This window comes from Serratia sp. S4 (assembly GCF_000347995.1).
GTDB lineage: Bacteria > Pseudomonadota > Gammaproteobacteria > Enterobacterales > Enterobacteriaceae > Serratia > Serratia quinivorans.
Genome location: NZ_KB661120.1, coordinates 2762112 through 2819444, shown reverse-complemented (window position 1 = coordinate 2819444; position 57333 = coordinate 2762112). Strand labels below are relative to the sequence as shown.

The window sequence follows — 57333 nt, the reverse complement described above, 5'->3', positions numbered from 1 at the left end:
CTGCCGACTCAATCCTCACAGCTTTACGGTACCAACCTGGTTAACCTGCTGAAATTGCTGTCGAAAGAGAAAAACGGCGAAATTGACGTTGATTTTGAAGATACCGTGATCCGCGGCGTTACCGTGGTGCGCAGTGGCGAAGTCACCTGGCCGGCACCGCCAATCCAGGTTTCTGCCCAGCCTAAACAGGCACAGGCAGCGGCACCGGTCGCCAAACCGGCGGCAAAACCGGTTTCGCCATGGTTGAAATATGGCCTGATGGCGCTGGCCATCATCCTGTTTGGTTGGCTGGCCAACGCCGCACCAAAAGAGTTCCTGTCTCACTTTACCGTGTTTGCGCTGGCCTGCGTGGTGGGTTACTACGTGGTTTGGAACGTCAGCCATGCATTGCACACCCCGTTGATGTCGGTCACCAATGCGATCTCAGGGATTATCGTGGTCGGTGCGCTATTGCAGATTGGCCATGGTGGCTGGGTGAGTTTCCTCTCCTTTATCGCCGTGCTGATCGCCAGCATCAACATTTTTGGTGGATTCACCGTCACTCAGCGCATGCTGAAGATGTTCCGCAAGAACTAAGGGGTAGCATATGTCTGGAGGATTAGTTACAGCTGCATACATTGTTGCCGCTATCCTGTTTATCTGTAGTCTGGCCGGCCTGTCGCGCCATGAAACCTCAAAACGGGGCAATCTGTTTGGCGTCGCCGGGATGGCGATTGCGCTGATCGCCACCATCCTCGGGCCGGATTCCGGCAACGTAGGCTGGATTATCATCGCGATGATTATCGGGGGTTCCATCGGGGTTTATCTGGCGAAAAAGGTCGAAATGACCGAAATGCCAGAGCTGGTGGCGGTGCTGCACAGTTTTGTTGGCCTGGCGGCGGTTCTGGTGGGGTTAAACAGCTACCTGGATCACGGCGCGCCAATGGAGCCGGTGATGGCGAATATCCATCTGACCGAAGTGTTCCTCGGCATCTTTATCGGTGCGGTCACTTTCACCGGTTCGATTGTTGCGTTCGGCAAACTGCGCGGCATCATCTCTTCCAAACCGCTGGCGTTGCCAAACCGACACAAAATGAACCTGGCGGCACTGGTGGTTTCCTTCGTCCTGTTGGTGGTGTTTGTTCGCGCCGACAGTGTGGGTTGGCAAGCGGTGGCACTGGTGCTGATGACCGCTATCGCGCTGGCGTTTGGCTGGCATCTGGTGGCCTCCATCGGCGGTGCCGATATGCCGGTCGTAGTGTCGATGCTCAACTCCTATTCGGGTTGGGCGGCAGCGGCAGCGGGCTTTATGTTGAGCAACGATTTGCTGATCGTGACCGGTGCGTTGGTGGGTTCTTCGGGGGCCATCCTGTCTTACATCATGTGTAAGGCGATGAACCGTTCGTTTATCAGCGTGATCGCCGGAGGCTTCGGTACCGATGGCTCTTCGACCGGTAATGCGGAAGAAATGGGCGAGTATCGCGAAACCACCGCGGAAGAAGTTGCCGAGCAGTTGAAGAACTCCACTTCAGTGATCATCACCCCAGGCTACGGCATGGCGGTAGCGCAGGCGCAGTACCCGGTGGCGGAAATCACCGAGAAACTGCGCGCTCGTGGTATCAAGGTGCGTTTCGGTATTCATCCGGTTGCCGGGCGTTTGCCGGGCCACATGAACGTGTTGCTGGCCGAAGCCAAGGTGCCATATGACGTGGTGCTGGAGATGGATGAAATCAATGACGATTTCGCCGATACCGACACCGTGCTGGTGATCGGTGCCAACGATACGGTGAACCCGGCCGCACTGGAAGATCCGCGCAGCCCAATCGCCGGTATGCCAGTGCTGGAAGTGTGGAAAGCGCAGAACGTGATTGCCTTTAAGCGTTCGATGAACACCGGCTATGCCGGCGTGCAGAACCCGCTGTTCTTTAAAGAGAACACCCAGATGCTGTTTGGTGATGCCAAAGAGAGTGTGGAAGCGATACTGCGTGCGCTGCAGGCGTAACGCCTGTTATTAGGGAGAGCGTACCGAAGGGGTCGTAGCGGCTTGTCCGCCGGAGTGCCCCTCGGTGCGCTAGGCCCGGGCATCTCGGGGTCAAAGATAACTTTGTCTTCAAAATAAAAACGGGCCTTTTCGGCCCGTTTCTTTATGCGTCAAACATCAATCCTCGTCGTCGTGCTCATCGTCCTCATCGACTTCGATCGGGCAATTGAAGTTTTCCGGCTTAATCACCAGCAGGTCACATTTCAGATGGTCGATCACATGTTCTGCCGTGTTACCGATAAACGCCGCCGAAATGCCGGTGCGCCCCAGGGTACCCAATACCACCACACCCGCCTGCAAGTGCTCGGCCAAATCGGGGATCACCTCTTCTGGCAGACCTTTTTCAACGTGGGTAAACTCTTCTTTAATGCCGAATTTTTGCCTTAACGCCTTCATGGCGATCAGGTGCTGCCCGCGAATGGCGTCGTTGTAAACGCTGGGGTCAAAGTCCGGTAGTTCGATAGCAATATTGATGGGGGTAACGGGGTAGGCACCAACCAGGTGAACTTCGGTTTGGTTGACGTTTTGCGCCAGTTCAACGGTTTCCTGTACCAGCTTGATGTTCAATGGGTCATGGTAGGGTTCTTCACTGGCCAGATTGACCGCCACCACCGCTTTGCTGCCTTCCTGCCAGGGTTGGTCCTTGACCATCCACACCGGGCAAGGGCATTTTCGTAACAGATGCCAGTCGGTTGGGGTGAAAATAACGGATTCGAGGCGGTCGTGCTGATGCGCCATTTTTAACAGCAGATCGTGCTTGCCGGCGATCACTTCCTGAATAATCGCTTCATAAGGGCGGTTATGCCAGACCACTTTGATTTCAATAGGAACGCCTTCGTCGAGGTAAAAACGGCATTGCTCGTTGATCCATGCGGCACGTTGGCTGATAACGCCTTGTCGCATCGCCGTCCTTTCGTCCGGTGAGAGCAAGGTCGTCATTTCGTAAGAGAAGTCGTAAATAGGCAGGAAGGCCTTAATGCGCCCGCCATTTCGTTTAATCAGGTACACCGCCCGGCGCAGCGCCGGCTGGTCATCCTGGTTGGGGTCAATAGCCACCAGAAGATTCTGATACTTCGCCATAGGGCCTCCTTACAGCTGAAAATCAACAGTCTGTCAATTTACAGAGTAACCCAACATTGAAAAACAGAACAGCAGCAGAGATAGGCTGGGTCAATAATTCTGTTGAATTACCAACCCAGCTTGGGATCAGGCGTTTACGGTCACGTTAATGCGTGGCGTACCGGCCAGCACCGACAGGGCGTCGACGTTTTCGATGGTGATATATTTACCTTTAACGCTGAGGATTTCGCTTTTCTGGAAGCGGCCCAGCAGGCGGCTGATGGTTTCTACCGTCAGGCCAAGGTAGTTGCCGATGTCACCACGGGTCATGGTCAGGCGGAACTCACGCGGTGAGAAGCCTCGTTCAGCAAAGCGGCGCGACAGGTTATAGACGAAAGCCGCCAGGCGCTCTTCGGCGTTTTTCTTCGACAACAGCAGGATCATGTCCTGGTCGCCTTTAATCTCGCCGCTCATCAGGCGCATGATCTGCTGACGCAGATTCGGCATTTTACCGGACAGGTCATCCAGGGTTTCGAACGGGATCTCACACACCATGGACGTTTCCAGTGCCTGAGCGAAGCTTGGATGCTTCAGGCCGCCAATGGCGTCAAAACCGACCAGATCGCCCGCCAGGTGGAAACCGGTGATCTGCTCATCGCCTTGCTCGGTAATGGTATAACTTTTGATGGTCCCGGAGCGGATAGCGTACAGCGATTTCAGTTCATCGCCGGCCTTGAACAAGGTCTGGCCCTTCTGGATAGGCTTCTTCCTTTCGATAATGTTGTCGAGCTGGTCCAGCTCATGGGCATTAAGAGTAAAAGGAATACACAGTTGGCTGATACTGCAATCCTGACAATGGATCGCACAACCACCAGACTGGATACGACGAATCACGCGTTTTTCCGGGATCATAGATTACGCTCATTCAATAATTGATATGCGTCAATTTTAACATCTTTTCCGGCAGGTGATAAGGGTAGCATTAATAACAACGGGGGCATTCTGTGCGAAATTTGCGCAACAATACCGCCGATTGTCCTGTAGTTGATTGAAATGTTTTGATTTTTTTGCCACTTACATCAATACGTAACGCATACCGCAGTCGGGGTATCTTGCGATGCCCCGGCTGCAAGGGGATTAAAGCAACTCGTTTTGCAAATAGCCTTCGTGTTTCAACAGCCACTGTTTGCGCTGAACGCCACCGGCATAGCCGGTCAAGGCGCCTTGCGAGCCAATCACTCGGTGGCAGGGCACCACGATGCTGATAGGGTTGGAGCCGTTGGCCATACCCACCGCGCGTGAGGCCGTCGGGCGACCGATGCGTTTCGCCAGTTCGCCATAGGTAATGATTTCCCCACAGGGGATCTGGCGTAGTTGCTGCCACACGCTACGCTGGAATTCGGTACCGGCGGTCATCACCGGCAACTGATCAATGACATCCAATTCACCCGAAAAGTAGCGTTGCATCGCTTCGGTCAGGCCCCCGGGGTTGCGTTTGTCTATCAGTTGAAAACGATCGGCTCGGTAATGAGTATTCAGCAGCTTCATCAGGCGTACTTCATGCTCAGTCCAGTCGATGGCGCGCAAGCGGTCCTGCTCATCGGCAATCAGCACCAGTTCGCCTACCGGCGTCGCCATACGGTCAATAAAAAAGGTCTGCATGTGAACTCTCCTCTCGTTTGATGAGGGGATTATTGCACGAAATGCGGGGGAGCGATGGCGGATTCCGGACATGAAGATGGGCAACCTCGGGTTGCCCATACTGTGAGCATGAATGTGGTGTGTCGCTTTATGCCTCAAATGTATAAAATAAATTTACAAATCTTCAATAAGTTTATTTAATTGAGTCAAAATTAATACTAAAAAAGTTTCGCAGGTGATTAATAAAAGTAACCTGAGTTATTAATAAAGTAACGCAGGTTATTTATAGCTGATTATGATGTTCTTTAGTTTTTCGTTATTATTAATGGTTTCGGTTGTCACGTTGGAAACCAGTTCAGGCGACATGTTGTTTAATGAGCTAATGCCAGGACTCTTGCCATTGGCTAGAGTTATACCAGAGCAATTAGAAACGATCCCTTCATTCAGATGTTTGATAGTGCAGGCTGGCGCTGTGATTTCGCCGGTAAAACGGATGGTGCCAGAAGCCACGCGGCTGTTGTAGCCCTGCGCTGCCTGCAAGGTCGCTGGAAGAAGGGCCAGGAGTACCAAAGCTATGCGAGAATAGTTCATTATTAATTCCTTTTTAAAATGAAATGAAAAATAATTGACTCCAATTAAATAAACATTAAACGGGTATGTTGAATGTCATCCTGATCCAAATTCCACTAATCTCCGTTTTGAATGGTTTATATACTATTCTTAATTTTTAGTGCCAATAGATTTGATAATAGGGAGGGGGGCGGGAAAAACCATGATTTAGATCATGCTGAAGACGGCTTAATGATTTGCAGGCGGATGTAGCGGGTGGGCTGTGAACTCTGTCACGGTAAAAAAATGGATTTGGCCGCCATTGAATCTTAAGCGGCGGCCAGATGTGGTGCTTTATCCTGAGTTACAGCATGCCGCTGCTGCCGCAAATGCGGATTTTCTCGGCCACTACCTCCTTCATCGCCAGTTTCCCGGGTACGATATATTTGCGCGGGTCGTTAGCGTCCGGGTGCTGGGAGAAATAACTTTTTACCGCATCGGCAAAGGCGATTTTCAGCTCGGTCGCCACGTTGACCTTGCAGACGCCCAGTGAAATGGCGCGTTTCACCATGGCTTCAGGAATGCCGGAAGCGCCGTGCAGTACCAGCGGGATATCGACCTGCTCGCGGATCAGCGCCAGACGATCAAAATCCAGTTTGGGTTCGCCGTGGTACAGGCCATGGGCGGAGCCAATCGCTACCGCCAGCGAATCGATGCCGGTCGCGGTGACAAATTCGCGCGCGGCGGCCGGGTCGGTAAAGAAACTGTCAGTCGAATCGACAATCAGGTCGTCCTCCTGCCCACCGAGTCGTCCCAGTTCAGCCTCCACGCTGGCTCCGTAGCGGTGGCACAGCGCCACGGCTTCGGCCACCTTGGCAATATTCTGTGCGAATGGCAGGTGTGAGCCGTCGATCATTACCGAACGGATACCGCTTTTGACCTTATATTCGATGTCATCCATTTCTTCGTGGTGGTCCAGATGCAGCGCCAACGGTAGATCGTAACGGTGTGCGGCGGCCTGGCAGATGCCGATCAAATAGTCGGTGCCGGCGTAGCTAAAGGTGCCGGGCGTACCGGCCATGATCACCGGTGATCCCAGTTCGGCAGCGGTTTCCGCCACCACCTGCACGGTTTCCAGATTATGGACGTTGAACGCCGGCACGGCATAACCCTGGCGCTGCGCTTTCAACAGCATTTCGCGGTTGGATATCAGGTACATAGAGATTCCTTACGCCACAGAAGACGGGTAACGGTAAATGGTGACGCCTTTCACCACCCGGTTAACTTCACCGGTCGGGCACGGATTATCCGGCGTCAGGCCAAGTGCCAGCGAACTTTCAAACGCCAGCATCTGGGTGAATAACAGATAAGGGAACAGCAACCAGACGTCATCTTCGGCGTGGTGCAGGTTCAGCATTTGTTCACACAGCGCCTGAGTATTGCCGGTCAGGCCGACCATCTGCATTGCCAGGCCGTCGCGTTGCAACTCGTTCCACAGATCGCGATCGTACTGGCGGGCATAGTCGCCGCTGGAGAACATCAGCAGGACCAGGGTTTGGTTGTCGACCATAAATTTTGGCCCATGGCGCAGGCCGAGCGGCGAGTCGTAGCGGGTAACGATCTGTCCGGCCGTCAGCTCCAGCATCTTCAGCGAAGCCTCTTCCGCCAGCCCGGTGAAACAACTGCCGCCCAGCGTGATATAACGCCGGAAACCGCTGGCAGCCAACGCCTTCACCTGCGGTTGCAGGGTTTCACGCAGTTCGCGGCAGCGCTCCACCATGGCCGCCAGAGGCCGTTGTGCCTCGGCAAGGGAATAGGGGCCGAGCAACAGCGCGGCGGACAGCATCATGCAGCTGAAGCTGGAGGTCATGGCAAAGCTTTGATCGTTGGAACCCTGTGGCATCACCAGCGAACAGACGTTATCGCGTTGATGGGCATATTGCGCCAACTGGCTGTCCGGGTTGCACACCAGCATCAGGTGATAGCTTTCCGGCAGCAGTTGATCGGCCAGCTCCACCGTTGCCACGCTTTCCGGGCTGTTGCCGGATCGCGCGAAAGACACCAGCAGCGTAGGGCGAGTCAGGTCGAGATATTGGTGCGGGTTGGCGACAATATCGGTGGTGCCGTAGGCCACCACGTCGCGGCCGGTTTTCTCGCGCAGCCAGGGCGCCAATGCCCGGCCGGCGAAGGCTGAGCTACCTGCGCCGCACAGGACAATCTGCAGGCGCGGGTTAGCCAGCAATGGGGTCAGGAAAGGCTGCCACAGCGTTTGCTGCTCCTGTAATTGCCGGTGCAGGGCGGCCCATAAGTCCGGCTGCTGCCAGATCTCACGTGCGGTATGCAGCGCATGCCGTTGTTCCAGCCAGCCCGCATCGTAAGCAAAATAACCGTTCATGTTGAAACTCCTTAAAAACCTCGGTTAACGGTCGGCGATAATCACGTCGACCCCTAAATGGTTCAGCGCATGCAGGTAGCTTTCCGGGATGCGGCTGTCGGTGACCAAACGCTGGATTTGGCCGATTTCACGGATCATGCAAAAGCTGGTGCGGCCGAACTTGCTGGCATCCGCCACGGCGATCACTTCACGCGCTACGTCGCACATGGCGCGGTTGAGTTGCGCTTCACCGGGATCCGGCGTGGTGATGCCACTTTGCAAATCAAAACCGTCGACGCCGAGAAACAGCTTGTCGAAACGGAACTGACGCATGTGTTGCTCGGCGGCCGGGCCATACAAAGACCAGGATTTGCGTCGTACGCTGCCGCCGACCACCATCAGATCAACCTGTTCGTTGTTGGCCAGTTCGAAAGCGATATTCAGCGCATTGGTCATCACCACCAGATCCTTTTTACCGACCAGCTGCTGCGCCATTTGGCTGGTGGTCGAGCCGGAGTCGAGAATGATGGCATCGCCGTCGTTGACCAGTTCTGCAGCCGCGCAGGCAATGGCGTATTTCACGTCGCGATTGAGGCGCCCCTTGTCCTGTAGCGGACGATCGAAGGCGAACTGCTTATTGAGCATTGCGCCGCCATAGGCACGGACCGCACAGCCGCTTTTTTCCAGTTGGCGCAGGTCGCTACGGATAGTGACGCTGGAAACCGAAAACTGGGTGCTGAGTTGCTCGACGCGCACTGAGCCTTCGCGACAAAGCTGGTCGATAATTAATTCCCGTCGTTTTAGGGTATTGATCATTAACGCGTGACTCCTGATTTAGCTGTAGCCATACCCGGCCGCGGCGCAATGCGTCGCAGTTAATCTGGCAGGAGTGCTTTCAGTTGTTCGTGGCGAATTACAGCAAACGAAACAGTGAAATGCAATCGGTTATTTTATAAAAAACCATATGTATCAGTTGCTTATATTTAAAAAGCCTTTCGATTGGCCCTCAACCGAAAGCTGCCTGGAAATAAAGTGAAAAGCCGTAATCCGTTATTTATCAGGCGGCAAGTTGCCGCCTGGGTTAATTTGCCAAAAGCAGGATGAAAGCTGCGGCACTGATTTTTTCCTGGTGGTCTTTTCACTATTTTTTATTGCCAGCTTTGGCGTAATAACGCGGCTCCTCGTACACCGCTGCTGTCGCCGTGCACCGGCGGGTAGATTGCCGCCGGTTCGGTACCGGGCAACAGCCAATGGCTCATGGCCGGGGGCAGCAGTGAATACAGCTCGCCAACGTTGGACAGGCCGCCACCCAGCACAAAAGCATCTACATCCAACAACAGTTGCAGGCTGGCCAGTGCACTGGCCAGAATGTCGACGTACATTGCCATCAGTTGCAGTGCCAACGGGTCGCCCTGTCGATAACTGGCGATCAACGCCGGTACGTGGTCGGCCGGGTGGCCGAAATGACGGCTCAGTGCCAACAGACCGCTGCCGGAAACGTAGCGTTCAAAGCAGCCAGTCAGCCCACAGTTGCAGGTGAATAACGGCAAGTCGTAGCGCTGCGCCAACTGGGCGGAGATTGGCGTGTGACCCCATTCGCCTGCCAGCCCATTGCGGCCTTTATGCAACTGCTTGTTCATCACCAGGCCGCCGCCGGCCCCGGTACCGATAATGGCGCCAAACACCAGGGCCAGATGCTCGGTTTGCGGCGTGCTGGCTTCGGAAAGGGCGAAGCAGCGGCAGTCGTTTTCAATCTCAACCGGTCGCGCCAACTCTTGTGCCAAATCGTCTGCCAGACAGTGGCCGGTCAGGCAGGGGACGTTAACCGCCAACTGTCGGCGGCTGCGCGGGTCGGTCACGCCCGGTAAACCGATGCCGATACTGCCCTGGGTGTGCAGTTGGCTGTCGGCACTGTCGACCAATTGATGGATGCAGGACAAGAACTCGCGATAATCACCGGTGGGAGTCGTGACTCGCTGGCACAGTACCTGTTTGAGCTGCCGGTCGTAGGCTGCCATCTCGATCTTGGTGCCGCCGATATCGAAACCGTAGCGCATCTGTGATATTTCCACGTTTTCAGGCTCCGCTCAGGGTGATCACTGCAGATTCGCGGCGAGCGCGTTCCGCCGCAAACACCATCAGGTGACTTTCCAGCGTTTCTGCCGGGCCGGACAGCACCTGTGAAGGATCGTTGGTGCGAATGGCGTCGATAAAATGCTGCATCAAGTAGTAATCGCCACCGCCGTGGCCGGACATGGCGTGCAGATCTTCGGCCTCATCGACGTCGTAGACCTTTTCACTGTCGTCGACGAATGAGGTAATGCGGATGTAGCGTCCGTCTCCCTCAAGACAGCCATGGCTGCCGAAAATACGGGTCTGGCGATCTTCCAGCCGGGTAAAGGCGGTCATGGTGAAGGAGGCGGTGCGGCCACCGGCAAATTGCATGTTGACCACCTGATGGTCGACCACGTTATTGTCGCAGCGATAGACACAGCGGCCATATTGACCGTCGCGCAGCGCCGCCTGCAGATGTGACTGACTGACTTCAGGGGTCAACACCCGAAGGAAACCCGGCGTCGCCTTGTGGTCGTCACCCAGGTAGATGCGTTTGGCGGAGTAGGGGCAACTGGCTTCCACCGCGCAGTCCAGGCAGTTATCTGCTGCCCCGGCCGGTTGGTTTTCCTGGCGAAAATGGCGCAGGCCGCCGAATGAACTGATCTGCTCGCAGGGCAATTCCATGATGTAGCGGATCCAGTCGATGTCGTGGCAGGACTTCTGCAGCAGCATAAAGGCGGCTTCGTTGTCGTTGCGCCAGTTGCCGCGCACGAAGGAGTGCGCCTGATGCCAGTAGCCCACCGGCTCCAGATGTTGCAGGCTGACGATGTCGCCAATCACGTTATCGCGCAGCAGTTGCTTCAGTTTTTGGGTGTAGCGCGTATAGCGCAGCACGTGGCCGACGGAGAAAATCAGCTTCTGGCGCACCACTTCCTCGACGATGGTGCGGCATTCGCTGGCGTCCGGCGACAGCGGTTTCTCCAGCAGCATGGCATAACCCTGTTTGGCGAAGGCCAGTGCCGGTTCGAGGTGCAGAGTATCCTGGGTGCAGATCAGCACCGCATCGGCCAATTTGCCGGCGTCGGCGGCCTGCCGCCAGTCGGTGAACACCTTGTCCGCCGCGATAGCGTGCTGTTCGACAAATTGCTGACGGTAGACGTCACGTGGCTCGGCCACCGCTACTACCTGCATTAAATCCGGGTGAGCCAACGCGTAGCGCGAGTAAATTTCTCCACGCGCCCCGGCACCAATCACCAGTACCCGAACCGGGCGGCCGGCAAGACCATTTTGTTGAGCTGACGACATTGCACATTCTCCGATCTAATTATTTGAGGTTTTGGCCGCTGATTTCGTCAAACAGGTGCGCGCGGGACAGGTCGAAAGCCAGGTGGATCTGTTCCCCCAGGCGTGGCTCCCAGTCAGGCTGCGATGCCATGCGCAGCACAAAGCGCAGTCCGGCCAGTTCGCAGTGCAGCAACTCTTCATTGCCCATGCGTTCGATAGTGACAATCTTCGCCGGGAAGCAATTACTGCTGCCGGGCGCACACAGCCGCAGAGACTCCGGGCGAATGCCAAGGCACACGCGTGGGTGCGGGTAATTTTCCAACTGTCCTTGCAGCGTCGCCGGCAGTTCGAGGGGATATTCGTCACCAATGCGCAGCCCGATACCCTGCGCGCTGCGGGTAATCGCCATATCGTGCAGGTTCATCGACGGGCTGCCGATAAACTCGGCGACAAAGCGGTTGGCCGGTTGGTGGTAGAGATTGATCGGTCTATCCACCTGCATAATGGCCCCCCGGTTCAGCACGCAAATGCGGTCACCCATGGTCATTGCCTCCACCTGATCGTGGGTGACATACACCATGGTGGCGGCGGCACCCTCCTGCTTGAGTTGATTGTGCAGTTCGATCAGTTGAACGCGCATCGAGACCCGCAGCTTGGCATCCAGATTGGACAGCGGTTCATCGAACAGAAATACCTTGGGCTTGCGCACAATGGCACGGCCGACCGCCACGCGCTGGCACTGGCCGCCGGATAACTGGCCCGGTTTGCGTTGCAGCAGATTGGTGATTTCCAGTTTTTCGGCCGCGTCCCGCACCCGGCGGTCAATTTCGGCTTTGCTTTCCTTGCCGATCAGGCCAAACGCCATGTTTTTGTAGACCGTCATGTGCGGATACAGCGCATAGTTCTGGAACACCATGGCGATGCCGCGATCTTTCGGCATGGTGTCGTTGACGCAGCGGTCATGGATTAATATCTGGCCTTCACTGACGCTCTCCAGCCCGGCGATCATCCGCAGCAGGGTGGATTTGGCGCAGCCGGATGGCCCGACAAACACCATAAATTCGCCGTCTTTAATATCCAGATCGATCCCATGCAATGCATTGAACCCGTTGGGATAAACCTTCTTCACACTGTTTAACTGTATACCGGCCATATTATTTACCTTGTGTACGCGGTTAGCCTTTTACCCCAGCGCTGGCGATGCCCTGGATGAAGTAGCGTTGGAAAAGAATGAACAGCATCAGCATCGGGATCACCGCCATCAGCGCACCGGCCATCAGCAGCGGGTATTCCACTCCGGCACGGCTTGACAGCGATGCCAGCCCGACCGGCAGCGTCAGTTTCTCGGTGGTGGTGTTGACGATCAGCGGCCACATCAGGTTGTTCCAGCTCCACAGGCCGTTGATGATGATGCAGGCGATAATGCCGGGACGGATCAGCGGCAGCATGATGCGCCAGAAAATAGCGAAGTAGCTGTAGCCGTCGATCAGCGCCGCTTCTTCCATCTCTTTCGGCACCGCCAGGAAGAACTGGCGCAGCAGGAAGGTGGCGTAAATACTGAAAATACCCGGCAAAACCAGCCCGGTGATGCTGTTCACCAACCCCAGTTTCTGCACCACCAAAAACTGCGGGATCAAGAAGGCCTGACCAGGCACCATCAGGATCGAAATACACACCAGGAACACCGCATCACGGCCGCGAAAGTGCAGGCGAGAGAAACCGTAGGCGGCCATGGTGGCGATCACCATCTGCAGCGTGACGGTGAAAAAGGTCGCCAGCAGCGAGTTCACATAGAAGTCGGTGAACGGAATTTCATGCATGATCTTGCCGTAGGCCTGCAGGCTGGGGTGAGTCGGCAGCAGCGTCAGCGGGATCTGGATGCTTTCGGCCTGGGTTTTCAGCGAGGTCACCAGCATCCAGATAAAAGGCACCACCGAGGCCAGCGCCGCCAACACCATAAACAGATACACCAGCGTTCTTTTACTTATGCTCATCGTCGTGGCTCCTCAGCTGACTTTCAGGCGTTTGCCAATCATCATTTGAATCAGGGTGATCAGCAGGGTGACGGCGAACAGCACCACGGTGATGGCGGAGGCGTAACCTTTCTCCTGCAGGTAAAAGGCATACTTGTAGAACAGATTGGTGACGGTCATCACGTCGCTTTCCACCAAAGCGCGGTCGAACATCAGGAACACCACGTCGAATATTTGCAGGATCTCGATAAAGCTCATCACTGAAACGAAGAACAGCGTTGGCACCATCATCGGCAGGGTGATGCAAAAGAAGCGGCGCAGGGTGCTGATACCGTCAATGTCGGCGGCCTCATACAGTTGACGTGGAATGCTTTGTAACCCGGCCAGCAAAATGATGATCTTCAACGCCAGCGACGACCAGATAATGATGATGGAAACGCTGATGCGCACCACGTCCGGGTCGGACAGCCAGGCCACCGGCGAAATCCCCAGCAGGCTAATCGCCTGGTTGATCAGACCGAAATCCTTGTTGAACAGCCATTGCCAGACCATCGCCACGGCGGCAGGCATGGTGACCGCCGGCAGGAACAGCAGGGTGCGCAGCAGCGCCTTGCCGCGAATGTTCTGGTTCAGGCCAATCGCCAGCAGCAGCGACAGGCTCAGGCTGACGGGGACACACACCACCACATAGAACAGTGTGTTTCCGGCGGCGGTGTAAAAGTCGTCGTCTTCAAACAGATTGACGTAGTTATCGACGCTGAGGGTGCTCCAGCGCATAAATTGGTTGAGGTCGGTAAAACTGTAAAAGATGTTCTGTAAGAAGGGGACCAGGTAAAACACCGTCAAGCCAATCAGCAACGGCAAGATCATCACCCAGCCCCAGAAACGCTCGGCACGCTCCAGGCGGCTGAGTGCGGGTCGTGGGGTACTTTTTTGTTGTTTTAGGGCACCGTAGCTTTCTGCCAGCGACATGTTGCCTTTCCTCACCTGTAACTGCTCTGCGGTATTCCGCAGCCGGTGCGCCTTCGGGCAGGCGCTACCGGCTCGGGGTGATTACTGCTCCATTACGCGTTCGATCTTCTTGACCGATTTGTCCATCTCGGCTTTGGCGTCCGCACCCATAAAGATTTTCTTCAGGCTGGCAATCCACATGTTTTGCCATTTCGGCGTGTTGGTACCGGCTGTGGGGTAGGCTTCGGTCACGTTGAGGGTGTCAATATAAGGCGTGACATCGACTTTTTTGATCTCCGCCGCCCAGGCTTTGGCCGCCAGTTTGTTGGCCGGGATCACCGCTTTTGCCAACTCGGTCTGCGAGGCTTCGGAGCTCATAAATTCGATGTATTTCCAGGCTTCCTGCTTGTGGGCGCTGTTGGCGGACATGGCAAATGCCAGGCTGTGCGCCACGCCGGACTGGCGCTCGATTTTCGGCATCATGACCACGCCGATATGGTCGTTGATCAGCGGATTGTTGGCGAACGGGGCTGCCAACCATGAACCGGCATACACCATCGCCGCACGGTTGGACTGGAATATGTTTTCGGTTTTGACTTCGCTCATCTGTTGGGCGCTGGGCATCAAGCCATCTTTCATCATGGATTGCAGCTGTTGATAGACCCAGATGGATTTATCGTTAGCGATATCGGTGGGTTGACCGTCTTTCGGGACTATGTGGTTGCCGTTTTGGAACAGCAGGTTCATATAGCTGTCCTGACCGTCAATGCTCAGATCCATCACCAGCGGGAAGGCACTGCCCTTCAAGCCGGTTTTCAGCGCGGTGGCTTTGTTTTTCAGGTCATCCCAGCTCCAGTCGTTGGTCGGGTAGCTGACGCCGGCCTGGTCGAATAATTTTTTGTTGTACCACACGGCGATTGAGTCAACGTCGCGGGGGATGGCCATTTGCTGCCCATCATACTGATAGGCTTTAACCGAACTGGCGACGATATTATTTAATTGCACGCTGCTGCCGGTAATATACGGCGTTAAGGGTTGCATAATGCCATTTTTGGCGTATTGAACGAAATAAGGCATGTTTATCCAGAATATATCTGGCGCGACACCCCCTGCTGCGGCGGAATCCAATTTAACGAAGTATTGTGCCGACGGCGTTAATTCTATGGAGATTTTAATGTTAGGGTTTTCTTTTTCAAATCTTTTGGCAATCTCCTGCTCGGCAGGTAATTGATTTCTGTCCCACACGGCGTAACGCAGGGTTATTTGATCGGCGGCATATAACATGGTCGGCAATAATAATGCAACCGCAATGGCAGAGTGCGCCAGAAGACGGCCGGTATTTTTTATCGGTGACATTGCTTTCCCCTCGGTGAACGACGAATAAATATTTTCGTAACGTGAATTCTTTCTATCCCTTAACTTTCAATGTGTCAATACGCCCCGATCTGCCCAAAAAAGGGGCATGAATGTTTCGTTGTTGTTAAAATCGAAAGGGTTGAAGCTTAAACCGAAAGCGTTACTTGTTCACAATCTGTTAACCTCTTGAGCCGGTTTTGGCCCTGCCAGGCAGTAATTCCGGGCCGCTGGGGTCATAGGAATAAATGATAACCCTTGCACCATAATGGGGATTAAAAATATTTTTATTGTGCATGCCGGGTTATCTTTCATTTTTGTGATGCAAATAAACAAAAAAATCGTATAGGACAGCCGCTGCGACGGCGTGTTGTCGATTTTTGAATGGGCTCTATTGTTTACAGCGATAAAAGGGTTTAGCCTGAAAATCACTCGTCGGTATTTCCCAATAAAAGAGAGCTAACCGTTATGCGCCTTTCATTGACCTTTACCCATTGTCTGGAAAAGATATTCCACAGCCATAACTCGCCGCAGATTATGCAGATAAATAAACTCAGCGGTCTTAATAATGAAACTGTTTCCTGGCAGGCCGTTTATTGCCTGCAACGGCGAGGAAACGAAACGCGTCGTGAATTAGGCTATCGTATTGAGGGGCCATTGGCGGAGTATATCAGCGTGCGTCAGGTGCAATCGGTGCCCAGCCACTTTCCCTGTTATGCCGAGACCGATGAGAACTATCTGCGTACCGAACCGGGGTTATTTCCCGATCCGCTGATGCCCTTGGTCGATCGACGTTTCTTTGCCGCCTGCAATTATTACGGCAGCCTGTGGTTGACCTTAACCCCACCGGCAATGCCAATAGCGGGCGGGGACTACCCACTGACGTTGACCTTGTTTGATGTGGCCAGCGAGGAAGTGCTGGCCAGTGCTGCATTGACGCTACATATCGTCCCGGCCGCGCTGCCACCGCAAACCCTGCTGCACACCGAATGGCTGCACTCCGATTGCCTGGCGGATTATTACCAGTTACCGGTGTTCAGCCGGGAGTACTGGCTGGCGGTACGCAACTTTGTCCGTACCGCGGTTAACAGTGGGGTAAACATGCTGTTGACGCCGATCTTCACGCCGCCGCTGGATACCGCCATCGGCGGCGAGCGTACCACCGTACAACTGGTGGGCGTACAGCGCTCTGCGCAGGGCTACCGCTTTGATTTCCAACGTTTGGCGCAATGGGTGGCAATGGCGCAGGAAGAGGGCATTGAGCACTTTGAAATTGCGCCGCTGTTTACTCAGTGGGGGGCGGCACACGCGCCGAAAATCATGGTGGAGATAGACGGCACGCTGAGTCCGCTGTTCGGATGGCATACCGATGCCCACGCCGAAGAGTATCAACAGTTTCTACAGGCTCTGCTGCCGGCGCTGACCGACTGGTTCCGCGAGCGGCAGTTGCAACAGCGGGTGTGGTTTCATATTTCTGACGAGCCGACGCTGGACAATATCGACGTTTACCAGCGTGCCAGCGCTACCTTGCGCCCACTGCTGGCCGGTTTTCATACTTTTGATGCGCTATCTGATTATGCCTTTTACCAACAGGGGTTGGTGGAAACGCCGGTGGCTGCCACCGATCATATTGAGCCATTTATTGAGAATCGGGTGCCAGGCCTGTGGGCCTATTACTGCTGTGTACAAAAAACCGAGGTGGCCAACCGCTTCTTTGCCCAGCCTTCGGCACGTAACCGCATTTTGGGGATCCAGCTCTACCGCTACAACATCACCGGCTTTTTGCATTGGGGCTACAACTTCTATAACAGTGGTCATTCGCGGGAGCAACTCAACCCCTACGCGGTGACGGATTGCCGCAATGCCTTTCCCTCCGGCGATGCCTTCGTGGTCTATCCCGGTGAGGATCTGACGCCGGTGGAGTCCCTGCGATTGCGGGTACTGCACCAGGGTCTGCAGGACATGCGAGCCTTACAGTTGCTGGAAAGCCTGACGGACCGCGCGACGGTGGAGACTTTAATTGAACAACAGTTGGGGATGGACATCACTTTTAAACGTTATCCACATCAGGCGGAGCCGCTGTTGCGGCTGCGGGAAGGGGTAAATCAGCGCATCGAAACCTTAATTTCGATGGCATAAAATGCGGCTTTGGTGGCGACAGGCTTCTCTTCGCCACCAAATTTTCAATAATTTGCTATACCTGATAGTTGAGGGATTTCATTTTTCTGTCATGTTTCTGACATGTTAGGGTCATAGCGCTGGCTTAAGTTTGCAGCGACTAAGCCAGGAGATAACGCGATGTTTAGCTTGGACTCTCTGTTGCATGATGCATTTCCACACCGCAAGACCCCTGCCTGGCAGCGTAGCCTGCTGAGAACTTTACTCTTCGAAAAAGAATTCAAACAGTTTGCCGCCGACTATCCACACCTGAAGGGGCTGGATTTGATAGAGCAGGTGGTGGACTACTTTAACCTCAGCTGCGAGTTGGTCGATGGCGACCTGGAAAATATTCCGAGCCAGGGTCCGGTGGTGCTGGTAGCCAACCACCCGATTGGCTCGCTGGATGGGCTGGTGCTGCTGCGTGCCGTGGCGGCAGTGCGCCCGGATGTCAAAGTGGTCGCCAGCCAACTGTTGACCTACATAGAACCGCTGCGCAACCTGTTTGTGCCGGTGGACAACGTCGGCAACAAGACCAATCGCAAGCAAATTGAAGGTATGCAGGCCCAGTTGGATAAGCAGGGCGCCCTGATCCTGTTTCCTGCCGGAGAAGTGTCGCGCATGAGCCCGAAAGGCATTCGTGACGGCCACTGGCATACCGGCTTCTTGCGGCTGGCGGCCAAGGCCCGGGCGCCGATTGTGCCGATCCACATCAGCGCGCGTAACAGCAACCTGTTCTATTTCACCTCGCTGGTTTACCGACCACTGTCCACACTCTTACTGGTACGTGAAATGTTCCAGCAGCAGGGCGGACGCATCAAAATTCGCGTAGGTGGCCGTATTCCGTTTAGCAACTGGCATGATGGCCACACCAGCGCCAAAGATTTGGCCGAGCGTTTCCGCCGTCATGTCTACCGTCTGGGCCAGGGCAAAGAAGGATTGTTTGCCAGTGAGTCACCCATCGCCTTGCCAGAGGATCGGTTGGAGCTGAAGAAGGCACTGGCAAACTGTGAGCGTCTTGGGGTGACGCCGGACGGGAAGATAATCTTCCTGTATCGCCGTCAGGGTGAGGCGCGTGCGCCTATTTTGCGTGAACTTGGTCGGCTGCGTGAGATTGCTTTTCGCGCGGTGGGCGAAGGTTCCGGTCGCCGTCGTGATTTGGACAGCTATGACGACGACTATTATCACCTGGTGCTGTGGGATGCCGACGAACTGGAGATTGTGGGTGCCTACCGCTTTATTCCTACTGCCGAGCAGTTGGAGCGCAAAGGGCTGGAAAGTATCTATAGCAACAGTCTGTTCCATTATGACCGCGAGATGGCACCGATCCTGGCGCAAGGCATCGAACTGGGCCGCAGCTTCATTCAGCCTGCCTATTGGGGCAAACGCGGTCTGGATTACCTGTGGCTGGGGATTGGCGCTTACCTGGCAAAATATCCGCAGTACCGCTATCTGTTTGGCCCGGTTTCCATTTCCGGCGGCATGCCGGTGACGGCGCGTGACCTGTTGATTGCCTTCTACCGACTGTACTTCTCGCCTAATCATGCCCTGGCGCAGTCTCGTCAGCCTTATCCTGCTTCGTTGCCACAGGTATTGGCACAGTTTGCCGGCGATAATTATCAGGAAGATCTGGTCAGGCTGAAAAGCCTGTTGAGCAACATCGGCTGTTCGATACCTACGCTGTATAAACAATATACCGAGCTGTGTGAACCCGGCGGTGTGCAGTTTATTGATTTCGGCACCGATCCGGCCTTCAACAACTGCATTGACGGCCTGGTACTGGTCGACCTTTCCCGGCTTAAACCGGCGCGGTTCCAGCGTTATATTGCGGTGCATCAGCCACAGGACACCTGTATAGAGTAATTGGCATGTGCTTCATGCTTTTTTGATCTAACCCGAAGCTTGGCAACGGTGGTGGGGTATAGCCTAAGATAAGGCTTTGTTCCGCCACCGGAGTTTTTCATGCCACAGTCGTTTGTCTCATCTTTGTTATCCGCTGAAGACCCCGCCGCCGTGGCGATTGAAACGCCCAGAGGCGTCGCGCCTTTTCTATTACTCTGCGATCACGCCGGCCAGGCGATACCGCAGCAGTTGGGCGATCTGGGTCTGCCACCCGGTGAAATCGATCGCCATATCGGTTGGGACATCGGCGCATTAAACGTTTCGCGTCATCTCAGCCGTCAGTTGGACACTACGTTGATCCATCAGCGTTACTCCCGTTTGGTGATTGACTGTAACCGCACGCCCGGCATCAATAGCTCGATCCCGTCACTGTCAGAATTGACGCCGATACCCGGGAATGTCGATATTGATGCCAGACATGCGCAGGCTCGCGAGCATGCCATTTTCAGGCCTTATCATCAGGCGATAACCGATCATCTGGATGAACGCCAGCGCAACGGGCTGCCGACGGCGGTTATCGCCATGCACAGCTTCACGCCGGTATTCAAAGGCAACGAGCGGCCGTGGCAGGTGGGGCTGCTGTTTAACCGCCAGCCGGAGTTCGCGTTGCTGCTGGCAGAGCTGCTGCGGGAGGAAGGGGATTTGCAGGTCGGCGTTAACGAGCCGTATGCCATGACCGATGCAACGGATTACACCCTGCCGGTGCACGCCGAGCGGCGGGAGCTTCCCTACGTTGGCATTGAGATCCGCCAGGATTTAATCGCCGACCAACAGGGTCAGCAAGCCTGGGCTGAACGCTTCGCCAGACTGCTGCCACAGGCCTGGCATCGCTGGCAAATTTGACTTTAGGAATATTCCCAGTGATGATAACTGTAAGGAACGTGTAAAGCGTCATTGGGAAGAGTCAGGAGCGACGAGTGGAGCAGAATGATAACGGATTGTTTATCAAGCAGGAGCGATTCGAAGTACTGGCGATACTGCGTGAAATTTGTAAACAGCGCACGCCACTGAAGGTCGTCAATGATCGGCAGCAGTTTCAAAGCCTGCTGTTGAGCGTCGGGCCAGATAATATTGTGTTTAGCGGCGATGAGGCGGACAAGACGCTCGACGGCGAATGCACTATTGTGATTGAAAGCCACGACGCGAAGATCGAATTTTCCGTTGGTCAGGCCGAGTTCACCGACCATCAGGGCGTTAACGCCTGTTCAACCCGATTGCCGAAGGAACTGGTTTACATCCAGCGTCGTCGTCAATTTCGTGTCACTACCCCCCACTGGCGTGAATTTCTCTGCAGCGGCGAATACGCCGATGGCAGCGAGTACCAGTTGAGGATCCACGACCTGTCTGCCGGTGGCGTTGGTTTGCGAGTTGATGGCCCATTGCCGGAAAACCTGCAGCCCGGTTTTCAGTTTAAAAAGGCCTTGTTGGATCTCGGCAGCTACGGCAGTTTCAAGGTCAATATGGAACTGGTGGTGATCAATGAAGATCACGAACTCGATGACGACGACAACATGGTGCACTTCTCGCGCCTGTCGTGCCGTTTTATGAAGCTGGGCCTGGCAATGGAAAGAAAAATTCAGAGCGCAGTGTTTGCTTTCGAATTGGATTTCAATAAAAAGAAAAAACGCTGACAAGCGGCATCGCGTTTGCCATCTCCTTTCATTAAACGCAGTATTCAGAGGGGTTCCGATACCCAGACGCGGTCTGGCATGGTGCGGAACCTCGTCCTCTCCCCCTCTATTAATGTTAATCATGCCGATTAATATTGAATTTTCATTTGTCCTTTTGTTATGCGATGCTTAAGACTTCGTTAAGCAAAAGGACTCTGCGTGATGCCTGATTATTCCCGTTGTACCTTTACCGAAGGCAGCGTTGCTTTGCCGGAAGGCTACAGCGATCGTACCGTCAATGTGTTGTTGGCCGGCGATGATATCTCCCCCTCTCTGAATATTTCCCGTGATGCATTGCAACCTGATGAAACCTTGAACGGTTACATTACGCGTCAGCTTGAAACCCTGTCCCTCAGCCTCAAAGGCTGGGTGCTGAAGGGGCGCGAGCCGGTGACATTGGGACGCAGTGGCTTGCCAGGGGAGTCTGTGCATGCCAGCTACCTGCGCGATGGCAAACGCATCTGGCAACGACAGGCGGTGTTCGCACTGACGGATGGGCGCGTACTGGTATTTACCCTCGCGCAACCCCTTAAACTGGCTCCTCAAGATGAAACCTTATTGCTCCAGGTTTTGGAGAGCTATCAGCAGACACCGGACGTAAGCGGTCAGCCATAAGGAACATTTATGAGTGAAGCGGCACGCGTCGGCGATACCATCGGGCATTCCCATGCCCTGGCCGGTATGATTGGCGGCACAATAGTCGGTGGCCTGATCGCCGCCGCCGGAGCGGTAGCGGCCGGTGCCCTGTTCGTCGCCGGGCTGGCCGCATCCTGTATAGGAGTCGGTGTGTTGCTGATCGGTGCCAGCCTGGCGGTGGGTTATCTCACCGGGGAGGCGGCCACCGCAGCCCGAGACGGCATTGCCGATGCCGGTGCCGGCAGCCTGTCGCCGACAGGCAAGATCGTTACCGGTTCCCCCAATGTATTTATCAACGGCAAACCTGCCGCGATCGCCACCCTTAGCCAGGTCGCCTGCAGCGATGATGGCCCGAGCATGCAGATGGCGCAGGGCTCCGACAAAGTCAGTATCAACGACCAGCCCGCTTCCCGCGTGGGTGACAAAACCAACTGCGACGCGCAGGTGATGGAGGGTTCGCCCAATGTGTTGATTGGTGGTGGAACCGTCACCACACTGCCGATTAAACCCGAAGTGCCGGACTGGCTGTACAAAGCCTCTGACCTGACACTGCTATTTGCCGGCCTGGTCGGTGGCGTCGGCGGGGCAGCAAGCAAACTGGGCGCACTGGGCAAAATGCTGAGCAAGCTGCCCGGCATCAACAAACTGGGGCGGATTGCCTGCCGTTTTGGCACCTTGATGACCGCCACGGCCGCCGCAGGCATCATTGCCCGCCCGGTGGATATCATCAGTGGCCAGAAGTTTTTATCCGGCGATGACGAACTGGATTTTGTGTTGCCATCTCGTCTGCCGGTAGCCTGGCAACGTTACTGGCGCAGTGGCAACCCCGGTGACAGCGTATTGGGTCGCGGTTGGAGTCTGTTCTGGGAGAGCAGTTTGCAGCCGTACCAGGACGGGCTGGTGTGGCGCGCGCCGTCCGGTGATTATGTTTCCTTCCCGATGGTACCCCGTGGTCACAAAACCTATTGCGAAGCCGAAAAGTGCTGGCTGATGCACAATCCCGACGGCAGTTGGCAACTGTTCGATGTTGGCGAGCAAAGCTACCACTACCCGCGTCTGGACGGTGAACAGCCGAGCCGGTTATCTATGCTGACCGATGCCACCGGCAATACCACTTCGCTGTTTTATGATGACCACGGCCAACTGATTGAGTTGGTCGACAGTGCCGGCCAGCGCTTAACCTGCCGCTATATGACTACCGCTAACGGTCTGCTGCGCCTCAGCGGCGTATTGCTGCATACCCCAAACGGCGAACGGTCGCTGGTCAGCTACGGCTACGACGATGAAGGACAACTGATCACAGTGACCAATGGTGCCGGTGAAATCTGCCGGCGCTTTAGCTGGCGTGATGGACTGATGGCCAGCCATCAGGATCAAAATGGGTTGCTCAATGAATACCTGTGGCAGGAGATTGAAGGATTACCCAGGGTCAGCGCCTGGCGTCACAGTGCTGGCGAAGAACTGACGCTGCACTACGATTTTGTCGGTGGTGTGCGGCGAGCGGTGCGGGATGACGGTAAACAGGCGTTGTGGCAACTGGATGACGACAACAACGTGGCGCAGTTTACGGATTTTGACGGGCGTAAATCGGCATTTATCTATGAGCGGGGTGAGTTGTGTGGCGTGGTATTGCCAGGCGGCGCTCAGCGATACAGCGAATGGGATAACTATGGTCGCTTGCTGAGTGAAACCGACCCGCTCGGCCGCAAAACGACTTACCAGTATTCCCGCAACAGCGGCCGCTTGTTCTCTGTGACCTCCCCAGACGGCAGCCAGACGTTTCAGCATTGGGATACCCAGGGCCGACTAACCAGACAGATTGATGCGTTGGAGAATACGACTTCTTACGACTACCCCGATACGGAAGAGAGTTTGCCGGTGCGCATCACAGACGCTCTGGGGGGCGTGGTGAGACTTGACTGGAACAGTCAGGGGCTGTTGACGCGTTATACCGACTGTTCCGGCAGCGTCACCGCCTATGCGTATGACGTGCTCGGCCAGTTGACACAGTGTACCGACGCGGAAGGCCACCTGACCCAATACCGTTGGGATGCTGCCGGTCGCCTGCAAGCGTTGCTTCATCCGGACGGTAGCGAAGAGCGGTTCGTCTGGAATGCGCAAGGCCAGTTGGCTCGCCATCAGGACTCGCTCGGCAGCGAAACCCGCTGGGCGTATAACCTGCTGGGCCAACCTGTCAGCATCACCGACCGCATCAACCGGACGCGCCACTACCATTACAATAACCGGGGCTGGTTGACGAATATTGAGAACGGCAACGGTGGGAACTATCACTTCAGCCACGATGCCGTCGGCCGGATAATGGGTGAGCGCCGCCCGGATAATACCGACCACTTTTATCGTTATGGCCCCGATGGCCAACTGACCGAGCATCGGGAAACCGGGCCGCTGGATACCTCGGTATCTCCAGCTCAGCGCCTGCACCAACTCCGATATGACGAAGCGGGCCAACTGGTCTGGCGCGGTAACGACAGCGCCCAATGGCAGTATTGTTATGATGCTGCGGGCAGGCTGAATACTCTGACGCGTACGCCAACAGCCGTCGGCGCGGCGTTGGGTATTGAAACCGACCGCGTGCAGTTGCAATACGATGCTGCCGGCAATCTGCTGACGGAACAGGGCGTCCACGGCGAGTTGCAGTATCAGTGGGATGCGCTGTCCAACCTGCAGACACTGACCTTGCCACAGGGAGACCAGTTGCAGTGGTTGTACTATGGTTCCGGCCACGCCAGTGCCGCAAAGTTTAACCAGCAGCTGGTGAGTGAATTTACCCGTGACCGCCTGCACCGGGAAACCGGCCGCACGCAGGGCGCGTTGCAGCAACATCGCCAGTATGATGCGTTGGGGCGCAGAACCTGGCAGAGCAGTACCTTCAGCTACGGGCAGGTAGCCAAACCGGAAGACGGTGTGCTGTGGCGGGTATTCCGTTATACCGGTCGGGGTGAGATTGAGGGCGTCAGTGATGCGCTGCGCGGCGAGGTGCACTACGGCTATGATGCCGAAGGGCGTCTGTTGCAGCACCGCGAGCAGAACCTCGGCAAGCCAGGTAACCGGCTGGTGTATGACGCCGCCGATAATCTGTTGGGTGAAAAAGGCCCGGACAGCGACGTCGAAAGGTATTTACCGCTGGCACCCATCGTCAGCAACCGTCTGACACACTGGCAGCAGTTATTCTACCGTTACGACGCCTGGGGCAATCTGGTCAGTCGGCGCAACGGGATGTATGAACAACATTATCGTTACGATGCCGACAACCGGCTGATACAGGCCCATGGTCGTGGCCCGCAGGGAGAGTTTGAGGCGCAGTATCATTACGATGCGCTGGGCCGTCGCAGCCGCAAACAGGTGCGCTACAAAGGTAAACCGGAACAAACCACGTGTTTCCTGTGGCAGGGATATCGCTTGCTGCAAGAGCAGCGCGACAACGGCACGCGCCGGACATGGAGTTACGATCCTGCCAGCCCATGGACACCGATGGCGGCGCTAGAACAGGCCGGCAGCAGCCCGCAGGCGGACATCTACTGGCTGCATACCGATCTCAACAGCGCACCGCTGGAAGTGACCGACGGCGCTGGCAATTTACGCTGGTCTGGGCAGTACGATACTTTCGGCAAGTTGCAGGGCCAGACGGTTGCCGGTGCGGAACGCCGCAAAGGGGCTGTCTACGACCAGCCGCTGCGCTATGCGGGGCAATACCAGGATGATGAAAGCGGATTACACTATAATCTGTTCCGTTACTACGAGCCGGAGGTCGGCAGATTCACCACACAGGATCCGATTGGCCTGAGTGGTGGGATGAACCTGTACCAGTATGCGCCCAATCCTTATGGATGGGTGGATCCGCTGGGTTTGGCCAATCGACCAGCTAACGGCAAATATCATATATTCCAAGAGCACACTATTGCTCCTGGGAATATTTACTCCAGTGATGCGGTTCAATTTAACCGCGCAAACACAGAGTTTCTTGCAAGAATGGATGCTGATCCTTCTTTCAGACGGGATATGTTGGGCCGATATCCGGAATTGGGGGAATGGATGAAAAGCCCGAATAAAGCCTCAAGTCCACCAATATTAACTTGGCATCATCATGAAGATGTAGGTCGTTTGGTGTTGGTTGATCGCGTAGATCATGCAGATAATCACGCTCTTTACCATCCTACGGGTAAAGGCGGACGCGAAATGTGGGGTGGTGGAGAGCCCGGAAGACGAGGTAAGCTGGATGGTGCCACGGGTAACCTTAAGGCCGCCAGAGCCAGGAGTAGAACAGGAGGGGGATGTTAATGAAAGAGCTAGAGTACATGACGCCTTACAGCCTAGAGAATCTGATGACTAAAATCGTTCAAGAGGGTTATGCAAAGGATAATTTCTGCCTTTATACCAAAGAGTACGAGGCCACAGCTGCGCTCGGACTGACATGTTATCTTGAGCGTTATCCACAAGTCAGTGATGATGATGAAGAAGTGTATCCTGACTATGTAGTACAAAATGAGTTGGAGCTGTTTTTTTATGGTGATCAGTTCATGGATGTGCTCAGAAGCGCGCTGAATCAAAAGCCAAACGCAACTATGGAAGAGCTGATATCGGGGTTGAATTATTACCTGGAGAATGATGCTTTTATTACGTTTTCATAGGCATAAAAACTTCGTAATCCAGTAAAGACTCCTTTACTGCCTTTCTGAGTTATCCGTAGCACCCTGTGTGGAGCCTATCCACGCAGGGTGAATGATACTCATCTACCGATGTCGGTATATCCGTGACTACGGCCTATTTCAAGGCACGCAGGCTGCCGATTTCCTCCAAACCGAAATGCGCCGCTTCAGTCAGCACATCGCAGACCTCACTGCTGGCGGTCAGGACTGCACTATTGAGATTTTTCCCGTTCAACAAATGGCTGACCAGCAACGCGGTAAACATGTCACCGGTGCCTTTTACCTTCGACTGAATCTTGGGATGGGTATAGCTTTGCACCTCGTCGTGGCTGACCAACAGTAAGCCAATCTGATCGTCATTTTCCGCCACGCCTGGCGCACTGGTCACCAGTACCCACTCGGTAGTGTCATTCAATAACGCCTGTGCGGCATGCTGCGTTTGCTCTCGGCTGGTTAACGGATGCCCGCAAAGTTGCTCCAGTTCGAAACCGTTGGGGGTGAGGCCATTAGCCAGTTGCAGGAACGGTGAACGATAACAACTGACGATACGTTCATCCACGTAAACGCCTTCACCGTAATCGCCCATCACCGGGTCGATATAAATTTTTATCTGCGGATTGATAGCGCGCACGCGCTGTAGCCAGGTGTGTAGAAAATGACATTGGCCAACGTCGCCCAGATAACCGATGATCACCGCCCGGGTGCGTTTCATTACGCCGCGGGTCAGTAAATCCTCGAGAAAGCCGCTGAACCACTCGGCCGGAATTACGCCACCGCTGGGCGCGCCGTAATAGGGCGGGCAGCCGAACAGCACGCTGGGCACCTGTAACGCTTCCAGCCCTTTTTTCAGCAAGGTGCGATAGGCGATACCGTTGCCGACGCTGCCGTACACGACCTGCGATTGAATACTGATCACATCAATCTGCGGCGGTTGTAATTGAGAAACCTGTTGCATCTATAACATCCTTGGTTCGACTTTATCCAGCCACCGCGTAAATACCTGACGGGCGCGCTGTTCTAATTCTGTACCGTAGCGAGCGGCCTGTTGGCGCAAACGCTGTGGCAGAATACCGGCCAGCTCAAGCTCACAGGCATGGCCCACCAGCCAGCGTTCCAGGTCCTGATGATCGGCTTCCAGATGGAACTGTAGCCCAAGGGCGAAATCCTGATACTCAAAAGCCTGATTAGGACAAACTTCGGTACCGGCCAGGCAGGTCGCGCCCTCCGGGATCATAAACATATCGCCGTGCCAATGCAGCACGGGTGTTGTTCCCAAGGGCGCCAGCACCGAGTCTTCATGCTCTGCCAATGTTAACGGTTCGAAACCGATCTCTTTCACGCCGAGCGAAACCACCTCGGCCCCCAGGGCCTGAGCCATCACCTGTGCGCCAAGACAGACGCCCAGCGTAGGCCGTTTTTGCTGCAGCCGCTGGGTTACCAGTGCTAATTCATCGTTGAGAAACGCATAATGCTGCTGACCGGCAAAATGCTGCGCCGCGCTGATCGGGCCGCCAAGCACCACCAACAGGTCGGTCTCCTCATTATTGATGGCACGTATATCGTCACGGCCCGCATCGTAATAATCAATCTGATAGCCCCGTAGTGAAAGCAGTGAGCCCAAGATACCGAGGTTTTCAAAATTCACATGTCTGATAGCGACAACTTTCTTCATGGCTGCACCTCCGTGCCAAGGGGATAAGGTTCCAGTTCCAGCGTATCGCCCAGGATGGTGATACCGCCAATGCCGCTTTGATAAACTATCCGACGCTCTTTGACCTGGCTGATATGCAGCCGGTAGCCCTGCTCCGTAGGAAACAGCGCCTGGGCCTGCTGCAGTTGGTCGCTGGCCCAGGGGGTGAACATCTGCAAACGGGCGAAAGCTTTGCCATCGTGTTGAATATCGAGTACGTAATGTTTTTCCATCTTTACCCCTTAACTTTTACGTTCCAAACAGGTAATCTGTTTTGAACTAATACAAAAAGGCTTTATGTATGGGTTCATTGTATGCAAAAGGCGGCAGCGCTGTCCAGATTGCTGAACAGATCAGCACGCAGATCAAGCAGGGGGATTTACAGCCGGGTGACCTGTTGCCGCCGGTGCGTCAACTGGCCGGCGAGCTGGGAGTTAACCCCAATACCGTTGCCAGCGCCTATGGCAAGCTGCGCGATGCCGGGTTGGTCGCTACCCGCGGGCGTGCCGGTACTCAGGTACTGGAGCAACCCCTGATGGCGGTACGCAGTATTCGGCAGGTACCCGAAGGCATGCGTGATTTGGCCAGCGGCAATCTGGATGGAAGCTTGCTACCGGCACTGTCGCTGAGTGCGGCCGACGTCTTCCCACAGCAGAGTGGCTATGACATCAGCGGTGATTTACCGGCGCTATGTCAGCTTGCCGCTGACTGGTTGAGCCAACAGGGGGCGGAACTGGGTGAGACGGCGGTATTTTCCGGGGCGCTGGATGCCATCGAAAAGGCGCTGCGCAGCCATGCGGCACCGGGGGCCTCGGTGTGGGTGGAAGATCCCTGCTGGCCACCGTTATTGACGCTGCTGCGGCATCTGCGTCTCAAACCCTTGCCGCTGCTGGTAGATGAACAGGGTTGCCGTCTGCCGGAAAAGGACGCGGGTACGCAGGGGTGTGCAGTGATCCTGACGCCACGCGCACAGAACCCAACCGGTATGTCGCTTAGCGCTACACGTGCCAATGACTGGCGTGAGTTCCTGGCCCAAAATCCGGGTTGTCTGGCGATTGTCGATGATTTCTGGGGGCCGCTATCGCAACAGCCACTGAATTTGCCGTTTACGGCAGACAAGGGTTTGTATGTGCTGTCACTGAGCAAGTTTCTCAGTCCGGATCTGCGTATAGCGCTGGCCTGCGGCAAGCCGCAACTGTTGCAGGCAATGCGTGCGGATCAATACATACGCGAACGCTGGGTCAGCCATATTCTGCAGCAAATTGCCGCCAAATTATGGATGCAGGCGCAGCGTGATGGCTTGCTGGTGCGGGCGCAGCAGGCTTACCAGCAACGACGTGACGCGTTGACGGAGCGGTTGCAAGCATTGGCCGGCTCGCGGTTAGCGCCGGGTGAAGGGATACATATCTGGCTGCCGGTGCGTTCAGAAGCCGCCGCCAGCCAAATCATGGCACAGCGCGGCTGGTTGGTGCAGGGCGGTGAACCCTTCCGTCTGAAAAGCGGCCCGGCGATCCGTGTCAGCCTGGCCAACCTGTTTCCGGAGCAGTTAGAGGCAGTGGCTCAGGATCTGGCCGTGGCCATCGGCGCTGGTGCCGTGGTGAACTGATTGGGCAGGCTCAGGCCTGCGCCAACAGTTGCAAAGAGGTCAAACGGGCGACAGGCTCGCTGATCGGCGTGTCTATCACAAACTCTTCCACGCCATATTGCTGCTGCAATTGATCTAACTGACTCCTTACCTGCCGGGCAGTGCCGAGCAGGATGTGGCTTTCGCGCGGCTCAATACGGTAATCGGTAGCTCCGGCCTGCTGAACATAACTCTCTGCCTGCTCAAGGCTGCCGACCGTCACGCTTTGTCCGCCGGTCACGTGTACCCGGTATTGCTGGATCCCGGCGGCCAACGCTTGAGCCTGATCGGCCGTGTCGGCAACGATCACCGCGACGGCCAGCAGGGCTTTGCGTCCGCCACTTTGCTCGGCGTAATGAGCCAGTGCGCGCTGGATATCGTCCGGGTTACCATTGAGCTGCGCGGCAAAGACAAAGGCCCAGCCGTGTTCTGCAGCCAGTTGGGCACTTTCTTTGCTGGCCCCCAGCAGGAAGCGTTGTGCGGGCTGCGACGGTTGCGGTGTGGCACTCAGGCCGGGTTGCGCGTCATCATTGAGGTAGGCGTTGAGCTGGGCAAGCTGCTGCGGAAAGTCCGGTTTATTCTGTTGATCGTGGGCGGCCTGCAGCGCCTGGGTAGATAGCGGCAGCCCGCCGGGCGCTTTACCCACCCCCAAATCGACCCGTCCCGGTGCCAGTGTCGCCAGCAGATTGAAGTTTTCTGCCACCTTATAGGCGCTGTAATGTTGCAGCATGACCCCGCCGGAGCCAATGCGGATACGGGAGGTTTGCCCGAGTAAATAGGCGATCAGCACTTCGGGGGAAGGGCAAGCGAGCTGCGCGGTATTGTGATGCTCGGCCAGCCAAAAGCGACGGTAGCCCCAAATTTCCGCCTGCTGCGCCAAATGCAGCGTGCGTGTCAGCGCCTGGGCGGCGCTCTCTCCTTCGGCAATCGGACTTTTTTCCAACACGCTCAGGGCATAAGCCATTTTCCTGCTCCTTTATCATCATTTATTGATGACAAATAGCATGCCCGGCCCCACAGGCTTAATATTGATTGGAGATAGGATATTCCATTGATAAAAAACGGATTTGGATATGCGCAGAACGGTAAAGAGGCGCGTGATTAACGCGCCTGAAACAGATCAGGATTCCAGCCAGGCTTTCAGGCGAATGGCGTCTTTATAGTGGCCATAGCGCTGCTTCGAGCCGAGCAGGATGATCACCACCGGCTGCCCTTTAATCAGGGTACGCATCACCAGACAGTGTCCGGCTTCGTCGGTGAAACCGGTCTTTTGCAACTGGATTTTCCAGGTGGGATTGTTGATCAGTCCATTGGAGCTGCGGTAGACCAATTGACCGCGGCCAGGACGCACGATTTGCTGTTTGTCGGTACTGAAACGGCGAATGGTCTGATAACGGTAGGCGTGATTAACCATTTTCAGCAGGTCATTGGCACTGGCGACATTGCGCGGTGTCAGCCCGGTAGGATCGTAGAAACGGGCGTGTTTCATGCCAATGGTGCGCGCTTTTTGATTCATTTTCGCCACGAAGGCTTTGCGCCCCCCGGGATAGTTGCGGCTCAGCGCGGAAGCGGCGCGATTTTCCGATGACATCAGCGCGATATGCAGCATGTCACGGCGGCTGAGGGTAGAGCCGATCGTCAGGCGCGAGTGGGTTTTCTTCAACAAATCACGGTCGGCGGCGGTGACCATCATCCTGTTGCCCAGCGGACGCTTGCTGTCCAGCGTGACCATGGCTGTCATCAATTTGGTTAGCGAGGCGATAGGCTGCACCCGGTTGGCTTGTTTCTGATACAGGATTTTCCCGCTACGTTGATTGACCACCAATACCGATTTTGAGTACAGCGCCAGCGGCGCAGCGGCTTGTGCTGCGGGCAGGATGAACAGCAGTGTGAGAACCAAAATGGCGCCGAAGCGGCGTGCGGGAAAACGGATGAGGGAATTAAATAAAGACATGGCAGACGTGACTATGATCCTGAAAGGTGAATGAATATCAGCAAGAGTCTGCACAGCAAATGTGGAGAAAATAGGGTGGCGTTGTAACGGGATGAGAATCCGACAGGGATCAGGGAGGCGTTTTACTGCCTCCCTGGATAAATCAATACACTTCAGGCACCACCATATTGTCGGGCACCGGGTGGCGGTTGTAATCCGGGCTGCGTTTACGCGGCGGCAGGGTGATGACATTGCCTTCCGCCTCTTCGTATGGCAGTTGCTCAAGCAGATGGCGAATACAGTTCAGGCGAGCCTTTTTCTTGTCGACGCCCTGAACCACCCACCATGGCGCCTCAGGAATGTTAGTACGCGCTAACATGACCTCTTTGGCCTCGGTGTAGTCTTCCCAACGGCGGCGGCTCTCCAAATCCATCGGGCTAAGCTTCCACTGCTTTAACGGATCGTGGATGCGGCTGAGAAAGCGCAGTTCCTGCTCATCGTCAGTGATAGAAAACCAGTATTTGACGATCTGTATGCCGCTGCGCGTCAGCATTTTCTCGAACTCCGGCACGCTACGGAAAAACTCTTCATATTCCTCGTCGTTGCAAAAGCCCATCACTTTTTCCACCCCGGCACGGTTGTACCAGCTGCGATCGAACAGCACCATTTCGCCCGCCGCTGGCAGATGGGCGATAAAACGTTGGAAATACCACTGGGTACGTTCGCGGTCGTTCGGCGCAGGCAGCGCGGCCACGCGACAGGTGCGAGGGTTCAGGCGTTGAGTGATACGTTTGATCACGCCACCTTTGCCGGCGGCGTCGCGGCCTTCAAAAATGATCACCAGCCGGTGGCCGGTGCGCATCACCCAGTCCTGCAGTTTGACCAGTTCCCCCTGCAGGCGCAGCAATTCGCGAAAATATTGTTTGCGCCAGGCTTTCTTCTGGTCACTGTCCACTTCGCTATCGTCAAAGCGCAGGTCGTCCAGTTCCATCTCCAGCTCTTCGTCGTAACTGTCGTAAAACTCCTGCAGCAGGCGTTGGTTGAAGCTTTCGTCGCGGTCAAATTCATGCATGGCCATAATTAATTCTCCGTGTTAGCCCGGTTTTAGAAATGGGTGAAAATCCAGTACAGCCCGGCAGAAAGCAGCACTGAGGCCGGCAGCGTCAACACCCAGGCCATCAGCAGATTGCGCAGGGTGGACATTTGCAGGCCGGAGCGGTTGGCCGCCATGGTACCGGCGATGCCGGATGACAGAACGTGGGTCGTGGAGACCGGTAAGCCAAAAATATCCGCCGCGCCGATAGTGGTCATCGCCACCAGTTCGGCACTGGCCCCCTGGGCATAGGTCAGATGACTTTTGCCGATTTTCTCACCAACGGTGACCACAATGCGCCGCCAGCCGACCATGGTGCCCAACCCCAGAGCAATAGCTACCACCACCTTGACCCAGAACGGGATAAAGCGGGTGGCGCTGTCCAGATCGCTTTTCAGGGCGTCCAGATTGCGCTGCGAGTCAGCGGATAATTGCAGCTGTTTTTCCGACTTCAGGTGTTTAATCACCTCCGATGCCAGATACATATCGTTACGGGTGTTGGAAACCGCCTGCGCAGGGATTTTGTCGACCGAGCCGTATTGGCGAATTTGATCGCCAATGGCCCCGGTCAGCTGCGCCAGCGCTGGGACCACTTCTGCGGTCAGTTCACTGGTACGCACATAGCCGGTCAGCACGTCGCGCGGCGGAGTCTGGCTGACCTGCGGGAACTGGTGCAGCAGTTGGTTTTTGGTTACTTCCGCCAGTGCCGCCACGCGTGGGATTTGTTCTGGCGGCATGGAGCGGTTCAGCGCGTAGGCAATCGGCATGGTCCCGACCAGGATCAGCATGATCAGCCCCATGCCTTTTTGCCCGTCGTTGGAGCCATGGGCAAAGGAAACCCCGGTACAGGTGAGGATCAGCAAACCGCGGATCCACAGCGGCGGCGGCGAATCATTCTTGGGGGCGGTGTACAACTGACGATTTTTGACGAAGACTTTCAGCGCCAGCAGCAGCAGGGCAGCAAACACAAAACCGATCACCGGGGAAAGCAACAAGGCGTAGCCCACCTTAATCGCCTGGCCCCAGTCAACACCGCTGGTGCCGGTGCGGCCATGGATTAGCGCATTGGCTACCCCAACGCCGATAATCGAGCCAATCAGGGTATGAGACGAGGAGGCAGGCAGCCCGAGCCACCAGGTGCCGAGGTTCCAGATAATCGCCGAGAACAGCAGGGCGTAAACCATGGCAAAGCCATTGCCGGTACCGGCCTGCAAGATCAACTCAACCGGCAACAGCGAAATGATGCCGAACGCCACCACTCCGCTGGAGAGCAACACGCCGAGAAAGTTAAAGAACCCTGACCAAACCACGGCCACCATGGGCGACAATGAATGGGTATAAATAACGGTGGCCACCGCATTGGCGGTATCATGAAAACCATTAACAAATTCAAAGCCCAGCGCAATCAGCAACGCTAACCCCAATAAAAGGAACGGCAGGTAGCTGGTATATACCGCACCGGCATCGCTAACGTCGTTAAATAAATTCACCCCGGCAAAAGCTATCCCCAGTACTAATAAAAAAACAAAAAAAAGAACAGTGAGTCGACTGTTCTTTTGGTGGATTTTTGGCAGGCTGGACGCGGTTGGCGCACCTGCCTGAACGGCGCTGTTATCGCTCATAAAGGACCTTCCCGATAGACTTCATTAGAATACTGACGATGTTGTACAGTGCTGCCATCAAAGTATTGGGAAATAATGTGACTTTTTTATGACGCTAATATTAATCATCGGGAAAAGTGAAAATAATTAACGTTGTCATTTAAAGATTGATATAAAGGCGAAAGCCAATTAATTAATCAGTGCGGTTATTCAGGATAAAAGTTTATGGCTCAAACGGTTGCGGGAAAATTGCACAAACTTGATTTCGATGATGAGGTTACCGGGCTGATTTACGGACACGTGTTCCGCACGGCAGAGCCGCCGCAGCCGGTGTCTTCGCAGCAGGCTTGCCAGGCCTGGCAGGCGTTGGTACCGGGTGAGGGATTTATCTGGCTACATCTCAACCTTAACCATGCAGCCGCAGAAAAATGGCTAAAAAACCACTTTGCCATTTCCGATTTTTTCTTTGACGAAATCCGTCACGGTTCCCATACCACCCGCATTGAGCGCCAGGGCGATGATCTGTTCGCGGTGCTCAACGACGTCATTTTTCACCCCAAAGAGAACAATCCAGAGATTGCCACGCTGTGGCTGTACTGCCGTAGCGGGCTGGTGGTCACGGCAAGGCACAAACCGCTGCGTTTGATTGAGCGGTTGCTGGGCCGTCTGGGGCCGCTGCAACTGGCATCCTCTACCGAACTGTTGGCGCACCTGCTGGAAGAACAGGAAGAGGTGCTGGAGCAGGTAGTCCGCCAGGCCAACCAGTATGTTGACACCATTGAAGATCGCCTGTTGAGCAATCATGTGAAGCGTAACCGCACCGAACTGGGGCGCATGCGTCGCATGTTGTTGCGATTTCAGCGGCTTTTGGCACCGGAGCCGGCGGCGCTGTTTCGTTTACTGAATCGGCCGCCGACCTGGCTGAGCCGCGACGTGGTGCAGGATTTACGCCAGTTCACCGAAGAGTTCACCGTGGTATTGAACGACCTTGCCAGTCTGACCGAGCGAATTCGTCTGTTACAAGAGGAGATTGGCGCCAAGCAGATGGAGCAGAACAACCGCACGCTGTACACCCTGACGGTGATCACCGTATTGGCGTTGCCGATCAATATCGTTGCCGGTTTCTTCGGTATGAATGTGGGCGGGATCCCGCTGGCCAGCAATCACCACGGTTTTATCCTGTTGGTGTTGCTGGTCGGCGGCTTTACGCTGGTGACCGGCTATCTGGCCTTCAGACGCCGGGATGAAGGCTGATCAGAGTCTGGCCCGGTACTCTTCTTCCAGCCTGGCGTGGGTACTCCAGAAGGGCTTAGGTTGCCGGTCGTGCAGACGGTCAACCAGAATATCCAGATGGGTGTGCCAGCCGCCGGCCACGCTTAGCATTTCGTCACGGTTAGCCAGACGACGGTGGGTCACCGTCAACAGCACCGCGTTACCCTGTTCGGTCAATTCGAAGGTCACTTCGGAAGGGCGGTTCTGCCCCTGTTCCGCCCAGGTAAAGCTCAGCAACCGCGGCGGGAACAGGCAGGTGATATGGCCGACGTTACTGACGCTGCAACCGAGGTTTTTATATTTGGCCGGCGTTTGTTCATGCTCACCGGTCAAGTCGGAATTGCGGAACACCAGCTCAACCTGGGCACCGTTTTCCAGCTTCATATCGCCGGCGGCCAGCCAGGTGGCGCGTTTGTCGGATTCCGTCAGATAGGCCCAGACCCGTTCGATCGGGCCGGGCAGCAGCCGCTGAATGCGCAGCGTGCCGGTTTCAATAATCATGCCGTAGTCGTTCATAGTTCACTCCTTGGGAGGATTCGGTTCGGGCTGCAGCAGCGCTATTTCCAGCGCGTCCAGCCGCTCTGTCCAGAAATGCTCGTAGGTTTTCAGCCATTGCATGGCCTGCGCCATTGGCTCGGGTTCAAGCCGGCAGATATGGTTTCTTCCCTGCACGGTACGCTGCACCAGCCCAGCAAGCTCCAGTGCCTTGATATGCTTGGATGCACCGGCAAACGACATTTGCAGCGGCGCGGCCAGTTCACCAATGCTGTGCTCACCGCCGGCCAACGCACGCAGTATCGCGCGCCGCGTTGGGTCGGAAAGTGCACGAAAAATGGCGTCCAGCTGTGAGGAAGATAATTTAACCATATGGTTGAATATAGAACAGGCGGGCTAATATTCAACCAGTTTGTTGAATATTTTTTTCCAGGCCCCGGCCGATTAACCGGGGCTGTGGGATCAGGCGCGGGTTTGCGCCAGCAGCGCGTTAAGCAACACGTTGGCTCCGGCGGTCGCCCAAGCAGGCGAGATGTTTTCCAGTTCGTTGTGGCTGATACCGTCCACGCAGGGAATGAAAATCATCGCCGTGGGGGCCACCCGACTCAGGTAGCAGGCGTCGTGACCGGCACCGGAAACCATATCGCGGTGTGAATACCCCAGCGCCTGTGCCGCCTGTCGGACGCTGTCGATACAGCCTTGATCAAAACGTATCGGTTGATACTGGAAGATACGCTCGGCACTGGCGCTCAGCCCCTGGGTGCCAACCTCGGCCACCGCAGCCAGCAGCTGTTGTTCCATCTGTTCCAGTACCGCCTCTTGCGGGTGACGGAATTCAACGCTGAAGAACACCTTGCCAGGCACCACGTTACGCGAATTGGGGGTAATTTGTGCCATCCCCACCGTGGCGCGCGCGTCTGGCATGAAATGCTTGCCGATGTTGTTGATTGCCGTAACCAGGGTGGCGAAACCAAGCAGGGCATCACGGCGGCGATCCATCGGCGTGGTTCCGGCATGGGCGCTAAAACCGGTGATTTCCAGCTCATACCAGCGTTGACCTTGCGCTGTGGTCACTACGCCAATCTCAATGTTTTCCGCTTCGAGGATAGGGCCTTGCTCAATATGCAGCTCAAAGGCGGCGTGGATCGGCATGTCGCCCACGGTGTGTTCACCGGCGTAGCCAATCTGCTGCAACGCCTCACCGATACTGATGCCTTGTGAATCGCTGCGTGACAGGCCGTATTCCAGATCGAACACCCCGGCAAACACCCCGGAGGCAATCATTGCCGGGGCGAAACGAGCGCCTTCTTCGTTGGTCCAGTTGATCACTTCCAGCGCTCGCTCGGTGGCAATCTGGCGATCGTTAAGGGTGCGGATCGCTTCCAGACCGGCCAACACGCCATAAATACCGTCGAAACGGCCGCCGTTGGGCTGGGAGTCAACGTGGGAACCGGTGATCACCGGCGCCAATTCCGGGCGGGTGCCTTCACGGCGCAAAAACATATTACCCATGCGGTCGACCCGTACACTGCAACCGGCTGCCAGCGCCCAGTCACGCAATTGGTCGCGTGCCTGACGGTCCTCTTCGCTGAGCGCCAGGCGGGTGACGCCGTCTTTCGGGATGGCGCCGAATTGCGCCATGTCGAGCAGGCTTTGCCACAGGCGTTCGCCATTCACCTGATGCGTCATTTTTTCTCTCCCGGCGCTTTGGCGGTGTAGCGGAAATCGCAGCAGGACGCGCCGGACATAATGGTCTGGGTACGCTGCAGTTCGACATCCGGCGCATAGCCGACGATAAACTGACTGTCGCGAGCGCAGGACAACAGGTGGCCGATTTCCCCCAGCCCCATCTGGTGGTACATTTCGGCATAACGGCAGCGGGTGACGTTATAGTCGAAATGCTGCTCGTCCTGGTTGATCACCTTCACCTGCAGCGCATCGTCTTTTTCCCACAGGTACTGCAAGGCGGCGAAACTCTGCAAATCAGCGCCATTCGGCTCCTGCGCGGCAAAGTTTTTACCGGCCTCGATGGCCGCGTTTTCGATGGCTTCGCCAATCACCGCCTGCGCTCGCTCTTTACCGATCTCACGCACCAGGATTTGGTAGATTGGCTTGATGATTTCCGCCTCTATCCGGCGTCGGGCCAGAATGCCCAATTCGTTTTTTGCCTCGCTCATTGCCTTGCTCCTCACTGCCTTGCGGATTGTTATTGTGCTTTTGCGCCGCCCAGTACGCTTTGCGGCTGCCATTTGCCGTCAACCACCCGGTAAAGAGTGAAACTCGGCTGCTGCAGATTGCCCTGTGCATCGAACGCAATAGTGCCCGTGACGCCCTGATAATGGATGGCGCGCAGCTTCGGTAGATAATCGGCCGGATCGGCGGACCCCGCCTGCTCGATGGCGGCAATCAAAACCCGCGTAGCGTCGTAGGCGAAGGGCGCATGCAGTTCGATATGGGTTTTGTAGCGGTCACGGTAGGCCTGCTCAAAGGCTTTGCCGCCTGGCATCTGTTCCAGCGGCAGGCCCGGCTCCAGTGCCACCACGCCTTCACCTTCTTTCTGTGCCAGCGTCAGGAAAGTCTGGCTGACAAAGCCACCTGCGCCCATCAGTTGGGTGTTCATCCCCAACTGTTTGATGCGACGGGCCAGCGGGGCGGCCTGCGAGTCGACGCCGCCGAAGAAGATCAAATCGGCGTTCTTGCTGCGCACGGTGGTCAGTACCGCACTGAAATCAACGGTCTTGTCGTCGACATACTCCCGCGCGACCGGTTGCAGGCCCTGAGCCGCCAGCGACTTGATAAACTCATCTGCCAGCCCCTGGCCGAACGCGGTGCGATCGTCGATTACCGCAATACGCTTGGCCTTCAGCACCTTCACCGCATAGTCACCGGCATAATGACCGCCGTCATCGTCGTGGCCCATTACGCGGAAGCTGGTATCGAACCCTTGCTGAGTATAGCCGTGGCCAGTGGCGACCGGTGCGACCTGAGCAATACCGGCGTCGTGGTAAATACGTGCCGCCGGGATGCTGGTGCCGGTGTTCCAATGGCCGACCACGCCGGCGACGCCTTCGTCCACCAGGCGTTGGGCTACCGCAACGGCGGTGCGTGGGTCTGACTGATCGTCCTCGGACAGCAGTTTAAAGGTGACCGGCTTGCCTTTCAGCGTCGGTTTCTGGGCGTTGGCATCGGCGATGGCCAACTGCGCGCCATTTTCCAAATCCTTGCCGATACGGGCGGAAGGGCCGGTCAGCGGGCCTGCCAGCCCGATCAAAATAGTTTCATCGGCCTGAACCGGCGATGTCGCGCCCAGACTGACCAGAACGGCGGCGGCCAGCGCCAACGGCTTGAAGCGAGTTATCTTGCTCATGTAAAACTCCCGGTGTGGTTAAAAGTAAAAACGGTTATTCGCCCAGATAGGCTTGTTTGATTTTTTCATCGTCCAGCAGGTCGGCAGAGCGACCACAGTGGCTCAGGCTGCCGCTGTCCAGCACATAGGCGCGATCCGTAGATGCCAGTGCCAGTCGGGCATTTTGTTCCACCAAAAGCAGCGTGACACCGTCACGAGAAAGGCTTTTGATAACCTCAAAAATGGCTTCAACCACGATCGGCGCCAACCCCATTGAGGGCTCATCCAGCACCAACAGGCGCGGTCGGCTGAGTAACGCCCGGCCAATGGCCACCATCTGCTGCTCACCGCCGGAAAGCAGCCCGGCCTGCTGTTGCAGCCGTTCACGCAACCGCGGGAATATAGAGCAAACCTGTTCCAGATCTTGTCGCACCGCCGGTTTGTCACGGCGCGAATAGGCACCAAGCTGCAGGTTTTCCAGCACCGTCATGCGGGCGAAAATACCGCGGCCTTCCGGGACCATCACCAGGCCCTGTTGCAATAAGCGATGGGGTGGCATACCGCGAATGGAACGGCCATCGAACAGGATTTCCCCTTCGAAGGGTTGCAGACCGGTCAGCGCGCGCAGGCTGGAGGTTTTACCTGCACCGTTAGCACCGATCAAAGTCACCTGTTCGCCGCTGTTCACTGTAAAATCGATGCCTTTCACGGCATGAATGCCGCCGTAAGACACTTTTAACTGTTTGACCATCAATAAGGGTTCAGACATCGGCAGCTCCCCCCAGATAAGCGCGGATCACCGCCGGTTCACGTCGCACCTGTGCCGGTTCGCCTTCGGCGATCACTCGGCCGTAATCAAGTACCGTCAGACGGTCGCACAATCCCATCACCAGTTTGACGTCGTGCTCGATCAACAACAGGGTTTTGCCGCTTTCGCGGATACGTTGCAGTAGCTCGCGCAGCGCCACTTTTTCGGCGGCGTTCATACCGGCTGCCGGTTCATCCAGCGCCAGTAATTTGGGTTCGGTGGCCAGCGCCCGGGCGATTTCCAACCGCCGCTGGTGGCCGTAGGAAAGATCGCCGGCGCGATAGTGGGCAAACTGGCTGATGCCGACGTACTCCAGCAGCGCGTGGGATTTCTCTCGTGTGGCTTGCTCTTCCTCTCGGGCACGCCGATGGCGTGAGATCGCCGCCCACAGACCGTTGCGGGTGCGCAGATGGCAACCGACCATCACGTTCTCCAGAACGCTCATTTCATTGAACAAGCGCAGGTTTTGGAAGGTGCGGGCGATACCGGCCTGTGCCACCTTGTCGATGGCCTGCGGCTTGTAGCGGCGATCCTGCAGACGAAACTCGCCGCTGTCGGCCCGGTACAGGCCAGTGATCAGGTTGAAACAGGTGGTTTTTCCTGCACCGTTCGGCCCGATCAACCCGTAAATTTCGCCCTGGTGAATGCTGATGCTTACGTCATCCACCGCGGTCAGCCCGCCAAAGCGCTTACTGACGTGACTGAGTGTGAGAAGTGGCGTCATGAAGCGGCTCCCGGTTGATGGCGTGCCGGCCACAGGCCCGCAGGGCGATACAGCATCACCAGAATCAGGGCCAGCCCGTAGAACAGTTGGCGAATAATCTCTGGATCTATCCACACCTGGCCGAATAGCGCCTGTTGCAGAGGGCCCATGGTGCTGCGCAGCAGCTCTGGCAGGGCGGCCAGCAGTAATGCGCCGAGGATCACGCCGGGTATGTGGCCCATGCCGCCCAACACCACCATTGCCAATACGGCGATCGACTCTTGCAGAGTGAAGGATTCCGGTGAGACAAAGCCCTGAAACGCCGCAAACAGTGCGCCGGCGACACCGCCAAAAGTGGCTCCGATGGCGAAAGCCAGCAGCTTGAAGTTGCGTGTGTTGATGCCCATCGCCCGCGCTGCGTCTTCATCTTCGCGAATGGCGGTCCAGGCGCGGCCAATCCGCGAATGCTGCAGGCGCAGGCAGACAAACAGGATCAGCAACAGCAGAGCAGCGAACAGGTAATAATAGAGATACAGCGATGAAAAACGGATGCCAAACCACGTGTGCATACCGGAAAATTTCAGGCCGAACAGCGTGACCGGATCGATAGCGGAAATCCCTTTAGGACCATTGGTGATATTGAGTGGCCGGTCCAGATTACGCATCAAAATACGCACTATCTCACCGAAACCCAGCGTGACGATCGCCAGATAGTCGCCACGCAACCTCAGCGTAGGTGCTCCCAGCAGAATGCCGCACAGCGCTGCCAGCACCGCTGCCAGTGGGATCAACAGCAGGATCGACAGATGCAGCCCCTCAGGGAACCACTGCAACAGCAGCGGAAATTGTTGAGTAAGGTGCGGTGACGAGAGCAGTGCGGTCAGGTAGGCGCCGACGGCGTAAAAAGCGATAAATCCCATGTCCAGCAGGCCGGTGAGGCCGACCACGATGTTCAGACCCAGCGCCAGCATCAGATACAGCAGTGCGAAGTCGATCACCCGCACCCAATAGTTACCGCCGACGGATCCGGCCACCCAGGGGGCCAGCAGCAGACCGAGAAAAAACAGAACCACACCAAGTCTGGCGCGATGAGGGGAAGCGGTGTGTAGAGTAGCGGTCAGAATAGTCATCTCGTGTCCTCAGGCGCGGGTGGCGACGCGTTCGCCCAACAGCCCGGATGGGCGCAATACCAATACGGCAATCAAGATCAGGAAGGCGAAAACGTCCTGATAGTTACTGCCGAAGGTACCGCCGGTCAGTTCGCCGAGATAACCGGTGCCCAGCGACTCGAACAGCCCCAGCAATAATCCGCCGAGCATGGCACCGCGCAGGTTGCCGATACCGCCCAGCACGGCGGCAGTAAAGGCCTTGATGCCTGGCAGGAAGCCCATGGAGAAACCGGCGTTACCATAATTGCTGGCCATCATGATGCCCGCTATGGCTGCCAGTGCGCCGCCGAGGGCGAAGGTCAGAATGATGATGCGGTTGGGATCGATGCCCATCAGGCTGGCGACCTGCGGGTTTTCCGCCGTGGCACGCATGGCGCGGCCAAAGCGCGAGTGCTCGACCAGCAGCAGCAACCCGAGCATCACCAGTACTGCGACCCCCAGCGTGGCGATTCCGGTACCGGTGATCACCGCTGGTGCGTGTTCAGCGCTACCCTGGGTCAGGGCAATAGGTGACATGGGCAGCAGTTGCGGGAACATTAACGGATTGCGCGACCAGATCAGCATCGCCAGCGTTTGCAGCAGTAGCGATACGCCAATCCCGCTGATCAGCGGAGCCAGACGCGGAGCATTACGCAGGCGACGGTAGGCCAGCCGTTCAATGCTCATCGACACCAACGCGCAGACCGCCATGGCAACCAGCGCCGCCAGCAACAGCATGACGTAAGGTGACAGGCCAGGGAAATGATGCTGCAACACGCCCAGGGTAGACAGGGCGCTCAGTGCGCCAACCATCAACACATCGCCGTGGGCAAAATTGATAATGCGCAGAATGCCGTACACCATGGTGTAACCCAGGGCGATCAACGCATAAATGCTGCCGAGCATCAGTCCGTTGACGGTCTGCTGTACCAGCGTATCCATAGGGGGAGTCCCGAAAAATTATGATTCAGGAAGCTCAGAGTAGAGAGTTAGCGAAAATTGTAAAATACGGAAATATAATTTCTTATACAGAAAATGTGTGTTTTTAATTTATTGATTTATTTGTATATTAATTTCAAGCCGCCGACGATGTTTAACCGAAATAGTCAACATATGAAAAAAACAGAACAATGCGTCACAGCGTTGCCTAACGATCCGCCGCTGCGCGCGGTGCGGGCGTTTGAGGCTATCGCCCGCCTGGGTAGCATCACCGCCGCGGCGAAAGAACTTGCGATATCCCCTTCGGCAGTCAGTCACCAACTCAAAACGCTGGAGGCCTTTTTGCAAATGCCGCTGACCGAGCGGCAGGGGCGTAACCTGATCCTGCGCAACGAAGGGCGGGATTATTACCGCTCTATTCGCTCGGCGTTTAACGTATTACGCCAGGCGACCGAGCAGGTGCGTGAGCAATCGGCTTCCCGGCAGGTCACCATCAGCCTGATCCCGCTGTTCGGCATGGGCTGGTTTATTCCGCGTTTGCATGGGTTTCTGCGCGAAAACCCTGATATCGACATCAATGTGGTGTACGCCAACCACCGTAATTACCTCAGTGACGCTGCCGATATCTCGATTCGTTTTGGCACCGGGCAATGGAGCGGTTATCGCAGTGAAAAACTGATGTCCGGCAAAATGGTGCCGGTGTGCAGTCGGGGGTTTATCAAGGTGCACGGACTGTTGGACACGCCGGATCAACTTTCTCCACTGCCGCTGCTGCATGACGAAGAACGCACCACCTGGATGCAATGGTTTCAGTTGGCCGGAGTCCGTCGGCCGCTACGCAGTACCGGCCCGATGTTTGAAGATGGCTTGCTGACGCTGGCGGCGGTGCAGGCGGGTTTGGGCTGCGCCCTGATGCGTGAGCCGTTGATCGCGCCTTACCTCAGCAGCGGCGAACTGGTTAAGCTGTTTGACCTGGCAATTGATGACGGCCGAGATTACTACCTGTGCGTAAGGCAGAACACCGAACTGTCGCCGGAAGGGCTGAACCTGCAACGCTGGTTGCTCAAAGAGGCCGAAGGTTGAATAAGGCCACGTGCTAACGGCCTGAACTGTCTATCCTGAATATATCGCGATGGCTTATTCAGGAGCGCTTGATGACCACAGAGAATGAACCGGAAACGCCTAAAATGAGCCTGCCACTGCTGGCCGGTGGCGCATTGGGGGTGGTGTTCGGCGATATCGGCACCAGCCCGCTGTATACCCTGAAAACCGTGCTGTTTCTCTCCGGTGATGCGCCGTCGCCACCGGTGATCCTTGGCCTGCTGTCGCTGATTTTCTGGACGCTGGTGATTGTCACCTCACTGAAATACGCCATGTTTGCCATGCGTATCGATAACCGTGGCGAAGGCGGCATCATGGCGCTGATGTCATTGTTGGTCAGTAAGAAAAAGATCCGACCGATGGTGGTGTTTGCCGGCCTGTTTGGCGCGGCGCTGATCTACGGCGATGGTGCGATCACCCCGGCGATTTCGGTATTGTCGGCGCTGGAAGGGCTGAATATTGTCCTGCCCGAGTCTCAACCCTATATCCTGCCGGCGGCGGTGGTGATCCTGGTCAGCCTGTTCGCCATTCAACCCTTGGGCACCGCGCGCATCGGCAAAGTTTTCGGGCCGATTATGGCGCTGTGGTTCTTTTCCATCGCCGCGCTGGGCATTTGGGGAATTATCCAGCATCCGGCGGTGCTGATGGCGTTAAACCCGCTGTATGGCATTGATTTTCTGTTTTCCAATGGGCTGACCAGTTTCCTGGTGCTGGGCGGCGTTTTCCTCTGTGTCACCGGTGCGGAAGCGCTATACGCCGATATGGGGCACTTTGGCAAAAAACCGATCTGGCTCGCCTGGTTTGGCATTGTGTTCCCCAGCCTGTTACTGAACTATGCCGGGCAGGCCGCGCTGATCCTCTCCGGTGCGGACGTCACCCAGAATATCTTTTTCCGCCTGTGTCCGCCGATACTGCAAATTCCGCTGGTGATTTTGGCGACCCTGGCCACCATTATCGCCAGTCAGGCGATCATCAGCGGGGCGTTTTCCATGACCCGCCAGGCGATCCAGCTTGGTTGGCTGCCGCGATTGCGGGTCAAACAGACCACCGAAGAAAGTTATGGGCAAATTTACATCAGCGCCATTAACTGGCTGCTGATGGCGGCAACGGTATTTTTGACGGTGTTCTTCAAGTCATCCGATAATTTGGCCGCCGCCTACGGTATCGCCGTATCGCTCACCATGATCATGACTACCGGACTGCTGTTTGTGGCCATGCGCGAGGTGTGGCGTTGGGGAGCGATCGCCAGCCTGTTGGTGGCCGGAAGCTTCTTTATCGTCGATCTTAGCTTCCTGCTGGCCAATCTCAGCAAGGTAATGCAGGGCGGGTACGTCCCGCTGCTGCTGGCGACTCTGGTGTATGGCGTGATGTTAATCTGGCATCGCGGGGTGATCGCGGCTTCCCGTACGTTGGGTGAGAAGAGTGTGCCGCTGGCAGATTTTTTGGTCCATCTTGAGGAGCAGAGTATCCCCAGGGTTCCGGGCACGGCGATCTTTCTTACCCGCACCCTGAGCGGCACGCCGCCGGTGATGAAATGGCATGTCAAACGCAACGGTTCGCTGCATGCCAATGTGCTGTCGCTGCATATCACGATCGTTAACGAACCCCGGGTGGCGAATGCCGAACGGCTGGTGATGCGGCAACAATCACCGGGATTTTGGTGTGGCGTGGCGAGCTATGGCTTTATGGAGCGACCCAATATTCCTCGTCTGTTACACCATGCGGAGGCACAGAAAACCGGGCTGAATTTTGACGATGCCACCTATTATCTGGGGCTTGAAACCGTGGTGCGCCGCGAGGCCAATGACCGTTTACCGGCCTGGCAACGCAACATTTTTGCGCTGATGGTGCGTAACGGCATGCACGTGACGGATTACTATTATTTGCCGAGTGACCAGGTAGTCGAAATCAGCCGGCGGGTGCCGGTGTGAGCCGTTTGGCTATAGGTTAAAATCAATGGGTATTTAGCCAGCGGCGAGTGAGAGGGTAAATTGCCGTGGCAGCGATGGTGCTGCTAACGGACGAAGCCCCTATGTCATTATTCGATCTTGCTGCGCTGGCCAGCGATTTACCGGAAGCGTGGCGTTCCAGCGTATTGGGCCGTGTCGGCCCGGCCAATATCAAAGTATTGCGGATGGATCCGCGCACCATTGACGATGAAGTTCATGACTATCACGAAGGATTACTGGTGATCGCCGGGCAACTGCGGCTGGAAGTGAAGGGCGAGGAAATTACGATCAACGCCGGGCAACTGTATCAGGCCACTGCCGGCGTGCCGCATCGGGTACTGGCTGGCAGCCACGGCACCCTGGTGATATTTGATTTACCGGAGTGATCAATCCAGCGCCGAAAGCGCAATCTTGACCGCTGCCTCTAATCTTGCCCGGCTGACGCCATCGCGTGCCTGCACCGACAAACCGTGCAGGAAGGCGGCAAAATAGTCGCCGAGGGCGTCAGCATCGGTTTCTGGTGGCAGTTCCCCCGTCGCAACGGCGGTTTGCAGCCGGTCAATCATGCCCTGGGTGCGTTGCAAACGATGCTCCGCCAGCCAGTCTTTGATACCGCTGTTTTCGTCACTGACGCTGGCGGCGGAAGACACTACCATGCAACCTTGCGGCAGGTCAGTGCGGCTGTAGAGTGCTACCGCGTCGTCCAGCAGGCGTTTTATCGCCACACGTACGCTGCTTTCTTCGCTGAAAGCGCGATCGGCAAAACCACCTTCATGGTTTTCGTAGCTGGCAATGGCTTCGCGGAACAGCAATTCTTTCGAACCGAATGCTTTATAAATACGCGCAGAGGCAATGCCCAACTCGGCGACCAAATCCGACATGGAGGTGCCTTCATACCCCTGACGCCAGAAGAGATCCCGGGCTTTCAATAACGCCTGTTCACGGTCGAATTCGCGCGGTCTGCCTGCCATTCCTCTGTTCCTGTTTATCTGTTGTTCTGCGCAACAGGATCGCTTAAATCCACTGTAATACCAACGATTTTTTAAAATTCACTTGCTGAGGAATTGATTTAAGCCTATTGTTTGTCAATCGACAACCAATTGGAGTTTAGAATGAAAACCTTGAAAGGTCCAAGCCTGCATCTGGCACAGTTCAGTGACGATGCCGCCCCCTTTAACAGCCTGCCGGCTATCGCCCAGTGGGCGGCGCAAACCGGCTTTAAAGCTTTGCAAATTCCGGCATGGGATAGTCGCCTGTTTGATTTGGCCACCGCCGCAGAAAGCCAAACCTATTGTGATGAGCTGGTCGGCATGTTGGCAGACCATGGTCTGGTGGTCAGTGAACTCACTACCCATATTTTTGGCCAGTTGATGGCGGTGCATCCGGCCTATGACGCATTGTGCGACAGTTTTGCGCCAGCGGAACTGCATGGCAACCCGCAGGCTCGTGGCGAGTGGGCGCATCAGCAGTTATTGTTGGCGGCCAAAGCCTCTGCGCGGTTGGGACTCAGTGAGATGGGCACCTTCTCCGGTTCCCTGGCCTGGCCGTATTTGTTCCCGTTCCCGCAGCGTCCGGCGGGGCTGATCGAAACGGCGTTCGATGAACTGGCCAAACGCTGGTTGCCGGTGCTCAACGCCTGCGACGAGCAAGGGGTGAACCTGTGTTATGAAATTCACCCGAGCGAAGACCTGCACGACGGCGTGACCTTTGAAATGTTCCATCAGCGCGTTGGGGCACATCCGCGCTGCCAGATCCTGTTCGACCCGAGCCATTTCGTGCTGCAACAGCTGAACTATCTGGATTACATCGATATTTACAGGGACTTTATCCGCATGTTCCACGTCAAGGACGCCGAGTTCAACCCGACCGGACGGCAGGGCATTTACGGCGGCTATCAGTCATGGACCGACCGTGCCGGACGTTTCCGCTCATTGGGTGACGGCCAGGTGGATTTCAAAGGCATTTTCTCGCGGCTGACCCAGCATGGCTACGCCGGTTGGGCGACGCTGGAGTGGGAATGCTGCCTGAAACACCCGCAGGATGGCGCACGCGAAGGCGCGGCCTTTATTCGTGACCACATCATCAACGTCACCGACAAGGTGTTTGATGACTTTGCCGGTGCGCCGGTTGACCAACAGCAAATCAATACCTTGCTTGGCCTGCGCTGAGCCACACAATTCCACCACGGAGAACACCGATGACACTGCAAAATAACGGGGCCATGTTGAATGGACCTGAACCCGAACACGTCTATACGCGGGTAAACGGCAACCGAATTCACTGCGTGACGCTTGGCGAAGGGCAGCCGGTACTGCTGATCCCAGGGTGGCCGCAAACCTGGTACACCTGGCGTCATGTGATGCAGGCCCTGGCGGCGGCAGGCTTTAAGGCGATAGCGGTAGATCCGCCGGGCATTGGCGATTCAGATAAACCCCACGGGGGTTATGATACCGGCAGCGTGGCCGCTACCTTGCACCAAACCATGCTGCAACTGGGGCATCCGCGCTATCAACTGGTCGGTCATGATATTGGCATGTGGGTGGGTTATGCCATGGCGAGCGATTTCCCGCAGGCGGTGACGGGGCTGGTACTGACGGAGGCGGTGATCCCAGGGTTGGCACCCGCGCCACCGATTTTTGTACCGGCAGAACAAAATATTTTCCTGTGGCACTTCATGTTCAACCAACTGGCGGATTTGCCTGAAGCCTTGACGCTGGGCCGCGAGAGAGAATATCTGAGCTATATCTTTAACCGCTGGTCTTATCGTCGCGATCGGGTAGCGGCGGAAACCTACATCGCCGCCTATTCGGCACCGGGCAGCCTGCGGGCCGGTTTTGATTATTATCGCGCCATTCCGGAAACCATCCGGCAAAACCAGCGTCGGGCCCAGACACCGCTCAGCATGCCGGTGATGACCATTGGTGCCGAGCACGCCACCGGCGATGCGCCCTATGTCACGTTGCAGGGCAACGCCGTTAACCTGCGCGGCGAAACGGTCGCTGACTGCGGTCATTTCATCACCGAAGAGTGCCATGAGGCGTTTATTGCTCTGGTAGTGCCATTCTTGTCAGGGAGCCTGGCCGATGCCGCTTGACTCACAGATTGCCCGTTTTCTGGCGGAAACGGCAGATGCCGCCGCGCCTGAATCCCTGAGTGAAATGCGTGCCGCCGCGCAGGCCGGGTTGTTGGCGTTGCAGGGGGAAGCAGAAGCCAGTGGTGGCGTCCGTGATGGAAGTGTGACCGCTGACGATGGCCATGAGATCGCCGTTCGTGCTTATGCGCCGCTGGGCGTGACACAGGGTGAACCTCTGCCCGCGATGCTGTATGCCCACGGCGGCGGTTGGTGTCTGGGGACGCTGGCGCTGTACGACCAGCCTTGCCAGGCGCTGGCCAATGCCACCGGGCGGGTGATCTTGTCGGTTGATTACCGATTGGCGCCGGAGCATCCCTATCCGCGGCCGCTGGAAGACCTGTATCAGGCACTGTGCGACGTGGTTGAACGGGCCGATGAGTGGGGCGTTGACGTTACGCGCCTTGCGGTTGGCGGCGACAGCGCCGGTGGCAATCTGGCCGCCGCCGTGGCGCTGTTGGCCCGCGACCGGAATGGCCCACGGATTGAACATCAACTGTTGCTGTATCCGGCGTTAAGTCGCGCTATGGATACGGCGAGTTACCAGGCTTATGCGCAGGGTTACTACCTGACCAGGGAGGTCATGGAGTTTTGCTGGGGGCAGTATCTGGGGGACGGAGCCCAGGGGCATGACCCTTACGCTGAACCGCTGCATGCCGCAACGCTTCGGCAGTTGCCACCGGCGACCATTCTGAGTTGTGAGTACGATCCGTTGCGCGATGAGGCCGAACATTATGCCCAGCGGTTGCGTGAAGATGGGGTCGCGGTGCGCTGTGAACGGCTGCCGGGCATGGTACACGCCTGCATTCATATGCTGGGTTTGACCCCGGCGGCGCGAGTGTTATTCGATAAGGTTGGTTCGAAGTAAGGCCCAGGCTGTTATCTGGGTGAGAGTCTCCCTCTCCTGGGGGAGAGGGTCGGGGTGAGGGAAAACAGACAGAACCCTCTCCCAAAGGAGAGGGACTGTTAATTAGCGCCCGGCAACGGTGACAAAGCGGGTTTCCAGATAGGATTCAATCGCTTCGCTGCCGCCTTCGGTACCGTGGCCAGAGTCTTTAACCCCGCCAAACGGCGTTTCCGGCAGGCCGAAACCGATATGGTTGGTGCTGAGCATGCCGCTTTCCACATCCCGGCCCAACGCCGTCACCGTAGCGATACTCCGGCTGTAGGCATAGGCCGCCAGACCGTAAGGCAGGCGATTGGCTTCGGCGATGGCTTCCTCGTAGCTGGCGAACGGGCGCAGCAGGGCGACCGGGCCAAAGGGTTCTTCAGACATCGCTCGCGCACTCAGTGGCACGTCGCGCAATACCGTCGGTTCGAAGAAGTTGCCGGGGCCGGCCACGCGCTTGCCACCGGTAGTGGCTTTGGCCCCCTCGGCGACGGCATCCTTTACGAAGGCCTCAATGGCGTCCACGCTGCGTTGCAGCACCATCGGCCCCATAGTCACACCGTCCTGTAAGCCATTGCCCATTTTGATTTCGCGCACCGCAGCGGTGAACTTCTCGATAAAGGCTTCATAAACGCCTTGCTGGATCAGGAAGCGGGTTGGGGCGATGCACACCTGGCCGGCATTACGGAATTTTGCCAGCGCCAGCTCTTTGGCGGCCGCATCCAGATCGGCATCGTCAAAAATCAGCACCGGTGCATGACCGCCCAGCTCCATGGTGGCTTTTTTCATATGCTGACCGGCCAGCGCCGCCAAATGCTTGCCCACGCGAGTTGAACCGGTGAACGAGATTTTACGAATGGTCGGATGCGGGATCAGGTACTCGGAGATTTCTGCCGGGGTGCCGTACACCAGTGCGATCACACCGGCCGGAATGCCCGCATCGGCAAAGGCTCTGATCAGTTCCGCCGGGGACGCCGGAGTTTCTTCCGGGCCTTTAATGATAATTGAACAACCTGCGGCCAACGCGGCAGACAGTTTGCGTACAATCTGGTTAATCGGGAAGTTCCACGGGGTAAACGCGGCAACCGGTCCCACCGGCAGTTTCAGGGTTTGCTGCTGAACGTCCTGGCTGCGGGACGGGATTACCTGGCCGTAGGTGCGGCTGGCTTCGCCGGCAAACCAGTCAATCACGTCCGCCGAGTTAAGGATTTCCACCTTGGCCTGCGCCACAGGTTTACCTTGTTCCTGGCTCATGATTGCGGCAATTTTATCTGCACGCTCACGAAACAGAGCAGCGGCTTTACGCATCAGATTGGCCCGCTGGTAAGCGGAGGTTTCGCGCCAGATTTTAAAACCGCGCTCGGTTGCGGCCAGCGCCAGATCGAGATCGGCTGTGGTAGCGTGCGCCACGCTGCCAATCACCTCATCGGTAGCGGGGTTGGTGACCGGCGTGGTTTTACCGGCGACTGCGTTGCGCCATTGTCCGTCGATATAGAGTTGAGTATCTGGATACATTGTTGCCTCTTACTTTCAGGGGGTTAAAGACAGGTTTCCCACTCTGCGGCGGGATAATCAAGGTGTCGACGCTGGCAGGCAGACGTTGAGCACCGGATAAAATACCCTACGCGGAATGAACCGCAGCGTCCAGCGCACCGCGTGCGCCACTACTCAAACCACACCGCTTTGACTATCATACAGCCAGCAATGACATTGAAGCAGGGTGGTACGGTGCAGGGTGTTCCAGAGCAGTTTCCCTTTGAAAAAGACAGTGCGCAGTTCCGGCAGTTAGTGCAGGTGCCGGGCGTAGAGCTTTATCACGCCCATATTGAGCGCTATGCCTTTGAGCCGCACACCCATAATGCTTTTGCCATCGGTACCGTCGATTTTGGTGCCGAGCGTTTCCGCTATCGTGGCGCGCAGCACCGGGCTGCGCCGGGTTCACTGGTGTTGATGAACCCGGATGAGCTGCATACCGGTGAAGCAGAAACCCCAGGTGGCTGGAACTACCGCATGCTTTATCTGGAACCGGATACGCTGGAGTTGCTGTCTGGTGAACAGGGATTCTGGTTCACCGACGCGGTGCGCCAGGACTTGCAGGCGGCACAGCAGTTGTCTGCCACGTTGGCCGCACTGTGGCAGGCCAGCGATCCGCTGACCATTGACCACTTGCTGGCGCAGGTGGTCGATATTTTCCGCCCGCATATTCAAGTAGCTCGCCCGTTAAAGGCCGAAGCGGCGCACCGTTTTGATATCGTCAAAAGTTACCTGCAGGATAACTTCTCTGCCGTAATTACTCTCGATCAACTGGCGGCACTGGTTTCCCTCAGCCCTTATCACTTTCTGCGTAAGTTCAAAGCCCAATACCATGCTTCCCCCCAGCAGATGCTGATGGCGATCCGCCTGTCGCAGGCCAAGCAGATGTTGGGGCGCGGTATGCCTGCGGCTCAGGTGGCGGTGGCGGCGGGGTTAACCGATCAGGCGCATTTGACCCGCGCTTTCGCTAACCGTTACGGTGTCACGCCGGTGCGTTATCAAAAACAGGTTACGGCCCGGTGAAAACGGGGGTTACGATTGCAGTTGATATAAATCTTAATAAAAATTATTATCATTTACGTATTTTTGACCCAAAAGAAATAAACAATAATTAAGAACAACCCCACTCCTGAGGACCTCCATTTTATGGGCGCTCGAAATTTTAGAATCTTTATGCTGTTCGCCATTTTTTTAATTATGCCTGGCATCACCAGTGCGGCCACGACCACATTAACCGATGTTCTGGGGCGGAAGATTACGCTTGATACCCCGGTAAAAAGGGCGGTTTTAGGTTTTTACTTTGAAGACTACATGGCCGTGGGTGGGGAAGCGGCATACGAGCATGTCATCGGCATTTCTCGTGAGGCCTGGCGGGGAAAGGTTCCGGCAAATTGGAATATGTATGTTAAACACCAGCCATCACTGGCTCGTATCGCTGATATTGGCGAGGTGGATCTCCATAATATCTCGCTTGAAAATATAATATCTTTGAAGCCGGACGTCATTATTTTGGCTGAATGGCAATATGTTGCTTTGAAACATGAGGTCTCACGCCTGGAAGAATTAAAAATCCCAGTGGTCGTGGTAGACTACAATGCGCAAACTGTCGAAAGACATGTCAGCTCTACAAAAATATTCGGCATACTCACGGGGCAAGAAAAACGCGCTCAGGAATTATCAGAACTTTACGCTAATAACATTGCTGACGTGCAGCGTAGAGTCAATGCGTCAGGATTAAAGAAACCCAAGGTTTATATTGAATTTGGGAATAAAGGGCCTGGCGATTATTCATTCACCTACGGTAAGAATATGTGGGGGGCGATGCTGAAGCTTGCCGGAGCAGACAATATTGCCGAGCCCTTTTTTGAGTGGTGGGGTGTGATTAACCCAGAACAGCTGCTGTTTGCCAAGCCTGATGCTATTTTCATCTCCGGCAGAGAAAATAATAAGGTTTCGTCAGCGCTATCAATGGGTGTGGGGGTTGATAAAAATACGTCTGTTCAACAGCTTATAGCTTTTTCCACTCGTAATGGCTGGAACTCATTGCCGGCGATAAAAAACAAGCAATTATTCGGCGTGTACCAGGGCGCATCAAGAACGCTTTCCGACTTCGCCATGATTCAGTTTATTGCCAAATCACTTTACCCAGAACAGTTTAAAGATGTTGACCCGGTAAAGAACTACCTGGATTACTACGAAAAATATTTACCGGTTAAACCGGAGGGGACATTTGCTGTTGCCGCATGGCAATAAAGTCACCGCGCCCCATGATGAGATGCGACCCGCAAACATTCAGTTCGGTTTGCGAAGTCTTTACCAGACCCGCTAAAACAGCAATTTGCTACAATATTCCCCTGCACGAGTAGGTTAGGCTGGCGCCAGATTTAATTGATGGGGCCAGCCTGCTGCGCCTGGTCGTTGATGGAGTCATTATGTTTGTTGGCGTGTTATTTGCCCTGGCTGCCGGGCTGATGTGGGGGCTGATTTTTGTCGGTCCGGTTATGATCCCTGAATATCCGGCGGCGTTGCAGTCTACCGGGCGTTATCTGGCCTTTGGGTTGATCGCTTTGCCGCTGGCATGGTTTGATCGTCAGCGGTTGAAAAAGTTACATCGTAACGATTGGCTGGAGGCGCTTAAACTGACGGCGATCGGCAACCTGCTGTATTACCTGTGCCTGGCCAGCGCCATTCAGCGCACCGGAGCGCCCGTTTCCACCATGATTATCGGTACGCTGCCGGTAGTGATCTCGGTGACCGCCAACCTGTTTTACAGCCGGCATGACGGGCGACTTTCGTGGCGTAAACTGACTCCGGCGTTGGTATTGATCGCCTGCGGATTGGCGCTGGTTAACGTTGCCGAGTTGCGGGGGAATACGGCAACGATTGATGTCTGGCGTTACACCAGTGGGCTTGGGCTGGCATTGCTGGCGGTGGCTTGCTGGACCTGGTTCCCGCTGCGCAATGCCCGCTGGCTACGGGAAAATCCGCACCAAAGGCCTGCCACCTGGGCGACCGCACAAGGGCTGGTTACTTTGCCGCTGGCGTTGGTGGGCTATCTGTTGGTCTGCGGGCAATTGGCTTTGACCCAGCCGACGTTTGCGCTGCCGTTTGGGCCAAGGCCGGAAGTGTTTATTCCCTTGATGATCGCCATTGGCATGCTGTGCTCGTGGATTGGTGCCCTGTGCTGGAATGAGGCGAGTCAACGCTTGCCGACGGTATTGGTGGGGCCGCTGATCGTCTTCGAAATACTGGCCGGACTGGCTTACACCTTTATGCTGCGTCAGGCTTGGCCGCCGCTGTTGACGCTGGGCGGGATTAGCTGCCTGATTATCGGCGTGATTTATGCGATGCGGATCAAACCGCAGCCGGTGGTGGTGGCTCTGGTCACAAAAGAGTGAAGCCTGCCGCTGGGGGCGGCAGGCAGTCAACTCAGGATTTCCGGTGATGAATGATCTCTTCAGCCACGTTGCGCGGTGCTTCTGCGTAGTGGCTAAATTCCATGGTATAGGTGGCGCGGCCCTGTGACATGGAACGCAGTGTGGTTGAATAGCCGAACATTTCGGATAACGGCACCTTGGCGTGGATCTCCTTACCGCCGCCGCCGGGAATGTCTTCCATACCTTGCACCAGACCGCGCCGCGATGACAGGTCGCCCATGATGCTACCGGCGTAATCCTCGGGTGTTTCCACTTCTACCGACATGATCGGCTCGAGGAGAGCAGGGTCGGCCTGGCGGCAGGCTTCTTTAAAGCCGAAGATCGCCGCCATGCGGAAAGCCTGTTCCGAAGAATCGACGTCGTGGTAGGAGCCGAAGGTCAGGTGAACCTTGACATCCACCACCGGATAACCGGCCAGTACGCCGGTATTCAGCGCCTCCAGCACGCCTTTTTTCACCGCCGGGATAAACTCGCCCGGGATCACGCCGCCCTTGATCTCATCCAAAAACTCAAAGCCCTTGCCAGGCTCATTGGGTTCCACGGTAAACACCACGTGGCCGTACTGGCCTTTCCCCCCGGATTGGCGCACGAACTTGCCTTCCACGTCGGCCACGCGCTTGCGGATGGTTTCGCGGTAAGACACCTGAGGTTTGCCGGTGGTGGTCGCTACGCCAAACTCACGCCGCATACGATCGACGATGATTTCCAGGTGCAGTTCGCCCATGCCGTAAATAATGGTCTGGCCGGAATCCTCGTCGGTGCGAACGCGGAACGACGGATCTTCCGAAGAGAGGCGCTGCAGGGCAATCCCCATTCTTTCCTGATCGGCCTTGGTTTTGGGTTCAATCGCCTGGGCGATCACCGGTTCAGGGAACACCATTTTTTCCAGTGTGATAATGGCGTTAGGGTCACACAGCGTGTCACCGGTAGTGACGTCTTTTAGCCCCACGCAGGCGGCGATATCCCCGGCATGTAGTTCTTCGACATCTTTACGGTCATTGGCGTGCATTTGTACGATGCGGCCAATGCGTTCTTTCTTGTCTTTCACCGGGTTATAGACGCTGCTGCCTTTGGTCAGCACGCCGGAATAGACCCGCACGAAGGTCAGTTGGCCGACGAAAGGGTCGGTCATCAGCTTGAAGGCCAGCGCCGAGAATTTTTCGTCGTCGGCGGCCCGGCGAATGACAATATTGTCTCGCTCGTCATGGCCTTCCATCGGTGGAACATCCAGCGGTGAAGGCATCAGTTCAATCACCGCATCCAGCATGCGCTGTACGCCCTTGTTACGGAAGGCCGAGCCGCACAGCATCGGCTGAATTTCGCCGGCCACGGTGCGCAGACGCAGACCACGGACGATCTCTTCTTCGCTCAACGGCACCTGATTGAGGTATTTGTCCATCAGCTCTTCCGAGCCTTCTGCGGCGGCTTCGATCATTTTATCTCGCCATTCCTGCGCGGAGTCGCGCAATTCGGCCGGGATCTCTTCAAAACTGAAGCTCATGCCTTGCGTAGCCTCGTCCCACAGGATGGCTTTCATGCGCACCAAATCCACCACGCCGGTGAAATGGTCTTCGGCACCAATCGGGATGACGATCGGCACCGGGTTGGCTTTCAAGCGTTCGATCATCATTTTGCGCACGCGGAAGAAGTCGGCACCCACTCGGTCCATTTTATTGACGAACGCCAGACGCGGAACCTTGTATTTATTAGCCTGACGCCAGACGGTCTCAGATTGCGGCTGTACGCCGCCGACCGAGTCATAGACCATTACCGCGCCGTCCAATACCCGCATGGAGCGCTCGACTTCAATGGTGAAATCCACGTGTCCTGGGGTGTCGATGATATTGATGCGGTGCTGCGGATAATTATGCTGCATGCCGTTCCAGAAACAGGTAGTCGCCGCCGAAGTAATGGTGATGCCGCGTTCCTGCTCCTGTGCCATCCAGTCCATGGTGGCGGCGCCGTCGTGCACTTCGCCCAGCTTGTGACTGACCCCGGTGTAAAACAGAATCCGCTCGGTGGTGGTGGTTTTGCCGGCATCGATGTGCGCCGAGATGCCGATATTGCGGTAGCGCTCAAGGGGGGTAGTACGTGCCATAATTAACCTTTCTTAGCCGCATCAAAGAAGGGCGGCTTTAAGCAGTATGAATAATTATGATAATCCTCTGTGGGTTATCTCCGGACGGGTGAATGTTTACACCGGTCACAGACTAATCGTAGTTGATGAAGGGGGTTTTGGTATTCGATGGCTGCGATAGGTTTTTTCGTTCGAGCGTTGGCACAAGACTAAGGCTCAAAGGGGCGGTAAGCCCCCTTGATGGGCTACTCGGCAAAGATATGCGCCTGGCCGA

The 57333-nt window shown here is 56.1% G+C and carries 53 protein-coding genes (2 of these 53 running past the window's edge); 20 read left to right on the top strand and 33 right to left on the bottom strand.

Going from position 1 to position 57333, the window contains the following annotated elements; genetic code table 11:
• Together pntA and pntB are read left to right on the top strand one after the other, a co-directional pair.
• A protein-coding gene (pntA, locus tag SERS4_RS0113915; RefSeq protein WP_017892974.1) for a Re/Si-specific NAD(P)(+) transhydrogenase subunit alpha crosses the window boundary here: on the top strand, positions 1-576 show its final stretch. Its footprint begins 954 nt before the window's first position; only the last 576 of its 1530 coding nucleotides appear in the window; its start codon lies off the left edge, out of view; its stop codon occupies positions 574-576.
• A gap of 10 nt (positions 577-586) precedes the next feature.
• On the top strand, positions 587-1981 hold the full coding sequence (gene pntB / locus SERS4_RS0113910) for a Re/Si-specific NAD(P)(+) transhydrogenase subunit beta (protein WP_017892973.1): 1395 nt from the start codon (positions 587-589) through the stop codon (positions 1979-1981).
• 156 nt (positions 1982-2137) lie between these two features.
• On the opposite strand, the gene uspE is transcribed toward pntB, so the two are convergent.
• The 13 genes from uspE to SERS4_RS0113845 all read right to left on the bottom strand — a co-directional run bounded on the left by uspE (position 2138) and on the right by SERS4_RS0113845 (position 15262).
• Complete coding sequence (gene uspE / locus SERS4_RS0113905; RefSeq protein WP_017892972.1) at positions 2138-3100, bottom strand: universal stress protein UspE; 963 nt, start codon at positions 3098-3100, stop codon at positions 2138-2140.
• A gap of 126 nt (positions 3101-3226) precedes the next feature.
• Positions 3227-3991 carry an FNR family transcription factor gene (locus SERS4_RS0113900; protein WP_012145310.1) on the bottom strand — a complete coding sequence of 255 codons (765 nt, stop codon included), beginning with the start codon at positions 3989-3991 and terminating at the stop codon, positions 3227-3229.
• Between the two features lie 225 nt (positions 3992-4216).
• Positions 4217-4741, bottom strand: coding sequence for a methylated-DNA--[protein]-cysteine S-methyltransferase (ogt, locus tag SERS4_RS0113895; RefSeq protein WP_017892971.1), 525 nt, complete (start codon positions 4739-4741; stop codon positions 4217-4219).
• A 258-nt stretch (positions 4742-4999) separates the two neighbouring features.
• A complete protein-coding gene (locus SERS4_RS0113890) occupies positions 5000-5311 on the bottom strand; it encodes a hypothetical protein (protein WP_017892970.1) in 312 nt (103 codons plus the stop codon).
• Positions 5312-5633: 322 nt separating this feature from the next.
• On the bottom strand, positions 5634-6488 hold the full coding sequence (locus tag SERS4_RS0113885; protein WP_017892969.1) for a tagatose bisphosphate family class II aldolase: 855 nt from the start codon (positions 6486-6488) through the stop codon (positions 5634-5636).
• Positions 6489-6497: 9 nt separating this feature from the next.
• The gene (locus SERS4_RS0113880; protein WP_017892968.1) at positions 6498-7664 is read right to left on the bottom strand and encodes an SIS domain-containing protein; all 1167 of its coding nucleotides are present in this window, start codon (positions 7662-7664) and stop codon (positions 6498-6500) included.
• Positions 7665-7688: 24 nt separating this feature from the next.
• Positions 7689-8459, bottom strand: coding sequence for a transcriptional repressor AgaR (gene agaR / locus SERS4_RS0113875; protein WP_017892967.1), 771 nt, complete (start codon positions 8457-8459; stop codon positions 7689-7691).
• Between the two features lie 332 nt (positions 8460-8791).
• Positions 8792-9700, bottom strand: coding sequence for an ROK family protein (locus SERS4_RS0113870; RefSeq protein ID WP_017892966.1), 909 nt, complete (start codon positions 9698-9700; stop codon positions 8792-8794).
• A gap of 19 nt (positions 9701-9719) precedes the next feature.
• Positions 9720-11003, bottom strand: a complete 1284-nt coding sequence (locus SERS4_RS0113865) for a Gfo/Idh/MocA family protein (protein ID WP_017892965.1) — start codon at positions 11001-11003, stop codon at positions 9720-9722.
• Positions 11004-11022: 19 nt separating this feature from the next.
• Positions 11023-12135 (bottom strand): ABC transporter ATP-binding protein, encoded by a 1113-nt coding sequence (locus SERS4_RS0113860; protein WP_017892964.1) that lies wholly within the window; start codon positions 12133-12135, stop codon positions 11023-11025.
• 22 nt (positions 12136-12157) lie between these two features.
• A complete protein-coding gene (locus tag SERS4_RS0113855; RefSeq protein WP_017892963.1) occupies positions 12158-12976 on the bottom strand; it encodes a carbohydrate ABC transporter permease in 819 nt (272 codons plus the stop codon).
• A gap of 12 nt (positions 12977-12988) precedes the next feature.
• Positions 12989-13927 (bottom strand): carbohydrate ABC transporter permease, encoded by a 939-nt coding sequence (locus SERS4_RS0113850; protein WP_017892962.1) that lies wholly within the window; start codon positions 13925-13927, stop codon positions 12989-12991.
• Positions 13928-14008: 81 nt separating this feature from the next.
• Complete coding sequence (locus tag SERS4_RS0113845) at positions 14009-15262, bottom strand: sugar ABC transporter substrate-binding protein (protein ID WP_017892961.1); 1254 nt, start codon at positions 15260-15262, stop codon at positions 14009-14011.
• A gap of 465 nt (positions 15263-15727) precedes the next feature.
• Between SERS4_RS0113845 and SERS4_RS0113835 the strand changes: the two genes are divergently transcribed.
• From SERS4_RS0113835 to SERS4_RS0113805, 7 genes are all read left to right on the top strand, one after another.
• Positions 15728-17398, top strand: a complete 1671-nt coding sequence (locus SERS4_RS0113835; protein WP_017892960.1) for a DUF4091 domain-containing protein — start codon at positions 15728-15730, stop codon at positions 17396-17398.
• A gap of 159 nt (positions 17399-17557) precedes the next feature.
• Positions 17558-19279, top strand: a complete 1722-nt coding sequence (olsF, locus tag SERS4_RS0113830) for an ornithine lipid synthase OlsF (protein WP_017892959.1) — start codon at positions 17558-17560, stop codon at positions 19277-19279.
• Between the two features lie 99 nt (positions 19280-19378).
• Complete coding sequence (locus SERS4_RS0113825; protein ID WP_012145296.1) at positions 19379-20161, top strand: N-formylglutamate amidohydrolase; 783 nt, start codon at positions 19379-19381, stop codon at positions 20159-20161.
• Positions 20162-20235: 74 nt separating this feature from the next.
• A complete protein-coding gene (locus SERS4_RS0113820) occupies positions 20236-20949 on the top strand; it encodes a flagellar brake protein (RefSeq protein WP_017892958.1) in 714 nt (237 codons plus the stop codon).
• Positions 20950-21150: 201 nt separating this feature from the next.
• Positions 21151-21603 carry a DcrB-related protein gene (locus SERS4_RS0113815; protein WP_017892957.1) on the top strand — a complete coding sequence of 151 codons (453 nt, stop codon included), beginning with the start codon at positions 21151-21153 and terminating at the stop codon, positions 21601-21603.
• 9 nt (positions 21604-21612) lie between these two features.
• Positions 21613-25923 (top strand): RHS repeat-associated core domain-containing protein, encoded by a 4311-nt coding sequence (locus SERS4_RS0113810; protein ID WP_017892956.1) that lies wholly within the window; start codon positions 21613-21615, stop codon positions 25921-25923.
• The gene (locus SERS4_RS0113805) at positions 25923-26273 is read left to right on the top strand and encodes a hypothetical protein (protein ID WP_017892955.1); all 351 of its coding nucleotides are present in this window, start codon (positions 25923-25925) and stop codon (positions 26271-26273) included. Before SERS4_RS0113810 ends, SERS4_RS0113805 begins: the two co-directional genes overlap by 1 nt.
• Positions 26274-26406: 133 nt before the next feature.
• On the opposite strand, the gene pdxY is transcribed toward SERS4_RS0113805, so the two are convergent.
• From pdxY to SERS4_RS0113790, 3 genes are read right to left on the bottom strand one after another with little or no spacing between them, the layout of a single operon-like run.
• The gene (gene pdxY, locus SERS4_RS0113800; RefSeq protein WP_012145294.1) at positions 26407-27246 is read right to left on the bottom strand and encodes a pyridoxal kinase; all 840 of its coding nucleotides are present in this window, start codon (positions 27244-27246) and stop codon (positions 26407-26409) included.
• Positions 27247-27963, bottom strand: coding sequence for a glutamine amidotransferase (locus tag SERS4_RS0113795; protein ID WP_017892954.1), 717 nt, complete (start codon positions 27961-27963; stop codon positions 27247-27249).
• Positions 27960-28214: a hypothetical protein gene (locus SERS4_RS0113790; RefSeq protein ID WP_012145292.1), complete on the bottom strand. Its 255-nt coding sequence runs from the start codon at positions 28212-28214 to the stop codon at positions 27960-27962. Before SERS4_RS0113790 ends, SERS4_RS0113795 begins: the two co-directional genes overlap by 4 nt.
• 68 nt (positions 28215-28282) lie before the next feature.
• On the opposite strand from SERS4_RS0113790, the gene SERS4_RS0113785 reads away from it, so the two are divergent.
• The gene (locus SERS4_RS0113785) at positions 28283-29587 is read left to right on the top strand and encodes an aminotransferase class I/II-fold pyridoxal phosphate-dependent enzyme (protein WP_017892953.1); all 1305 of its coding nucleotides are present in this window, start codon (positions 28283-28285) and stop codon (positions 29585-29587) included.
• A gap of 10 nt (positions 29588-29597) precedes the next feature.
• On the opposite strand, the gene SERS4_RS0113780 is transcribed toward SERS4_RS0113785, so the two are convergent.
• The 4 genes from SERS4_RS0113780 to SERS4_RS0113765 form a co-directional block, all read right to left on the bottom strand.
• Positions 29598-30569 carry an LLM class flavin-dependent oxidoreductase gene (locus SERS4_RS0113780; RefSeq protein WP_012145290.1) on the bottom strand — a complete coding sequence of 324 codons (972 nt, stop codon included), beginning with the start codon at positions 30567-30569 and terminating at the stop codon, positions 29598-29600.
• A 156-nt stretch (positions 30570-30725) separates the two neighbouring features.
• Entirely contained in the window at positions 30726-31559 is an 834-nt protein-coding gene (pbpG, locus tag SERS4_RS0113775) for a D-alanyl-D-alanine endopeptidase (RefSeq protein WP_017892952.1), read from the bottom strand.
• 142 nt (positions 31560-31701) lie between these two features.
• Entirely contained in the window at positions 31702-32616 is a 915-nt protein-coding gene (ppk2, locus tag SERS4_RS0113770; protein WP_012145288.1) for a polyphosphate kinase 2, read from the bottom strand.
• A gap of 26 nt (positions 32617-32642) precedes the next feature.
• The gene (locus tag SERS4_RS0113765; RefSeq protein WP_017892951.1) at positions 32643-34253 is read right to left on the bottom strand and encodes an inorganic phosphate transporter; all 1611 of its coding nucleotides are present in this window, start codon (positions 34251-34253) and stop codon (positions 32643-32645) included.
• Positions 34254-34457: 204 nt separating this feature from the next.
• On the opposite strand from SERS4_RS0113765, the gene SERS4_RS0113760 reads away from it, so the two are divergent.
• Complete coding sequence (locus SERS4_RS0113760; RefSeq protein ID WP_017892950.1) at positions 34458-35486, top strand: transporter; 1029 nt, start codon at positions 34458-34460, stop codon at positions 35484-35486.
• Here SERS4_RS0113760 and SERS4_RS0113755 read toward each other — a convergent pair whose 3' ends face one another.
• The 9 genes from SERS4_RS0113755 to SERS4_RS0113715 form a co-directional block, all read right to left on the bottom strand.
• A complete protein-coding gene (locus SERS4_RS0113755) occupies positions 35487-36020 on the bottom strand; it encodes an SRPBCC family protein (RefSeq protein WP_017892949.1) in 534 nt (177 codons plus the stop codon). It lies immediately after the preceding gene.
• A 3-nt stretch (positions 36021-36023) separates the two neighbouring features.
• Entirely contained in the window at positions 36024-36371 is a 348-nt protein-coding gene (locus SERS4_RS0113750; RefSeq protein WP_012145284.1) for a helix-turn-helix transcriptional regulator, read from the bottom strand.
• A 90-nt stretch (positions 36372-36461) separates the two neighbouring features.
• Positions 36462-37688 carry a Zn-dependent hydrolase gene (locus SERS4_RS0113745; RefSeq protein WP_017892948.1) on the bottom strand — a complete coding sequence of 409 codons (1227 nt, stop codon included), beginning with the start codon at positions 37686-37688 and terminating at the stop codon, positions 36462-36464.
• Positions 37685-38176: an L-2-amino-thiazoline-4-carboxylic acid hydrolase gene (locus SERS4_RS0113740; protein ID WP_017892947.1), complete on the bottom strand. Its 492-nt coding sequence runs from the start codon at positions 38174-38176 to the stop codon at positions 37685-37687. Before SERS4_RS0113740 ends, SERS4_RS0113745 begins: the two co-directional genes overlap by 4 nt.
• A 29-nt stretch (positions 38177-38205) precedes the next feature.
• Complete coding sequence (locus SERS4_RS0113735; protein WP_017892946.1) at positions 38206-39366, bottom strand: branched-chain amino acid ABC transporter substrate-binding protein; 1161 nt, start codon at positions 39364-39366, stop codon at positions 38206-38208.
• A 34-nt stretch (positions 39367-39400) separates the two neighbouring features.
• Positions 39401-40114 carry an ABC transporter ATP-binding protein gene (locus SERS4_RS0113730; protein ID WP_012145280.1) on the bottom strand — a complete coding sequence of 238 codons (714 nt, stop codon included), beginning with the start codon at positions 40112-40114 and terminating at the stop codon, positions 39401-39403.
• Positions 40107-40877 carry an ABC transporter ATP-binding protein gene (locus SERS4_RS0113725; protein WP_017892945.1) on the bottom strand — a complete coding sequence of 257 codons (771 nt, stop codon included), beginning with the start codon at positions 40875-40877 and terminating at the stop codon, positions 40107-40109. The genes SERS4_RS0113730 and SERS4_RS0113725 overlap by 8 nt, the downstream gene beginning before the upstream one ends.
• Positions 40874-41986 (bottom strand): ABC transporter ATP-binding protein, encoded by a 1113-nt coding sequence (locus SERS4_RS0113720; protein ID WP_026142391.1) that lies wholly within the window; start codon positions 41984-41986, stop codon positions 40874-40876. Before SERS4_RS0113720 ends, SERS4_RS0113725 begins: the two co-directional genes overlap by 4 nt.
• A gap of 9 nt (positions 41987-41995) precedes the next feature.
• The gene (locus SERS4_RS0113715; protein ID WP_012145277.1) at positions 41996-42946 is read right to left on the bottom strand and encodes a branched-chain amino acid ABC transporter permease; all 951 of its coding nucleotides are present in this window, start codon (positions 42944-42946) and stop codon (positions 41996-41998) included.
• A gap of 171 nt (positions 42947-43117) precedes the next feature.
• On the opposite strand from SERS4_RS0113715, the gene SERS4_RS0113710 reads away from it, so the two are divergent.
• The 3 genes from SERS4_RS0113710 (at position 43118) to SERS4_RS0113700 (ending at position 46379) form a co-directional block, all read left to right on the top strand.
• Positions 43118-44026, top strand: coding sequence for a LysR substrate-binding domain-containing protein (locus SERS4_RS0113710; protein ID WP_218216479.1), 909 nt, complete (start codon positions 43118-43120; stop codon positions 44024-44026).
• A gap of 71 nt (positions 44027-44097) precedes the next feature.
• Complete coding sequence (locus SERS4_RS0113705) at positions 44098-45975, top strand: potassium transporter Kup (RefSeq protein WP_017892942.1); 1878 nt, start codon at positions 44098-44100, stop codon at positions 45973-45975.
• A 101-nt stretch (positions 45976-46076) separates the two neighbouring features.
• Entirely contained in the window at positions 46077-46379 is a 303-nt protein-coding gene (locus SERS4_RS0113700; protein ID WP_017892941.1) for a cupin domain-containing protein, read from the top strand.
• Here SERS4_RS0113700 and SERS4_RS0113695 read toward each other — a convergent pair whose 3' ends face one another.
• Positions 46380-46964, bottom strand: coding sequence for a TetR/AcrR family transcriptional regulator (locus tag SERS4_RS0113695; RefSeq protein WP_012145273.1), 585 nt, complete (start codon positions 46962-46964; stop codon positions 46380-46382).
• Positions 46965-47105: 141 nt separating this feature from the next.
• Between SERS4_RS0113695 and SERS4_RS0113690 the strand changes: the two genes are divergently transcribed.
• Genes SERS4_RS0113690 through SERS4_RS0113680 form a run of 3 tightly spaced genes read left to right on the top strand, consistent with a single transcriptional unit; the run spans position 47106 to position 49991 of the window.
• Positions 47106-48161, top strand: coding sequence for a sugar phosphate isomerase/epimerase (locus SERS4_RS0113690; protein ID WP_017892940.1), 1056 nt, complete (start codon positions 47106-47108; stop codon positions 48159-48161).
• A 29-nt stretch (positions 48162-48190) separates the two neighbouring features.
• The gene (locus tag SERS4_RS0113685; RefSeq protein WP_017892939.1) at positions 48191-49087 is read left to right on the top strand and encodes an alpha/beta fold hydrolase; all 897 of its coding nucleotides are present in this window, start codon (positions 48191-48193) and stop codon (positions 49085-49087) included.
• Positions 49077-49991 (top strand): alpha/beta hydrolase, encoded by a 915-nt coding sequence (locus SERS4_RS0113680; protein WP_017892938.1) that lies wholly within the window; start codon positions 49077-49079, stop codon positions 49989-49991. The genes SERS4_RS0113685 and SERS4_RS0113680 overlap by 11 nt, the downstream gene beginning before the upstream one ends.
• Before the next feature lie 102 nt (positions 49992-50093).
• Here the strand turns inward: SERS4_RS0113680 and SERS4_RS0113675 are convergent, their stop codons facing one another.
• Positions 50094-51527 (bottom strand): NAD-dependent succinate-semialdehyde dehydrogenase, encoded by a 1434-nt coding sequence (locus SERS4_RS0113675; RefSeq protein ID WP_017892937.1) that lies wholly within the window; start codon positions 51525-51527, stop codon positions 50094-50096.
• Between the two features lie 213 nt (positions 51528-51740).
• Between SERS4_RS0113675 and SERS4_RS0113670 the strand changes: the two genes are divergently transcribed.
• The 3 genes from SERS4_RS0113670 to SERS4_RS0113660 all read left to right on the top strand — a co-directional run bounded on the left by SERS4_RS0113670 (position 51741) and on the right by SERS4_RS0113660 (position 54943).
• A complete protein-coding gene (locus SERS4_RS0113670) occupies positions 51741-52568 on the top strand; it encodes an AraC family transcriptional regulator (RefSeq protein ID WP_012145268.1) in 828 nt (275 codons plus the stop codon).
• Positions 52569-52691: 123 nt separating this feature from the next.
• On the top strand, positions 52692-53798 hold the full coding sequence (locus SERS4_RS0113665) for an ABC transporter substrate-binding protein (RefSeq protein WP_017892935.1): 1107 nt from the start codon (positions 52692-52694) through the stop codon (positions 53796-53798).
• Positions 53799-53977: 179 nt separating this feature from the next.
• Positions 53978-54943, top strand: a complete 966-nt coding sequence (locus SERS4_RS0113660) for a DMT family transporter (protein ID WP_017892934.1) — start codon at positions 53978-53980, stop codon at positions 54941-54943.
• 31 nt (positions 54944-54974) lie between these two features.
• Here SERS4_RS0113660 and fusA read toward each other — a convergent pair whose 3' ends face one another.
• Together fusA and SERS4_RS0113650 are read right to left on the bottom strand one after the other, a co-directional pair.
• The gene (fusA, locus tag SERS4_RS0113655) at positions 54975-57080 is read right to left on the bottom strand and encodes an elongation factor G (protein ID WP_017892933.1); all 2106 of its coding nucleotides are present in this window, start codon (positions 57078-57080) and stop codon (positions 54975-54977) included.
• A 224-nt stretch (positions 57081-57304) separates the two neighbouring features.
• Positions 57305-57333: the final stretch of an ABC transporter ATP-binding protein gene (locus SERS4_RS0113650; RefSeq protein ID WP_017892932.1), read on the bottom strand. The gene runs 1009 nt beyond the window's last position; 29 of the gene's 1038 nt are visible here — the last part of the coding sequence; the start codon falls outside the window, past its right edge — the gene reads right to left on this strand; it ends in the stop codon at positions 57305-57307.

Excerpts from the sequence above, each read along its gene's own strand:
- SERS4_RS0113890 (WP_017892970.1), bottom strand. The coding sequence starts at position 5,311 with ATGAACTATTCTCGCATAGCTTTGGTACTCCTGGCCCTTCTTCCAGCG.
- pbpG (WP_017892952.1), bottom strand. The coding sequence starts at position 31,559 with ATGTCTTTATTTAATTCCCTCATCCGTTTTCCCGCACGCCGCTTCGGC.
- SERS4_RS0113845 (WP_017892961.1), bottom strand. The coding sequence starts at position 15,262 with ATGTCACCGATAAAAAATACCGGCCGTCTTCTGGCGCACTCTGCCATT.
- pntB (WP_017892973.1), top strand. The coding sequence starts at position 587 with ATGTCTGGAGGATTAGTTACAGCTGCATACATTGTTGCCGCTATCCTG.
- SERS4_RS0113740 (WP_017892947.1), bottom strand. The coding sequence starts at position 38,176 with ATGAGCGAGGCAAAAAACGAATTGGGCATTCTGGCCCGACGCCGGATA.
- SERS4_RS0113865 (WP_017892965.1), bottom strand. The coding sequence starts at position 11,003 with ATGTCGTCAGCTCAACAAAATGGTCTTGCCGGCCGCCCGGTTCGGGTA.
- SERS4_RS0113885 (WP_017892969.1), bottom strand. The coding sequence starts at position 6,488 with ATGTACCTGATATCCAACCGCGAAATGCTGTTGAAAGCGCAGCGCCAG.
- fusA (WP_017892933.1), bottom strand. The coding sequence starts at position 57,080 with ATGGCACGTACTACCCCCCTTGAGCGCTACCGCAATATCGGCATCTCG.
- SERS4_RS0113855 (WP_017892963.1), bottom strand. The coding sequence starts at position 12,976 with ATGAGCATAAGTAAAAGAACGCTGGTGTATCTGTTTATGGTGTTGGCG.
- uspE (WP_017892972.1), bottom strand. The coding sequence starts at position 3,100 with ATGGCGAAGTATCAGAATCTTCTGGTGGCTATTGACCCCAACCAGGAT.
- SERS4_RS0113765 (WP_017892951.1), bottom strand. The coding sequence starts at position 34,253 with ATGAGCGATAACAGCGCCGTTCAGGCAGGTGCGCCAACCGCGTCCAGC.
- SERS4_RS0113785 (WP_017892953.1), top strand. The coding sequence starts at position 28,283 with ATGGGTTCATTGTATGCAAAAGGCGGCAGCGCTGTCCAGATTGCTGAA.
- SERS4_RS0113810 (WP_017892956.1), top strand. The coding sequence starts at position 21,613 with ATGAGTGAAGCGGCACGCGTCGGCGATACCATCGGGCATTCCCATGCC.
- ppk2 (WP_012145288.1), bottom strand. The coding sequence starts at position 32,616 with ATGGCCATGCATGAATTTGACCGCGACGAAAGCTTCAACCAACGCCTG.
- SERS4_RS0113720 (WP_026142391.1), bottom strand. The coding sequence starts at position 41,986 with ATGACTATTCTGACCGCTACTCTACACACCGCTTCCCCTCATCGCGCC.
- SERS4_RS0113690 (WP_017892940.1), top strand. The coding sequence starts at position 47,106 with ATGAAAACCTTGAAAGGTCCAAGCCTGCATCTGGCACAGTTCAGTGAC.
- SERS4_RS0113860 (WP_017892964.1), bottom strand. The coding sequence starts at position 12,135 with ATGGCCGGTATACAGTTAAACAGTGTGAAGAAGGTTTATCCCAACGGG.
- SERS4_RS0113715 (WP_012145277.1), bottom strand. The coding sequence starts at position 42,946 with ATGGATACGCTGGTACAGCAGACCGTCAACGGACTGATGCTCGGCAGC.
- SERS4_RS0113755 (WP_017892949.1), bottom strand. The coding sequence starts at position 36,020 with ATGAACGACTACGGCATGATTATTGAAACCGGCACGCTGCGCATTCAG.
- SERS4_RS0113750 (WP_012145284.1), bottom strand. The coding sequence starts at position 36,371 with ATGGTTAAATTATCTTCCTCACAGCTGGACGCCATTTTTCGTGCACTT.
- SERS4_RS0113665 (WP_017892935.1), top strand. The coding sequence starts at position 52,692 with ATGGGCGCTCGAAATTTTAGAATCTTTATGCTGTTCGCCATTTTTTTA.
- SERS4_RS0113795 (WP_017892954.1), bottom strand. The coding sequence starts at position 27,963 with ATGAAGAAAGTTGTCGCTATCAGACATGTGAATTTTGAAAACCTCGGT.
- SERS4_RS0113705 (WP_017892942.1), top strand. The coding sequence starts at position 44,098 with ATGACCACAGAGAATGAACCGGAAACGCCTAAAATGAGCCTGCCACTG.
- SERS4_RS0113825 (WP_012145296.1), top strand. The coding sequence starts at position 19,379 with ATGCCACAGTCGTTTGTCTCATCTTTGTTATCCGCTGAAGACCCCGCC.
- SERS4_RS0113680 (WP_017892938.1), top strand. The coding sequence starts at position 49,077 with ATGCCGCTTGACTCACAGATTGCCCGTTTTCTGGCGGAAACGGCAGAT.
- SERS4_RS0113835 (WP_017892960.1), top strand. The coding sequence starts at position 15,728 with ATGCGCCTTTCATTGACCTTTACCCATTGTCTGGAAAAGATATTCCAC.
- agaR (WP_017892967.1), bottom strand. The coding sequence starts at position 8,459 with ATGATCAATACCCTAAAACGACGGGAATTAATTATCGACCAGCTTTGT.
- SERS4_RS0113710 (WP_218216479.1), top strand. The coding sequence starts at position 43,118 with ATGAAAAAAACAGAACAATGCGTCACAGCGTTGCCTAACGATCCGCCG.
- SERS4_RS0113880 (WP_017892968.1), bottom strand. The coding sequence starts at position 7,664 with ATGAACGGTTATTTTGCTTACGATGCGGGCTGGCTGGAACAACGGCAT.
- pdxY (WP_012145294.1), bottom strand. The coding sequence starts at position 27,246 with ATGCAACAGGTTTCTCAATTACAACCGCCGCAGATTGATGTGATCAGT.
- SERS4_RS0113685 (WP_017892939.1), top strand. The coding sequence starts at position 48,191 with ATGACACTGCAAAATAACGGGGCCATGTTGAATGGACCTGAACCCGAA.
- ogt (WP_017892971.1), bottom strand. The coding sequence starts at position 4,741 with ATGCAGACCTTTTTTATTGACCGTATGGCGACGCCGGTAGGCGAACTG.
- SERS4_RS0113760 (WP_017892950.1), top strand. The coding sequence starts at position 34,458 with ATGGCTCAAACGGTTGCGGGAAAATTGCACAAACTTGATTTCGATGAT.
- SERS4_RS0113780 (WP_012145290.1), bottom strand. The coding sequence starts at position 30,569 with ATGGCTTATGCCCTGAGCGTGTTGGAAAAAAGTCCGATTGCCGAAGGA.
- SERS4_RS0113700 (WP_017892941.1), top strand. The coding sequence starts at position 46,077 with ATGTCATTATTCGATCTTGCTGCGCTGGCCAGCGATTTACCGGAAGCG.
- SERS4_RS0113725 (WP_017892945.1), bottom strand. The coding sequence starts at position 40,877 with ATGACGCCACTTCTCACACTCAGTCACGTCAGTAAGCGCTTTGGCGGG.
- SERS4_RS0113805 (WP_017892955.1), top strand. The coding sequence starts at position 25,923 with ATGAAAGAGCTAGAGTACATGACGCCTTACAGCCTAGAGAATCTGATG.
- SERS4_RS0113790 (WP_012145292.1), bottom strand. The coding sequence starts at position 28,214 with ATGGAAAAACATTACGTACTCGATATTCAACACGATGGCAAAGCTTTC.
- olsF (WP_017892959.1), top strand. The coding sequence starts at position 17,558 with ATGTTTAGCTTGGACTCTCTGTTGCATGATGCATTTCCACACCGCAAG.
- SERS4_RS0113850 (WP_017892962.1), bottom strand. The coding sequence starts at position 13,927 with ATGTCGCTGGCAGAAAGCTACGGTGCCCTAAAACAACAAAAAAGTACC.
- SERS4_RS0113735 (WP_017892946.1), bottom strand. The coding sequence starts at position 39,366 with ATGAGCAAGATAACTCGCTTCAAGCCGTTGGCGCTGGCCGCCGCCGTT.
- SERS4_RS0113815 (WP_017892957.1), top strand. The coding sequence starts at position 21,151 with ATGCCTGATTATTCCCGTTGTACCTTTACCGAAGGCAGCGTTGCTTTG.
- SERS4_RS0113870 (WP_017892966.1), bottom strand. The coding sequence starts at position 9,700 with ATGCGCTACGGTTTCGATATCGGCGGCACCAAGATCGAGATGGCAGCC.
- SERS4_RS0113695 (WP_012145273.1), bottom strand. The coding sequence starts at position 46,964 with ATGGCAGGCAGACCGCGCGAATTCGACCGTGAACAGGCGTTATTGAAA.
- SERS4_RS0113900 (WP_012145310.1), bottom strand. The coding sequence starts at position 3,991 with ATGATCCCGGAAAAACGCGTGATTCGTCGTATCCAGTCTGGTGGTTGT.
- SERS4_RS0113745 (WP_017892948.1), bottom strand. The coding sequence starts at position 37,688 with ATGACGCATCAGGTGAATGGCGAACGCCTGTGGCAAAGCCTGCTCGAC.
- SERS4_RS0113730 (WP_012145280.1), bottom strand. The coding sequence starts at position 40,114 with ATGTCTGAACCCTTATTGATGGTCAAACAGTTAAAAGTGTCTTACGGC.
- SERS4_RS0113660 (WP_017892934.1), top strand. The coding sequence starts at position 53,978 with ATGTTTGTTGGCGTGTTATTTGCCCTGGCTGCCGGGCTGATGTGGGGG.
- SERS4_RS0113675 (WP_017892937.1), bottom strand. The coding sequence starts at position 51,527 with ATGTATCCAGATACTCAACTCTATATCGACGGACAATGGCGCAACGCA.